At 43.7% G+C, this 43834-nt stretch carries 42 protein-coding genes, 3 tRNA genes and 2 pseudogenes; 23 read left to right on the top strand and 24 right to left on the bottom strand.

Going from position 1 to position 43834, the window contains the following annotated elements:
- Positions 1-280: 280 nt before the first annotated feature.
- The 16 genes from rplI to tsaE form a co-directional block, all read right to left on the bottom strand.
- Entirely contained in the window at positions 281-733 is a 453-nt protein-coding gene (rplI, locus tag LGZ98_RS15355; protein WP_228901236.1) for a 50S ribosomal protein L9, read from the bottom strand.
- A 38-nt stretch (positions 734-771) separates the two neighbouring features.
- A complete protein-coding gene (gene rpsR / locus LGZ98_RS15350; protein ID WP_000135199.1) occupies positions 772-999 on the bottom strand; it encodes a 30S ribosomal protein S18 in 228 nt (75 codons plus the stop codon).
- Between the two features lie 4 nt (positions 1000-1003).
- Positions 1004-1321 carry a primosomal replication protein N gene (gene priB / locus LGZ98_RS15345; RefSeq protein ID WP_011148645.1) on the bottom strand — a complete coding sequence of 106 codons (318 nt, stop codon included), beginning with the start codon at positions 1319-1321 and terminating at the stop codon, positions 1004-1006.
- Positions 1322-1326: 5 nt separating this feature from the next.
- Positions 1327-1722 (bottom strand): 30S ribosomal protein S6, encoded by a 396-nt coding sequence (rpsF, locus tag LGZ98_RS15340; protein WP_011148646.1) that lies wholly within the window; start codon positions 1720-1722, stop codon positions 1327-1329.
- 177 nt (positions 1723-1899) lie between these two features.
- Positions 1900-2637 carry a 23S rRNA (guanosine(2251)-2'-O)-methyltransferase RlmB gene (gene rlmB, locus LGZ98_RS15335; RefSeq protein ID WP_262978248.1) on the bottom strand — a complete coding sequence of 246 codons (738 nt, stop codon included), beginning with the start codon at positions 2635-2637 and terminating at the stop codon, positions 1900-1902.
- Between the two features lie 127 nt (positions 2638-2764).
- Positions 2765-5206 (bottom strand): ribonuclease R, encoded by a 2442-nt coding sequence (gene rnr / locus LGZ98_RS15330; RefSeq protein WP_113041694.1) that lies wholly within the window; start codon positions 5204-5206, stop codon positions 2765-2767.
- A 44-nt stretch (positions 5207-5250) separates the two neighbouring features.
- Positions 5251-5676: a nitric oxide-sensing transcriptional repressor NsrR gene (gene nsrR / locus LGZ98_RS15325; protein WP_113041661.1), complete on the bottom strand. Its 426-nt coding sequence runs from the start codon at positions 5674-5676 to the stop codon at positions 5251-5253.
- Positions 5677-5866: 190 nt separating this feature from the next.
- Positions 5867-7165, bottom strand: a complete 1299-nt coding sequence (locus tag LGZ98_RS15320) for an adenylosuccinate synthase (RefSeq protein ID WP_113041662.1) — start codon at positions 7163-7165, stop codon at positions 5867-5869.
- A gap of 147 nt (positions 7166-7312) precedes the next feature.
- The gene (gene hflC, locus LGZ98_RS15315) at positions 7313-8323 is read right to left on the bottom strand and encodes a protease modulator HflC (RefSeq protein WP_113041663.1); all 1011 of its coding nucleotides are present in this window, start codon (positions 8321-8323) and stop codon (positions 7313-7315) included.
- A gap of 5 nt (positions 8324-8328) precedes the next feature.
- Positions 8329-9549, bottom strand: a complete 1221-nt coding sequence (gene hflK / locus LGZ98_RS15310; RefSeq protein ID WP_113041664.1) for an FtsH protease activity modulator HflK — start codon at positions 9547-9549, stop codon at positions 8329-8331.
- 105 nt (positions 9550-9654) lie between these two features.
- Positions 9655-10935: a ribosome rescue GTPase HflX gene (gene hflX / locus LGZ98_RS15305; protein WP_113041665.1), complete on the bottom strand. Its 1281-nt coding sequence runs from the start codon at positions 10933-10935 to the stop codon at positions 9655-9657.
- Positions 10936-11031: 96 nt separating this feature from the next.
- Positions 11032-11340 carry an RNA chaperone Hfq gene (gene hfq / locus LGZ98_RS15300; RefSeq protein WP_011148654.1) on the bottom strand — a complete coding sequence of 103 codons (309 nt, stop codon included), beginning with the start codon at positions 11338-11340 and terminating at the stop codon, positions 11032-11034.
- A gap of 110 nt (positions 11341-11450) precedes the next feature.
- Positions 11451-12392, bottom strand: a complete 942-nt coding sequence (miaA, locus tag LGZ98_RS15295) for a tRNA (adenosine(37)-N6)-dimethylallyltransferase MiaA (RefSeq protein WP_113041666.1) — start codon at positions 12390-12392, stop codon at positions 11451-11453.
- Entirely contained in the window at positions 12385-14280 is a 1896-nt protein-coding gene (mutL, locus tag LGZ98_RS15290) for a DNA mismatch repair endonuclease MutL (protein ID WP_262978246.1), read from the bottom strand. Before mutL ends, miaA begins: the two co-directional genes overlap by 8 nt.
- 9 nt (positions 14281-14289) lie before the next feature.
- Complete coding sequence (locus LGZ98_RS15285) at positions 14290-15573, bottom strand: N-acetylmuramoyl-L-alanine amidase (protein ID WP_113041668.1); 1284 nt, start codon at positions 15571-15573, stop codon at positions 14290-14292.
- A gap of 14 nt (positions 15574-15587) precedes the next feature.
- A complete protein-coding gene (gene tsaE, locus LGZ98_RS15280) occupies positions 15588-16052 on the bottom strand; it encodes a tRNA (adenosine(37)-N6)-threonylcarbamoyltransferase complex ATPase subunit type 1 TsaE (RefSeq protein ID WP_113041669.1) in 465 nt (154 codons plus the stop codon).
- A 171-nt stretch (positions 16053-16223) separates the two neighbouring features.
- Between tsaE and queG the strand changes: the two genes are divergently transcribed.
- A complete protein-coding gene (gene queG / locus LGZ98_RS15275; RefSeq protein ID WP_262978247.1) occupies positions 16224-17381 on the top strand; it encodes a tRNA epoxyqueuosine(34) reductase QueG in 1158 nt (385 codons plus the stop codon).
- Between the two features lie 907 nt (positions 17382-18288).
- On the opposite strand, the gene LGZ98_RS15270 is transcribed toward queG, so the two are convergent.
- Positions 18289-19212, bottom strand: a complete 924-nt coding sequence (locus tag LGZ98_RS15270) for a LysR family transcriptional regulator (RefSeq protein ID WP_113041670.1) — start codon at positions 19210-19212, stop codon at positions 18289-18291.
- A gap of 147 nt (positions 19213-19359) precedes the next feature.
- On the opposite strand from LGZ98_RS15270, the gene LGZ98_RS15265 reads away from it, so the two are divergent.
- From LGZ98_RS15265 to LGZ98_RS15250, 4 genes are all read left to right on the top strand, one after another.
- Positions 19360-20550, top strand: coding sequence for a tetratricopeptide repeat protein (locus LGZ98_RS15265; RefSeq protein ID WP_113041671.1), 1191 nt, complete (start codon positions 19360-19362; stop codon positions 20548-20550).
- 18 nt (positions 20551-20568) lie between these two features.
- Positions 20569-21558 carry a DMT family transporter gene (locus LGZ98_RS15260; protein WP_113041672.1) on the top strand — a complete coding sequence of 330 codons (990 nt, stop codon included), beginning with the start codon at positions 20569-20571 and terminating at the stop codon, positions 21556-21558.
- A gap of 334 nt (positions 21559-21892) precedes the next feature.
- Entirely contained in the window at positions 21893-22168 is a 276-nt protein-coding gene (locus LGZ98_RS15255) for a type II toxin-antitoxin system Phd/YefM family antitoxin (RefSeq protein ID WP_049585369.1), read from the top strand.
- Positions 22168-22494 carry a type II toxin-antitoxin system RelE/ParE family toxin gene (locus tag LGZ98_RS15250; protein ID WP_113041673.1) on the top strand — a complete coding sequence of 109 codons (327 nt, stop codon included), beginning with the start codon at positions 22168-22170 and terminating at the stop codon, positions 22492-22494. The genes LGZ98_RS15255 and LGZ98_RS15250 overlap by 1 nt, the downstream gene beginning before the upstream one ends.
- Positions 22495-22672: 178 nt before the next feature.
- Here LGZ98_RS15250 and LGZ98_RS15245 read toward each other — a convergent pair.
- From LGZ98_RS15245 to orn, 4 genes are all read right to left on the bottom strand, one after another.
- A tRNA-Gly gene (locus LGZ98_RS15245) sits at positions 22673-22748 on the bottom strand.
- Between the two features lie 65 nt (positions 22749-22813).
- Positions 22814-22889, bottom strand: a tRNA-Gly gene (locus LGZ98_RS15240).
- Positions 22890-22944: 55 nt separating this feature from the next.
- Positions 22945-23020, bottom strand: a tRNA-Gly gene (locus LGZ98_RS15235).
- A gap of 199 nt (positions 23021-23219) precedes the next feature.
- Positions 23220-23765: an oligoribonuclease gene (orn, locus tag LGZ98_RS15230; RefSeq protein WP_113041674.1), complete on the bottom strand. Its 546-nt coding sequence runs from the start codon at positions 23763-23765 to the stop codon at positions 23220-23222.
- Positions 23766-23859: 94 nt separating this feature from the next.
- On the opposite strand from orn, the gene rsgA reads away from it, so the two are divergent.
- The 3 genes from rsgA (at position 23860) to mscM (ending at position 29245) form a co-directional block, all read left to right on the top strand.
- Positions 23860-24915, top strand: coding sequence for a small ribosomal subunit biogenesis GTPase RsgA (gene rsgA / locus LGZ98_RS15225; protein ID WP_113041675.1), 1056 nt, complete (start codon positions 23860-23862; stop codon positions 24913-24915).
- Between the two features lie 74 nt (positions 24916-24989).
- Positions 24990-25883, top strand: a complete 894-nt coding sequence (asd, locus tag LGZ98_RS15220; RefSeq protein WP_113041676.1) for an archaetidylserine decarboxylase — start codon at positions 24990-24992, stop codon at positions 25881-25883.
- 26 nt (positions 25884-25909) lie between these two features.
- Positions 25910-29245: a miniconductance mechanosensitive channel MscM gene (mscM, locus tag LGZ98_RS15215; RefSeq protein WP_113041677.1), complete on the top strand. Its 3336-nt coding sequence runs from the start codon at positions 25910-25912 to the stop codon at positions 29243-29245.
- A gap of 79 nt (positions 29246-29324) precedes the next feature.
- Here mscM and LGZ98_RS15210 read toward each other — a convergent pair whose 3' ends face one another.
- Positions 29325-29588, bottom strand: a complete 264-nt coding sequence (locus tag LGZ98_RS15210) for a PAAR domain-containing protein (RefSeq protein ID WP_113041678.1) — start codon at positions 29586-29588, stop codon at positions 29325-29327.
- 86 nt (positions 29589-29674) lie between these two features.
- A complete protein-coding gene (locus LGZ98_RS15205; protein ID WP_158536514.1) occupies positions 29675-29818 on the bottom strand; it encodes a hypothetical protein in 144 nt (47 codons plus the stop codon).
- A 163-nt stretch (positions 29819-29981) separates the two neighbouring features.
- On the opposite strand from LGZ98_RS15205, the gene LGZ98_RS15200 reads away from it, so the two are divergent.
- The 12 genes from LGZ98_RS15200 to LGZ98_RS15145 all read left to right on the top strand — a co-directional run bounded on the left by LGZ98_RS15200 (position 29982) and on the right by LGZ98_RS15145 (position 39560).
- A complete protein-coding gene (locus tag LGZ98_RS15200; RefSeq protein WP_262978245.1) occupies positions 29982-31715 on the top strand; it encodes a type VI secretion system baseplate subunit TssF in 1734 nt (577 codons plus the stop codon).
- Between the two features lie 14 nt (positions 31716-31729).
- Complete coding sequence (gene tssI, locus LGZ98_RS15195) at positions 31730-33706, top strand: type VI secretion system Vgr family protein (RefSeq protein WP_262978244.1); 1977 nt, start codon at positions 31730-31732, stop codon at positions 33704-33706.
- Complete coding sequence (locus LGZ98_RS15190; RefSeq protein ID WP_011148675.1) at positions 33703-34194, top strand: DUF4123 domain-containing protein; 492 nt, start codon at positions 33703-33705, stop codon at positions 34192-34194. The genes tssI and LGZ98_RS15190 overlap by 4 nt, the downstream gene beginning before the upstream one ends.
- 2 nt (positions 34195-34196) lie before the next feature.
- Positions 34197-34541: a hypothetical protein gene (locus LGZ98_RS15185; RefSeq protein ID WP_011148676.1), complete on the top strand. Its 345-nt coding sequence runs from the start codon at positions 34197-34199 to the stop codon at positions 34539-34541.
- A 1-nt stretch (position 34542) separates the two neighbouring features.
- Positions 34543-35145, top strand: coding sequence for a restriction endonuclease fold toxin 5 domain-containing protein (locus LGZ98_RS15180; RefSeq protein WP_228902999.1), 603 nt, complete (start codon positions 34543-34545; stop codon positions 35143-35145).
- 27 nt (positions 35146-35172) lie between these two features.
- Complete coding sequence (locus LGZ98_RS15175; RefSeq protein WP_162120066.1) at positions 35173-35898, top strand: immunity 52 family protein; 726 nt, start codon at positions 35173-35175, stop codon at positions 35896-35898.
- Between the two features lie 2 nt (positions 35899-35900).
- Positions 35901-36164 (top strand): PAAR domain-containing protein, encoded by a 264-nt coding sequence (locus tag LGZ98_RS15170; RefSeq protein ID WP_113041683.1) that lies wholly within the window; start codon positions 35901-35903, stop codon positions 36162-36164.
- A 163-nt stretch (positions 36165-36327) separates the two neighbouring features.
- Positions 36328-36960, top strand: a complete 633-nt coding sequence (locus LGZ98_RS15165) for a restriction endonuclease fold toxin 5 domain-containing protein (RefSeq protein ID WP_228902998.1) — start codon at positions 36328-36330, stop codon at positions 36958-36960.
- Between the two features lie 48 nt (positions 36961-37008).
- Entirely contained in the window at positions 37009-37743 is a 735-nt protein-coding gene (locus LGZ98_RS15160; protein ID WP_113041685.1) for an immunity 52 family protein, read from the top strand.
- A gap of 2 nt (positions 37744-37745) precedes the next feature.
- A complete protein-coding gene (locus LGZ98_RS15155) occupies positions 37746-38009 on the top strand; it encodes a PAAR domain-containing protein (RefSeq protein WP_228902997.1) in 264 nt (87 codons plus the stop codon).
- Between the two features lie 163 nt (positions 38010-38172).
- Positions 38173-38799, top strand: a complete 627-nt coding sequence (locus tag LGZ98_RS15150; protein ID WP_262978243.1) for a restriction endonuclease fold toxin 5 domain-containing protein — start codon at positions 38173-38175, stop codon at positions 38797-38799.
- Positions 38800-38825: 26 nt separating this feature from the next.
- Complete coding sequence (locus LGZ98_RS15145) at positions 38826-39560, top strand: immunity 52 family protein (RefSeq protein WP_011148684.1); 735 nt, start codon at positions 38826-38828, stop codon at positions 39558-39560.
- 51 nt (positions 39561-39611) lie between these two features.
- Here LGZ98_RS15145 and LGZ98_RS15140 read toward each other — a convergent pair.
- Positions 39612-40879 (bottom strand): annotated as a pseudogene (locus LGZ98_RS15140) (IS4 family transposase).
- Between the two features lie 387 nt (positions 40880-41266).
- Here LGZ98_RS15140 and ati1 point away from each other — a divergent pair.
- From ati1 to LGZ98_RS15125, 3 genes and pseudogenes are all read left to right on the top strand, one after another.
- Entirely contained in the window at positions 41267-41716 is a 450-nt protein-coding gene (ati1, locus tag LGZ98_RS15135) for an Ati1 family type III secretion system chaperone (RefSeq protein WP_011148685.1), read from the top strand.
- A 42-nt stretch (positions 41717-41758) separates the two neighbouring features.
- Positions 41759-43252, top strand: a complete 1494-nt coding sequence (locus LGZ98_RS15130; protein ID WP_228902982.1) for an exonuclease/endonuclease/phosphatase family protein — start codon at positions 41759-41761, stop codon at positions 43250-43252.
- A 180-nt stretch (positions 43253-43432) separates the two neighbouring features.
- Positions 43433-43726, top strand: a pseudogene (locus tag LGZ98_RS15125) (IS1-like element transposase); the annotation flags it as partial.
- Positions 43727-43834: the final 108 nt, after the last annotated feature.

The raw sequence follows: 43834 nt of genomic DNA, 5'->3' as shown, positions 1-43834 counted from the left end.
ATATTAATCTAATAATGAATAATATTTCCAATATAAAAACGAAAAATCAATAATAATAAAACTGGCTAAAAGACAACATTACAAAAAAAATAGACAAGAGAAACCATAATTCTATAAACGACAAATAAGGTAGTAAATGTAAAATAAATCAGATTAATGCTCAGTTACTAGGCATTATCGGCAAAAATCTTATAGACTACCAAGAGAATGGTAAGTTGAGGCAATAAAAAACGCCGGCATTGCCAGCGTTTTTTACTTATTAGCATCAGTTAATCAGCGATTAAGCTTCAGCAACAACGTTAACGTTCAATTTAGCGAATACATCGCTGTGTACTTGGAAGTTAACTTCGTGTTCACCAATAGTACGCAGAACACCATTAGGCAGACGCACTTCGCTCTTAGAGACTTCAACGCCCGCGGCGATAACTGCATCAGCGATATCACGAGTACCGACAGAACCGAACAGTTTACCTTCGTCACCTGCTTTAGAAGCGATAGTAACGGAACCCAATGCATTGATTTTCTCAGCACGAGCTTCTGCTATTGCCAGAACGTTAGCCAGGTTAGCTTCCAGTTCAGCACGGCGAGCTTCGAAGAATTCGATGTTTTTCTTAGTTGCAGGAACAGCTTTGCCCTGCGGTACTAAGTAGTTACGGGCATAACCCGGTTTAACGTTAACTTGATCACCCAAACTACCCAGGTTTGCTACTTTATCAAGCAGAATAATTTGCATTACCTTATCCTCTCAGAGTCGTTAATGGACTGTGCCGATTACTGATGACGATCAGTGTAAGGCAACAAAGACAGGTAGCGCGCGCGCTTGATAGCACGAGCGAGCTGACGCTGGTATTTTGCACGGGTGCCAGTGATACGGCTTGGTACAATTTTACCGCTCTCGGTGATGTAGTTTTTCAGCGTAGCGATGTCTTTATAATCAATCTCTTGAACGCCTTCCGCGGTGAAACGGCAGAACTTGCGACGACGGAAATAACGTGCCATTTGGCTAGTCTCCAGAATCTATCAATTCAATCTGCTCGGCATGAAGAACCAGTTTGTTAAGACCATTGCGACCTTGATGGCAACTAATGAATCCTGAAACGGTTAATCGACTGCCGACCGTTATACTGTGAGTTAAAACTTGTAACAATTGTCCGCTGGCAATAACGGGCATTCTGCACCATGCTTGCCTGCTCAGACCGGCTTCCTGTTGCTGTGAACGGTGCTCAAGCACAAACTGACAATGTGGAATGCCGGCAGGACTGACTTTTCGAATGGGGACCTTGCACACTGTGCCAGAAAGCACCAAACGATTAGTTGTCACAGTTATTACTCTTCAGAATCCCCAGCTTCTTCAGCATCCATATTGGCGTCTTCCAGAGAGTAGTCACGGCTGCGACGTTCATCTTTGGCTTTAACCATTGGAGATGCTTCAGTTACCGCGTGCTTAACGCGCATAATCATGCTGCGGATAACGGCATCGTTGAAGCGGAAGTTAGTTTCCAGCTCATCAATCACTTCCTGCGGTGCTTCAACGTTCATCAGAACATAGTGAGCTTTGTGCAGTTTGTTGATTGGGTAAGCCAGTTGACGGCGGCCCCAGTCTTCCAGACGGTGAATCTGACCTTGCGCGTTAGTGATAGTCGCACTGTAACGCTCAATCATGCCCGGAACCTGTTCGCTTTGGTCAGGATGGACCATAAAAACGATTTCGTAATGACGCATTAGAATTGCTCCTTACGGATTATTCAGCCTCCTGTCAGGGTCAACCGCGGCCCGTGGAGGCAAGGAACTTGTTTAAGTGCGGCTGAAAAATTGACGCGTAACTATACCTACCCTACATGAAAAACTCAAGGAATGAACAATGCAAAAACACTTTTGTTCATATGTGGAATAGATGAGTTATAACGAACCGCGCTGACGCACCGCCTCAAACAGGCAAACTCCCGTGGCAACAGACACATTCAACGACGAGACAGAACCCACCATTGGGATACTAATCAATTCATCACAGTGTTCACGAGTCAGACGACGCATACCTTCCCCTTCCGCTCCCATCACCAGAGCCATAGGACCAGTTAGTTTACTCTGATACAGCGTATGGTCAGCTTCTCCTGCTGTACCCACCACCCAGATATTGTACTCTTGCAATAAACGCAAGGTACGAGCAAGGTTGGTGACACGAATAAGTGGTACGCTTTCCGCAGCACCACATGCCACTTTCTTCGCCGTGGCATTAAGCTGAGCAGAACGATCACGTGGAATAATAACAGCATGTACACCTGCTGCATCAGCACTACGCAAACAAGCTCCCAGATTATGGGGATCTGTCACACCATCAAGCACCAACAAGAAAGGGATTTCTGCTTGTGCCAGTAAATCTGGTAGGTCGTTTTCTTGATACTGACGCCCTGGCTTCACTTTGGCAATAATCCCCTGATGCACCGCACCTTCCGTTTGATTATCCAGCCACTGACGATTTGCCAGTTGGATAGTCATCCCGATACTTTCCAGCGCATGAATCAATGGTGTCAGGCGGCGATCTTCACGCCCTTTCAGGGTATAAACTTCGATAAAACGCTGAGGATCGTGCTCCAATAAAGCTTTAACGGCATGAATACCGTAGATAATTTCACTCATAATCTTCTTATTTTCATTGTCATACATATACAACACTGACGAATACTGTGAGCCTATTCGATAGGCTTCACGTACTCAGGGGGAGATTAAAATATTCAGGCTATCCTGCAACAGGATAGCCCTTTGATTATTTATCTGCGCTTTTCTTAGCCCGTTTGGCTTTGAATTTAGCGACAATTTTCTGAGTTTTGGTAGAAAACGTCTTACCCTTTTTCTTATCCCCTTTAGGCTTATCCGCAGATCGTTCTTTACGAACAGCACCATCAGGCTCAAAATGAGCTTCTTTGCGATGACCACGCCCATTTTTCTTACTGCTTTCGCGGCCAAGTTCTACTTTTCTCTCTCTATCGCGCGCTGTTTTACCTACATTCCGGGCTTTGCGGGTGGTAGAAAGCAGCTTAAAGTCAATTTTACGTTCATCCATATGAACCGCTTCCACACGAATTTCAACTTCATCCCCTAACCGGAAAGTTTTACCCGAGTATTCACCAACTAAACGCTGACCGATATTATCGAAATGATAATAATCATTACTCAATGTGGAAACATGCACCAGGCCGTCAATAAACAGCTCATTCAAACGAACAAAGAAACCAAAACCTGTCACACTCGTGATGATCCCAGTAAAAGTATTGCCCACCTGATCCTGCATAAAATCACACTTAAGCCAATCGGCGACGTCTCTCGTCGCTTCATCTGCGCGGCGCTCTGTCATGGAACAATGTTGGCCCAGTTGCAACATCTGTTCCATATCACTGTGCCATCCCCCACTCGGTGTTCCACATTGCTCAACAATGCTTTCCTGTTTCGCTAGCAGATATTTAATCGCCCGATGCAACACCAGATCCGGGTAACGGCGGATAGGGGAGGTAAAATGCGCATAAGAATTTAATGACAGACCGAAGTGACCCCGGTTTTCTGGATCATAAATTGCCTGTTTCATTGAACGCAGTAATAGGGTTTGCAGTAGCTCATGATCCGGGCGTTCAGCCACTTGATGCATCAGTTGCGCATAATCCTTTGGTGTTGGTTGCATGCCACCGGGCAGCGTCAATCCCAATTCGCCAAAAACCGTGCGCAGGTTAACAATGCTCTCTTCTTTTGGCCGATCATGAATACGGTAAAGCACCGGCTCCCCATTTTTTTCCACGAAGCGCGCCGCAGCAATATTCGCCAGAATCATGCACTCTTCAATCAACTTATGAGCATCATTGCGAACAATCGGTTCAATTCGCTCGATACGACGTTCAGCATTAAAGATAAACTTCGCCTCTTCTGACTCAAACGAGATTGCACCACGTTGCTCACGGGCATTTTCTAATGCCTGGTACAATTCATGTAAATGCTCAATATGCTGAACCAGTGGCTTGTAGTGCTCACGCAGCTCTTCATCACCCTGCAACATACGCCATACTTTGGTATATGTCAGACGGGCGTGAGAATTCATGACGGCTTCGTAAAATTTATAGGATGATAATCGCCCCTGCGCTGAAATCGTCATCTCACACACCATACAAAGGCGATCAACCTGCGGGTTCAGAGAACAGAGTCCATTAGAAAGCACCTCCGGCAACATGGGGACAACCTGAGATGGGAAGTAAACCGAGTTACTCCGGCTACGTGCTTCGGTATCTAACGCCGTTTGTGGGCGCACATAGTAACTGACATCAGCAATGGCAACCCATAAACGCCAACCACCGCTTTGCTTTCTTTCACAATAAACGGCATCATCAAAATCACGGGCATCTTCACCATCGATTGTCACCAACGGCAGAGTACGCAGATCAACACGGCCTTTTTTCGCAGATTCTGGTACCTGCTCATCCAAGGAAGCAACCTGGTTTTCCACCTGTGGCGGCCAACTGTGGGGAATTTCATGAGTACGTAGGGCAATTTCCACTGCCATGTTCGTTCCCATCTTTTCACCCAACACTTCAACAATCTTACCGATAGCTTTTGTGCGGCGCGCCGGGCGGGTAATTAACTCGACTACCACCACATTCCCCATGCGAGCACCACCGCTTTCATCTTTCGGGATCAAGATATCGAAGCTTAAACGGCTATCATCCGGCACAACAAATCCCATACCAGAATCAAGAAAATAGCGGCCAACAATCTGACTGGTCTTAGGCACCAATACACGAACGATACGCGCTTCATTACGCCCTTTGCGATTCAGGGACAATGGTTGTGCCAGCACAACATCGCCATGAATAGCCATTTTTAACTGCTCGGCAGAGAGATAAAAATCGTCTTTGTGACCTTCTACCCGTAGGAAACCATAACCATCTCTATGCCCAATAACAGTACCTTTCAGTAAATCCAATCTTTCCGGCAAGGCATAACATTGGCGACGAGTGAAAACCAATTGACCATCACGTTCCATAGCCCGTAAACGACGACGTAACGCTTCAATATCCTCATCGTTAATCAGATTCAGCTCTTGTGCCAGTTCCTGGCGACTTACCGGTACAGTATGTTTAGCAATAATGTCTAAGATGTACTCACGGCTTGGAATGGGTGATTCGTATTTTTCTGCTTCGCGCCCCAAAAAAGGATCTTGTGACATAGCTGTTCCTCCGCTGTCATCAGCAGGCTGTTTGCGCCATTTCTTCATTCGGTCAGAAGCAGCTTGTAAAGGGGGATATTATCTTCAATCATATCAGCTAAAGTATGCTTATCCAGTTCTTCTAAAAACTTTTCTATTGCCTGATTTAATACGACCTTCAGACGACACGCAGAAGTGATATGGCAAGATTCCTGACTACAGTCAACCAATGATAATGGCTCAAGAGCACGAACGACATCGCCAATTCTGATATCCTTCGCGGGTTTACCTAAACGGATACCGCCGTTTTTACCACGAACAGCATCTACTAATCCTAAATGACTCAATTGGTTAATGATTTTTACCATGTGGTTACGAGAAACGCCATAAATATCAGTAACTTCAGAAATACTGGTCATCCGGCTTTGCGGTAAAGAAGCCATATAAATTAGCGCGCGCAAGCCATAATCTGTAAAACTCGTTAACTGCACATCAACCTCTGGATAATAAGATATAAACTAATATATCCGAGAACAAACTGAAAAAATAAGTATTTGTTCAACTCATATACCATGAATCTACCAAAATCATGTTGATCTCCTCATCGTTAAACAAAAAAGGCCACAATAAATAGCAAAAAACCGGGCTGAAAAGCCCGGCTTCACCTGATTATAGGTACCATCAGACATCAAACGGATCACGCAGAATGATAGTTTCTGAACGATCCGGGCCTGTAGAAATAATATCAACCGGAACACCGGTCAGCTCTTCTACACGTTTGATATAGTTCAGTGCCGCCTGAGGCAATCTTCTATGCTCTTTCACACCGAAAGTGCTTTCATTCCAACCAGGCATGGTCTCATAAATAGGCTCGATACCTTCCCAGTCATCCGCTGCCAGAGGTGTCGTTTCAATTACACTGCCATTAGGCATACGGTAACCAGTGCAGATTTTTACTTCTTTCAAGCCATCCAGCACGTCCAGTTTGGTCATACAGAAACCTGACAGTGAGTTGATCTGTACTGCACGACGGATGGCAATGATATCCAACCAACCAGTACGGCGGCTACGCCCAGTAGTCGCGCCAAACTCTTGGCCTTTTTCGCGCAAGTAACTGCCAGTTTCATCAAACAGCTCAGTTGGGAATGGACCAGCACCGACACGAGTAGAGTATGCTTTGATGATCCCCAAAACATAATCAACATAGCACGGACCTAAACCGGAACCTGTTGCAACGCCACCCGCGGTAGTGTTGGAAGAGGTCACATATGGGTAAGTACCGTGGTCAATATCCAACAATGTGCCCTGCGCACCTTCGAACATAACCAATTCATCTTTCTGAGTTGCTTTATACAACAAATCAGAAACGTCGACGACCATATCCGTCAAAATATCGGCAACAGCCATGATTTCATCTAGGGTTTTCTGGTAATCAACCGCTGGTTCTTTGTAGTAGTTAACCAGTTGGAAATTGTGATATTCGATAATTTCTTTCAGCTTAACTGCGAATGCTTCCTTATCAAACAAATCACCAACACGCAGACCACGACGAGCAACTTTATCTTCATACGCAGGGCCAATACCACGACCGGTTGTACCAATTGCTTTTGCACCACGCGCTTTCTCGCGGGCATTATCTAATGCAACATGGTATGGAAGAATAAGTGGACAGGCTTCTGAAATGAGCAGGCGCTCGCGAACAGGAATACCACGGGACTCTAATGCGTTCATCTCTTTCATCAGCGCATCAGGCGCTAATACGACGCCATTTGCAATAATACTGATAACATTTTCACGCAAGATCCCTGATGGGATTAAGTGGAGAACGGTTTTTTCACCGTTGATAACCAGTGTATGACCAGCATTATGGCCCCCTTGATAACGAACAACATACTTAGCTCGTTCAGTCAGCAAGTCGACGATCTTGCCCTTGCCCTCGTCACCCCATTGGGTGCCCAATACGACAACGTTCTTACCCATTTCAAAATTCACTCGGTTGCTTAAAAATGGATTCTAACATCTCATCCCACACCTTTCAGTAATTTTTATCACATCCGTTATTTTTGTTAGCCACCAGACATAACAAGGCCCGCCTGATGCGGGCCTTACTGAGTGATTCAAAACTCATTAGTGCTGAACTGCACGCTTTTCAGGTGCTTTCATATAGCGGAAGAAATCAGCTTCTGGGCTTAATACCAGAACATCTTTCCCGTCTTCACTAAAGCTTTTCTCGTAAGCACGTAAACTACGGATAAAGGCATAGAAATCTGGCGCTTGACTGAATGCATCCGCAAACAGTTTAGCGGTTTCCGCATCACCAGCACCACGCAATGTAAGCGCTTCACGCTCCGCTTTTGCACGGATTTCAATAACTTGCTTATCTGCTGCTGCACGCAGCTTTTCTGCTTCTTCCAAACCTTGTGAACGATGACGACGAGCTACCGCTTCACGCTCAGCGCGCATACGCTGGTAAATCGCTTCTGAAACTTCCAGTGGTAAATTGATTTGTTTGATACGCACATCAACAACTTCAATACCCAATGCCGCCATACTGTTCGGATTGATAGCAAGCTGTTTATCTGCCGTTTCTCGCTCTACACGAGCCGCCGCCGATGCAATAGCATCATCCGCTTCAGTTATACTCGCTGTTTCTTTATCCGTTGTACCTTTGTTCAGCGCATCACGAACATCGGTGGTCAATTGACCACGGGAATCCGTTACGATACCACGAACATCCTTACGGCCAATCTCAGAACGCAGGCGGTCACTGAATTTACGCTTTAACAATACTTCTGCTTGAGAAATATCACCATTGCCGGTCGCCAGATAATAACGGCTGAAATCGTTAATCCGCCATTTCAGGTAAGAATCAACTATCAGGTCCTTATTTTCACTGGTCAAGAAACGGTCGGCTTGAATATCCATAGTCTGGATACGAGCATCCAGTGTTTTCACCGTTTCAACAAAAGGTATTTTGAAATGTAACCCCGGCTCATAAACAATCGGTTTATTTCCTGCATCGCGCAGAACCTTACCAAAACGCAGTACAATACCACGCTGTCCTTCCTGCACGATAAATAGAGAGGCATAGAGTGCAACTAATACCGCGACAATAACAACGACTAATGATTTACGCATGATTATTATCTCCCTACCCTGATAATGTCATTACGCAGATTATCTGTTCGGTTATAATTCGCTCCCCGGCCTGAATTTGAAGGCACAGTTGGACGGGTACCCCGCAGGTCAGAAGCTACCGTATTATCTGATTGCACTGTTCCCTCTTTTTTAACACCAGAAACATCACCACGTAACATTTGTTCTAATGGCAATACCAGCAAATTGTTATTGTGATCATTAACAATAATTTTGCGAGTACGGCTCAATACTTTCTCCATCGTTTCAATGTACAGACGTTCACGGGTAATCTCAGGTGCCTCTTTATACCTAGGCAACATTTTGGCAAAGCCCGCCACTTCCCCCTGTGCTTCCAATACTACACGAGACTTATAAGCTTTCGCCTCTTCAATGATACGTTGCGCATCACCTTTCGCACGTGGCAAGACTTCGTTCGAATAAGCCTCCGCTTCACGAATAGACTGCTGTTCATTCTCACGTGCAGCAATAACATCGTCAAAAGCAGCCTTGACTTCTTCTGGCGGACGAGCAGCCTGGAAGTTAACATCCAACAAAGTTATTCCCATGCGGTACGGAAGAATCGTCCTTTCCAACTCACGCTGAGTATCATCACGGACAATCATACGGTTTGCCGTCAAGATTTTATCCATCGTATATTTACCAACAACACCACGTACCGCGCTATCTGTCGCCTGACGCAGGCTGTTATCAGGACTTGTCACACTATAGAGATAAGCGGCAGGATCAGTCACACGATACTGCACGTTCATCTCCACGCGAACAACGCTTTCATCTGATGTCAGCATCACGCCAGAGGTTGCCAATTCACGAACAGATTCCACGTTAACTGGAACAACTTCATCAATGAATGTGGGTTTCCAGTTCAGACCTGGCTGCACAATATGGCTAAGTTTACCCAAACGGGTAACAACACCACGTTCTGTCTCCTTAATCGTATAAAAACCGCTAGCGGCCCAGATCACGACGACAACAGCAACGACAAGGCTAACAATACGCCCGCCAAATTTTGCCCCTTGGTCAGAACCATTACCGCCCTTGTTCCCACCAAAACCCCCGAGTTTACTGCTCAGCTTACGGAACAGATCGTCGAGATCAGATGCCCCACGGTTTCGACTACTTTTGTTCCCGCCGGAATTGCCGCTTTTATTGCTGCTTCCCCACGGGTCGCGGTCTTGTCCGTTGTTCCCGGGCTGATTCCACGCCATGTTTTAGCTCCATTCTTTTATGATTGGTTTTTCAGGCCAAGAGCCTCTTATAAACAAGCCGACTCTCAATCACATAAGTTTTCTGATATTCACCTGACAGGCACATCAGACAACATAATCAAACAAATCCTGTTCTTGTTTGCATAGACGGCGCCAGTCAACAATCGGCATTCTCACTTCGATACCAACTTTACCGTCCTCTTCTATCCACTCTTTCTCTATTGCTTGCAGTTGATAGAAGCGGCTGCGTAAACGACCTGCTTCCGGAGGCAAACGCAATTCGTAGTGTGCAATTTCACCCGAAAGACGCTCCGTTAACGCTTGTAACAATAACGGGATACCTTTACCGGTTTGCGCAGACAGCCAAACTCTAACCGGTAAGTTATCTTCGTTGCGATCAATACGCGGCGTGAAGCTGTCCAGCATATCAATCTTATTCATCACCAACAGTACCGGAATTTCATGCGCTTCAATTTCTTCCAGTACGCTGTCGACAGCGGCAATATTTTCGTCGATGCGGCTATCCGCAGCATCAATAATATGCAGCAACAATGTGGCTTGCCGGGTTTCCTGCAATGTTGCTTTAAATGCCGCCACCAGATCATGAGGCAAATGACGGATAAAGCCAACCGTATCAGCCAATACCACCGTACCAACATCATTAACTTCAATCCGTCGCAACGTTGGATCCAGCGTAGCAAACAATTGATCAGCCGCATAAACCTCAGCAGCCGTCATACGGTTAAACAAACTCGATTTACCGGCGTTGGTATATCCCACCAGTGAAACCGTCGGTATATCCGCTTTATTTCGCGCTTGACGCCCCTGTTCACGCTGTTTCTCAACCCGGCTCAGACGACTCAGGATCTGACGGATTTTATCCCGCAATAAACGCCGGTCCGTCTCAAGCTGCGTTTCCCCCGGCCCTCTCAAACCAATCCCACCTTTCTGACGTTCAAGGTGAGTCCATCCCCGGACAAGACGGGTAGAAAGATGACGTAGCTGCGCCAACTCTACCTGTAACTTCCCTTCGTGAGTCCGCGCCCGTTGGGCAAAAATATCCAGAATCACGCCGGTGCGGTCGATAACTCGACACTGACAGAGCCGCTCAAGATTGCGTTCCTGTGCAGGACTGAGTGCATGATTAAACAACACAACATCAGCACCACTAGCCTGTACCGCCTCAGCAATCTCTTCCGCCTTACCTTCTCCAACAAAATATTTCGGATGAGGGGCTTTCCTGCTCCCCGTGACAATTTGCACAGGAACTACACCAGCAGAAGTTACCAGTGATTCAAACTCACTGAGATTATCTGTGTCTTTATCCTGCGAGAAAAAAACATGCACCACAACGGCTTGTTCGCCGCCTTCATAACGTTCAAACAAAGGTGCGACCTCTCAGGCTGAGTAAAAAACTACGGGAAAAAACATAGGTAAAACCCCCTCCCTATGTTTTTCTTCATTCTATTACTGCTCTCAAACTTATTCAGTGCCATCACTTTCCTGTTGTGCTGCCGGAGCAGAAACGCCACCAGAATGATAATTACCTACGCTCGCCCCTACACTCGTATTGCTACTGTGATGAGAAACTGGGCGGGAAGGTACAACAGTAGAGATGGCATGTTTATAAACCATCTGGCTAACCGTATTTTTCAGTAAAATGACAAACTGGTCAAAAGATTCAATCTGACCCTGCAATTTGATGCCGTTGACCAAATAAATAGAAACCGGGACCCTTTCACGCCGCAATGCGTTCAGGAACGGATCTTGCAAAGATTGCCCCTTAGCCATTCTATATTTTCCTTATTTTGTTGTTTTTAACTAAGAACCTAAAGGTTCGAAAAAATGAACTACTCAAAAATTGCGCTTTGGTACTCATCAATTGTACACAATCAATAAACCTATGCACTAACAACCTGCATAACTGTGCTTAAAGCTTGCTCTGGTTGAGAACTATCCAACCAATGAACCGACTTCCAACCTCTGAGCCAAGTTACCTGACGCTTTGCCAACTGGCGCGTCGCACAAATACCGCGATAAATCATTTCATCGTAGTCAATTTCGCCGGAAAGATAAGACCACATCTGACGATAACCGACACAACGAATAGAAGGTAAATCCACATGCAAATCACGACGAGCATAAAGTGCTTTAACTTCCTCTTCAAACCCTGATTCAAGCATTTGATGAAAACGCGCTTCAATGCGTTGATGAAGGAGCTCACGTTTTGCCGGTGCAATAGCAAATTGATGAACACGATAAGGCAGCGATTCTCCTGACAATTTAGTCAGTTCAGTGAGAGTTTTACCTGAAATAAGAAAAACTTCCAGTGCCCGAGAAAGTCTCTGTGGATCATTAGGATGAATTCTTAACGCCGCCACAGGATCAATCTTCTGTAGTTGCTGATGCAATGCATCCCATCCTTGCTCTGCCGCCTGTTGTTCTATTTGTGCCCGAATAACCGGATTAGCCGAAGGTAAAGGCGACAAACCTTCAAGTAACGCCTTGAAATAGAGCATCGTTCCTCCCACCAGCAGAGGAATACGGCCAGAAGCAGTAATTTCTGCCATCTCCTTCAATGCATCGTGACAAAAATCAGCAGCAGAATAAGGTTGAGAAGGGTCCAGAATATTGATTAAACGATGAGGTGCCAACGCTTGCTCTTCGGTTGTTGGTTTGGCGGTACCAATATCCATTCCACGATAAATTAGCGCAGAATCAACGCTGATCAGCTCCACAGGAAGATGCTGGCGTAAAGCAACAGATAAAGCCGTTTTGCCTGAGGCCGTCGGACCCATAACAAAAATTGCCATTGGTAGATGTTGAGTTTTCTGATCACTCATGAGTAAGAGATGCCACCACTGCTTGTAAATCAATTAATTGTAATAACCCATCTGGTGGAGATTTTACCAGTTGTGGGCAAAGACGCTCAACATCAGCTAATAACTGCACCGCCTGAGCAACGCTCCACGTTCCATACTCACTGCCGATATGACGAGCAAGCCAAGTTACAACCTGTTCAGCCGATGCTGATGGCTGTTGTGCCAAATAACCTAGCAACTCAGGAATTAATTTAGGCAGATTTTGTTGCCGTAATGGTAACGATACCGCACATAGTATCGCTTTTCCATGAGATACAGATGCTTCAATACCAAAAGAGCCCAATAAGTCACTATAACGATTTAAAGCATCAGCTTCCTCTTTACTAAGAGATAGTTTCAGCGGTATCAACAATGGCTGTGATTTCAGCCCTTGCTCTGTTGGTGTTAACTGTGCTTGTCTTAACCAGCGTTCAGCTACCGGCAAAGATAACAACCCAATTCCCAATGGAGATTCAATCAGAGCATAACATGGTGAATATATGCTCAACACCTTACCAAAACTATGATTGCTATTTTTAACCTGAACAAGAGCAGAAGTGACCTTTTCTGCCATAACCGGAGCGGTTCTAGCTGGAAACAGCTCTCTTTTTTCTTCAGGTTCAGACTGCATCAGTTTCTGATATACCTCACCCTGACGTTTCTGATAATGATCTCCATGATATTGGCGATTTTCACCACCGCGAGAGCCCCCCATATTCCCTTTACTTGACAAAACCTCTTTTGGTGATGATGTTGCCACAGATGTCGCATTGTTTTGCCGGGAAAAATGATTTCCCCCTGCTGATGGCCGGTTTTCCGGCTCCCAGGCTGGCGCAGGTTCACAGCAAGCCATATTCAGCTCGGCACCGCTTCCGCGCTGTTTCAATACGGCTGTTACACCCTGATAGATAAAATCATGTACCAAACGGGCTTGATGGAAGCGAACTTCATGCTTCGCAGGATGCACATTCACATCCACTTGATGTGGATCAACCTCCAAATATAAAACATAAGCAGGCTGTTGTTCTCCCCGGAGCAAATCTTGATAAGCCTGACGGATAGCATGATTAATTAAGCGATCACGCATCATACGCCCGTTTACATAACAATATTGAATATCACTACTCGCCTCAGTATTCATCGGGTCAACAACCCATCCTTTAATCGATAAATCGTCGTGCTGCCAGGAAAGAGAAAGTGCCCGTTGCATAAAAGCGGTACCACAAATGGAGGCCAACCGCCGCTCATACTGCGATTCATCTTTTGCCGGCCGGTATTGGCGCACCAATTTACCGTTATGATGCAAATTGATTAATACATCCAAACGCGCCAACGCAATGCGTCTAACGACTTCATCAATATGACCAAATTCCGTTTTTTCTGTTCGCAGAAACTTGCGCCGCGCAGGAGTGTTATAAAAGAGATCCAATACTTCAACAGTACTGCCTACTGGATGTGCTGCCGGCTTTACAGTCACTGCCATATCCCGCCCTTCCGCGTAAGCTTGCCAGGCTTCATGCTGTTCTTCAGTACGGGAAGTTAATGTCAGACGCGAAACTGAGCTGATACTAGCCAGCGCCTCTCCACGGAATCCCATACTGATAATGGCTTCCAAATCATCAAGGGTAGCAATCTTACTGGTAGCATGACGAGCCAACGCTAGCGCAAGATCCTGATGGTTGATGCCACAGCCATTATCACGGACACGAATAAGTTTTACTCCACCGCGCTCAATTTCAATATCAATACGGCTAGCGCCAGCATCAAGGCTATTCTCCACCAACTCTTTTACTACTGATGCAGGGCGTTCTACGACTTCGCCAGCCGCAATTTGGTTTGCTAATTGAGGAGGTAAGATCTTGATCGCCATATTTAACCTTTACTTCTTGGCTGTTTCAGGTACAGCCTGTAATGGATTTGCTAGAAAATAGTTGCGCAACCCCCGATGGATAGCACTTGCTAGCTTATCCTGAAAATCATTGGAACCAAGTAATGCTTCTTCAGCCGAGTTACTGATAAATCCTGTTTCCACCAAAATTGAAGGAATATCTGGTGAACGTAACACACCTAAGCTAGCATGTTCTGGCGAACGTTTATGTAATAAACCGACCTTGCGCAATTCACTCAAAACCTGTACTGCAACATTATAGCCCACCCGTTGGGAGTGGCCGAATTGCAAATCCAGCACCGCCTGGCTTAGATAAGGATCAGCACCATTTGCCAAGGCATTACCTGCACCACCCAGTAACTCAGACTGTTTCTCATGCTGTTCAAGCCAATTACCCAATTCACTGTTTGCACGCTTGTTTGACAGCACCCAGACAGAAGCGCCACGTGCACTGCGATTAGGAGCGGCATCCGCATGAATAGAAATCAGCATATTTGCGCTATGTTTACGTGCAACCTCAGAACGACCAGCAACAGAAATAAAATAGTCTCCATTACGGGTCAAAACGGGTTTGAACATAGGATCATTGCGTAACAATGCTTCAAGTTTGCGCGCTACACTGATAGTCACATTTTTCTCTTTCAATCCACGTTGCCCAATCGCACCGGGGTCTTGACCACCATGTCCTGCATCAATAGCGACAACTACCCGCTGACCGCCCTTAGAAGTTGCTTGCAAAGCCGCCTGTTTTGTCGTCTGCAATTTGCTGTTAGTAAGTGATAGCTTACCTGTAGCAGCTTGGGAACTCTCTCTAAAAACAGACTTGCCAGTAGATACCCCGGAGGCCCGAAGGGTAAAAATCACCCGATATTCACTATTCGATTGCTGCATTATAGAGTTGACTTTAACTTTATTATTTAGTTCAAATACAATGCGTTTTTTTTGTCGATCAGGTGCCTGGCTGGAACGGATTTTCCTCACTAAATCCTGCCCCGGTAGATTCATAGGTAAACCAACAATTTTTTCTGTTTGATGGATATCTACCACTAAACGCTCTGGCGAATGCAATGGAAAAAAACTGTAATTGGGGCGACCACCGGAAAAAACCATCGTCACTTTAGATTCATTTATGCTGTTACTGACGTGAATATTGGATAAAGTCGCCGCGGTTGCGGTTGTTACCACTAAACTGCTCATCATAATAAACAACCAGCACATTATCATAAAACTGATCTGCCATTTCTTTATCATTTTTGCGACTAAAGGACACATCATGGTCGGGTGATCCCTTATAAGTATTTCAAATTATCTAACAGGCTCTCACCATATTTAGACAAAGCAATAAAATGTGCCTGTCTCCCTTCGGACTGGTAACTCAAATGTAATTCAATATCTGCATCCGGTAATACGCCTTCTCCTTGCTGAGGCCATTCCACCAGACAAATGGCATCTTGATGGAAATAATCACGTATTCCCATAAATTCCAACTCTTCCGGATCTGCCAATCGGTAAAGATCGAAATGGTAAACCGACCTCGGTGTTAAAGCATAAGGCTCAACCAAAGTATAAGTTGGGCTTTTTACATGCCCTTTATGACCCAGAGACTGCAAAAAACCACGGCTAAACGTAGTTTTACCGGCACCCAAATCACCATATAAATAAATTACACCACCACTATTACAGGCAGCAGCAACTGCGCTTCCAAGAGAAACTGTCGCATCTTCATCTTTAAGTGATAAAATAAGTTCTTTCATCGAATAATATCTGTTGTTTTATTAATTCATCAGCTAAAACGATAACCCTAACACACTTCTATTATCAACATTTAACATCTTCTGCTCAGTTTCATTATCAAACCCACTATTTTTGGGCTGAAACAAATTATGCTACACTGCAACACCTTGCAGTATAAGCCGATTTCCACCATGACAACGCCTCTCGATCTTAACCTTCTGGTCTCCAACATCAAACAATGGGGTCACTCCCTTGGTTTCCAGCAAGTTGGCATTTGCGATACTGATTTATCCGTGGAAGAACCAAAACTTCAGGAATGGCTGGATAAACAGTACCACGGGGAGATGGCATGGATGAAACGCCACGGCATGATGCGTGCTCGCCCGGATGAACTTTTCCCAGGGACATTGAGAGTTATTAGTGTAAGAATGAATTACCTCCCTGCTAAAGCTTCTTTTGCCAGCACGCTAAACGACGCCGAACTCGGTTATATTAGCCGTTATGCCCTGGGAAGAGATTATCACAAACTGCTGCGCCAACGTCTTAAGAAACTCGGGGAGCAAATTCAAAATTATTGCCATGACTTTGAATATCAAGGAGTCCTTAATTTTCGGCCTTTTGTTGATTCAGCACCCATAATGGAACGCCCACTCGCCGCTAAGGCCGGATTAGGCTGGGTCGGTAAACACTCACTTATTCTTAATAGAGAAGCTGGTTCATGGTTTTTCCTCGGTGAGTTGCTGATTAACCTTCCTCTGCCTATAGATCCTCCACAAGAAGAGCAATGTGGACGCTGTGTCGCCTGCATGACAACCTGCCCAACCGGTGCAATTATCGCCCCTTATACTATTGATGCCCGCCGTTGTATTTCCTACCTCACAATTGAATTGGAAGGCATTATTCCTGAAGAATTTCGTCCACTGATGGGAAACCGTATTTACGGTTGTGATGATTGTCAGATTATTTGTCCTTGGAACCGCTTTTCCCAATTGACAGATGAAGATGATTTCAGCCCTCGTGTGACATTACATACACCAAAGTTATTGGATTTATTCAATTGGAGTGAAGAGAAGTTCCTACGGATAACGGAAGGTTCTGCAATTCGTCGCATCGGCTATTTACGCTGGTTACGCAATATTATTGTTGCTTTAGGAAACGCACCCTATCAATACGATATCATTCTGGCTCTGCAACAGAGACTAGGATTAAACACAATGCTAGACGAACATATTCATTGGGCTATTGAACAGCAAATCATTCGCCGCAAAACGAATACTGTTAGTGTACAAACACCACAACAGAAACGACTTATTAGGGCGATAACCAAGGGCTTGCCCAGAGATGCTTAATTATTAGCCATCTTTGTAACGTATAAAAAGATTCAGATAATTTTTCTGTGAATAAAATAAAAACCCCTTGTTGATCAATGCTCAAAAAAAGCGCAAGTGATCAATGTGATATTTCTTAACAAAGGATCATTCCGAAAAATTATCAATAAGTTACAAAATAAATATTCATTTTGTAACATTCAAAGTCAGAAAAATTCAAATGCAACAGCCTGTGGATAAGTCTGTGTGATAATTTTAAAGCATCGAACTTATTTGCCGGGAAACCAACTTCTGGGCTGTGGATAAAAAATAGAAATCTGTACTGCGAGGATATAACCTAAAAACCAAATCAAAGTAAGTGAATACAACCATTGAGGAAGAAACTTAGAGCGGGAAGTAAATCCTTCGAATATCATCTAATTCATTGATTCAAAAGAGATTTTACCCATACCTCATTGACGAAAGGAGTGCATTATGTACTACCTCAAAAAGTTTGGCAAGCAGAAGTTGAAAAAATATTTTGCAATTATAAGGATAATACTTTCTTCACCCCTATATACCCGTCATCTTTCAAGTTGCCTCTTTGTTGGCTGCACTCACCCACCCCGGTCACATAGTTATCTATGCTCCCGGGGATTCGCTCCCTTGCCGTCGCGATCCATCTTGAAATCCATTGGGTATATATAGCAATGGTGCGACAACTCAGACTTTCAGCGTTTGTTATACCCCACGATATTCATCCACCCCATCGCAATGCCTGGATGTCTCCGGTGCCCTAAATAGCACCACAAATGCCTTTAGCGGCCATGATGCCAAAGGTTCCTTTAGAATTAGCGGGATTCTCAACGGAGGTACTTACCCCGTTTACCCGTCCCATTACAATATGATCAAAGTTGATTATCAGTATTAAGCAATCCGACCTGAAGCCTCATGGCCTCAGGTCAACAAGCTCCCTGGAAGCAAGGGAGACAGCCGAATTCACCATGCGAAATTTTTTAGTCGCCAATGCGATAAATGCTTTAGTGGCCGGTGACGATTGACGTTCATCAAACACAGCCAACCCGACATGTCGTTTCACCTTTGGATTCAGCGCCTTCTTGATATAGTGAACATCACGAGCCGGCGGCAGAGATGACTCGGCAACAATCGACACCGCATCCCCACGTTCAACCGTAGCCAAAGTACTTAACAATTGAGACGTCCGATAGCGAATATTAGGTTGCAATCTTGCCGATAAAAAAAGCCTGGAAACCAGTTCAGCCGATCCGGCTTCTGTCAATACGAATGGTCCAACACACAGATCTTTCAACATCACCGTATCCTGCAATACCAAAGGATGATCTACCGGCAACAAAGCCACCATCTGGTCTTCAAGAATCGGATAAGTGTCGAATTGGTCTTCCGGCAGAGTCACAAATCCCACATCCACGCGCCTATCCATAAGCCATTGCACAACCTGCCTGTCTGGTCCCTCATCAATATGGACCTCAATGCCGGGGTAAAGCCTGCGATAATCGGCCAGTACCGTTGGCAACAGCCACAAGGATGAAGTCGGGCCAAACGATCCGATTCGCAGCGTACCTCGTTTCATCCCTCGTGCATCCGCTGCTTCTTGCCGCATAGTTTCAGCCAGACCAAGAATGGCCTGGGCTTTTTGTAGCAAACTTTCTCCTATATCTGTCAGTTCGACAGCGCCTTGATGCCGATGCAGTAGCTCTACGCCAAGCTCCTGTTCAAGGAGTCTGATGGCATGGGAAACCCCAGACTGAGAGATCTTGAGCTGGGCCGCAGCTAAGGTAAAGCCCTTCCGTTCAGCAACAACAGCAAAAATTTCGAGCTGGGTTAAAGTCATTATCTCCCCCTTGAGTAATCACTCATTTCCGCATGATCATACATCTGAATAAGTATATGCAATGCGGATATAAAACAATAGGCGAAGCATGCTCGCCGAGCGCTCAACCGAGTTTCCAAACCATAATTAATTAAAAAAGGGGATTTTATGAGTTACCAATGGCCTTCAGATGGCTCATCTTCCATATGGCCGGAGATAAACAGCATGTTCTTATCCCTCCGTGGATTTTCAGACGAATTTATTCCCATGAATGACACTCAGCGAACCTACAAAAAACTCCTGATGGGATTTGATGCCATCACCTCTTGCGAGATGAAAGAACTTTATAAATTCAAAATCACATTAACTCAAATGAACGAACACGACCTCTCTCTCCCTGAGCTTTGTCTTATCCATAAGGCATTCAGCGCATGGGTAAAATTTGATTACGAAAACGCGAGATCGCTTCTGACCCAACATATTCGAGCATACCCATCGGATATTATCGCGCTCTTCTTCATTCACATGCTTGATTTCTGCACTGGCAAAACAACCAACCTAAGGTCTCTTCTGCTTTATTGTGACGAACACATTCCTGGCACTCACTACCTCTATCCATATTATCTTTCCATAAAATCATTCGTCCTTTGTGAAGCTCAATGTTTTGATGATGCCTTAGCAGTTGGTTTTAAGTCTGTTAAACTAATGCCGGACAATATCTATGGCATTCATGCTGTCGCACATGCCTTGCATGAGCTAGGCCGCTGGAAAGAACTTTGCCACTTCCTGACCAATTGCAAAGAACATTGGATAACCAACGCCGGAATGGGAATGCATGTATACTGGCATCTCGCCATCGCGTATGAACGATCCGATGAGATCACGCTGGCATTGCAAGCTTTTGATGAATTATATGCGCTAAAAGACAATCCATTTGCTAAACAAGATTTGGACGCCGTAGAATTCTTGTGGCAGCTTAGGCTCAAATCTGCCGACGCTAAGTTCCAACCAATATGGGAGCGTCTTGCCGTCCTTTGGACAGGCAGCATCAGCTCATCCACCTCTTACTTCCACAAGATACATGCAGCACTTGCTTTTTCTGCAATAAATCAGTCTTTTCTTATCGAGAAGCTAATCGCGGAAAGCGATGGATTTGGCATCGAACCAGACACACATTCCACAGGGATAGACGTCCTTAAAGCGATCTTACTATTCACATCGAGACACTACGAAGAGTGTTTAAGCAAACTCCGTCTCAGCTATGAGAAATGGCCATTATTGGGAGGTAGCCGTGCTCAACGTGAAATATTAGAACAGACGATGGAATACGCCGCCTTGAAAGCCTCTTCCACCCTATAAATCGCGATATTGACAAACATGAAAAGCAACCACGCATCAACGCAGTCGGTCAACAACTACTCAACCTATATCAAGCTGTCTCTTGTGGCTATCATCTGGGGCGGAACATTTGTTGCAGGTCGATACATTTCTGTCGAGACACCTCCCTTGCTATCAGCAAGCCTCAGATTCATTCTTGCGGGCATGACGTTAATTATCTTCCTCATTTTATCAGGAAAGATGTTCGTCAAGATTAGCCTATCTCAGTTATTGAAAATCATTGGACTTGGCCTCTGCGGAATATACACCTACAACCTGTTCTTCTTTTATGGTCTACATCATACAACCGCATCCAGAGCTTCACTTATCGTGGCGCTGAATCCAGCAGTAATGGCGATTTTTTCATATCTCTTTTATAAAGAAAGGCAATCACCATTGAAAATACTGGGAATTATTCTTTGTCTGCTTGGTGCAATGATCGTGATTTTCAGCAAAACACCACAACTGACGGTGGGAGCAGAGGGTAACTGGTTGGGTGATACGTTGATCTTTGGCTGTGTTTTAAGCTGGGTTGCTTATAGCGTCTTCTGCAAGAATATTGTGAACCAAATCGGCCCGCTACATACCGTTACATACTCCATCCTGGCAGGCGCTATCATGCTGACAGCAACGGCCATTTTCACAGGGCAAATGAGTTTATCTGCAATACATACATTACCTATAACTGATCTCTACAGCTTACTTTATCTCGGTGCAGTAGGCTCAGCGGTAGCCTACATCTGGTATTACGACGGAATCCAAAGAATTGGTTCCACTCGCTCTGGCGTATTTATTGCGCTTAACCCTTTGACTGCGGTATTGCTCGGCGCAGTACTATTAGATGAGAGATTAACATTCCCAATGTTCATCGGCGGTGCTCTCGTCATCGGAGGCATCCTGATTTGCAATAGGAGATCAATCGGTAAAAAACTTATTCCACCGGAACCTAAATCTGGGATCAACCATAAAGCAAAGAATTACAGGAGATAAGCCAGAAATTTCCCCCTATCGACGCTTTGGTACAAACAAAAGCGTCGATCTTACTGAGACCTGATGGCAAACCTGATTTTTGAACTTAAAAACCATGAATGTAAGAAATTTCAATGGATATTTGCATATCAAAAATGGGAGCGGAGAAATGCAACTCACAAACCATCTCTAACAAGCAAAATAATAATAATTTTTCCTACATTACCTCATGCCAATAGACTTGCTTGTTCTACTTTTACAAAATCGGCATTTGCTTAATTTGCTCAGTCATTTTACAATCAATTTATTGACTTTTTATAGTCTATATTTAGTCTTTTTTGATGTGAGGGATTCTATGCGTTATTCAGAACAAATTAAGCCTATCAGCTACCTTAAAGCCAATGCAGCTACGGTGATGACGACACTCTCTGAGTCCCGCTCACCGATGATTATTACACAAAATGGCGAAGCAAAAGCGGTGATCCAGGATATTGCTTCTTATGAACAGATTCAGGAAACTATGGCGTTGTTAAAGATTTTGGCTTTAGGACAACAGCAGGTTAAAGCGGGAGAAATCACTCCGGTAAAGGATGTGGTTCAACGTTTAAAGAATAAAAGAAAGTTTTCCTAATGCCATATCAGGTGGTACTGACTAAAGATGCCGAGGCGGATTTAGAGGATATCTACGATTACATTGTCGAAAATGACAGTTCAGGGAAAGCCGATTATGTATTGGATCAGTTGCTGAAAACAGCAAACAACTTGGCTAACTTTCCTGAAAAAGGCAATTATCCCAAGGAGTTGCAGGAGCTAGGGATCCGCGATTTTCGCCAAACATTTTTTAAATCTTATCGGGTCATTTATCAGCTCATTGGTCAACAGGTGGTGATTTTTGTAATTGCCGATGGTCGGAGGGATATGCAAACCCTGCTTATGCGCCGGTTGCTGAGTGGTTAGATTTTCCCTGTATGTATTACGTTATCAAACAATGGATATGAAACTCACAAGTTAAATACAAAAAATTTACCAATAACCCAGACGATGTTTACAACATCATGCAACATGTTTATCACGTGAAAATAAGACTGGCAAAGGAGAAGGATATTTAGGTTATCGACATGATATAAGGAAGACTTGGAGCGGGAAACGAGACTCGAACTCGCGACCCCGACCTTGGCAAGGTCGTGCTCTACCAACTGAGCTATTCCCGCATTACTGACTGGTGATCACCTGAAATAATATACTAATCCCAGGAAATCAATTGCGAATCTAAACTTGGAGCGGGAAACGAGACTCGAACTCGCGACCCCAACCTTGGCAAGGTTGTGCTCTACCAACTGAGCTATTCCCGCGTCATTGATTGGCTAACGATAGCCAGAAATAACATACTGATTCTAAACCAAAATTTGGAGCGGGAAACGAGACTCGAACTCGCGACCCCGACCTTGGCAAGGTCGTGCTCTACCAACTGAGCTATTCCCGCATATCTTTTAGTACGCTATCTATACCTTATGAAATTCTTCATCGGTATGGGGAGCGCATTATACGAAAAATCATTGCGCCCGCAAGCCCTTCAACGCAAAAAAACAAACTTTTCGGCAAAATGACGATTTAAACATCAACATAGATTAATTAATCGTCATACTGAGCTTGCGTTATCAAGCCAGTTAAAACTTTCTGGCTTACAGTTGAATAAAATGTTCCCGATAATAGGCTAATTCAGCAACTGATTCACGGATATCATCCAGCGCCTGATGAGTATTCTGTTTCTTAAGCCCAGCAAGGATTTCCGGCTTCCAGCGACGAGCTAATTCTTTAAGTGTACTGACATCCAGATAGCGGTAATGAAAGTAAGCTTCCAATTCTGGCATATAGCGGAACAAGAAACGCCGATCCTGACTCACACTGTTACCACAAATGGGAGAAGCACCTGCCGGAACCCATTTTTCCAAAAATTCAATCGTCGCCTTCTCTGCCTCACGATCATCAATTTTACTGGCTTTAACACGTTCAACCAACCCACTGCCCGTATGGGTGCGCACATTCCATTCATCCATCAGAGCAAGTTGTTCATCAGACTGATGAACCGCAATGACCGGCCCTTCAGCCAAGATATTCAAATTTGCATCGGTGACAATTGTCGCAATTTCAATAATGCGATCCCGCTCTGGATCTAAACCCGTCATTTCTAAATCTATCCAGATAAGATTGTGCTCACTTTTTGACATGTTATATCCTAGATTGGAGAGAGAGTTATTATTAATGGTGTATCATAGCGCTTTTAAGCAATAACAGCGATAAATGTGGAACAAGTGAGGTTCGGTGGCTAAGCATAAACTATCCAAAGGCCAGCAACGGCGGGTACAGGAAAATCATCAGCGCAGGCTGAAAAAACAGGACAATAAACCTGAAATGGATGATAGTCAGTTAGGTGAACCTCAGGAAGGGCTAGTTATCAGCCGTTTCGGCCAACATGCTGATGTCGAGGCAGAAGACGGTTCTATACAACGTTGTAATATTCGCAGAACTATCCGTTCATTGGTAACGGGTGATCGGGTGGTATGGCGTCCTTCGCTGCAAACCCAAGTAGATGTTAAAGTGAATGGTATTGTTGAAGCCGTTCACGAACGGACTTCCGTACTTACGCGGCCTGACTATTATGATGGTATTAAACCTATCGCCGCCAATATTGATCAAATAGTGATTGTGTCAGCCATTCTTCCTGAACTGTCACTCAATATTATCGATCGCTACCTTGTTGCCTGTGAAACATTGGGCATTGAACCGTTGATTGTATTGAATAAAATTGATCTTTTGGACGAAGAAAGCCGTGCATGGGTCAGCGAAATCATGTCCACATACCACAACATTGGTTACAGAGTATTGAAACTATCAAGCCATACTGGCGAAGGTATGGAAGAATTAACGAAGATGCTCGCAGGTCGAATCACTATTTTTGCCGGTCAATCTGGTGTGGGTAAATCAAGTTTACTCAATACACTCTTGCCGGAAAGTGAAGCAGAAATCTTGGTCAATCAGGTTTCAGATGTTTCCGGTTTAGGTCAACACACCACAACGGCATCCCGTCTTTATCATTTTCCTCATGGCGGTGATGTCATTGATTCTCCTGGTGTTCGAGAGTTTGGCCTGTGGCATTTAACACCGGAGCAGATAACTCAGGGTTTTATTGAGTTCCGTGATTATCTGGGCAGTTGTAAATTCCGTGATTGTAAACATCGGGACGATCCAGCATGTGCGTTACGCAAGGCAGTGGAAGACAATGAAATAACTCAAGAACGTTTTGAGAATTATCACCGTATTCTCGATAGCATGGATCAAATTAAGCCACGCAAGACTTTTACAGATAACGATAGCTAACTGACATCAAATGAAAGGACGGGTACAATAACCCCCTTTTATCTAATTTTGCCAATAGAATCCAAGAGGTTGACGTGCTGGATAACATTAAAATCAGGTTGCACTATTTACTGCCTAAACAGGGAATAACTCATCTAGCAGGTTGGTTTGCCAACAAAAAAGCTGGCTGGTTAACTCAACTGGCAATCAAGGCGTTTGCCCGTGTTTATAAAGTGGATATGAATGAAGCGAAAGCGCCTGAGTTTTCAGCATACACCACATTCAATGAGTTTTTTATCCGCCCATTAAAAGATGATATTCGCCCAGTTGTCAGCAATGAACACCAATTAGCGCTACCTGCTGATGGTACTATCAGTCAGTTAGGCAATATCCGAACATACCAGCTCCTTCAAGCCAAAGGACATCACTACACACTTGAAGCTCTACTCGCCGGCAATCACCAATTGGCAGAGATATTCCGTGATGGGCAGTTTGTAACGACTTACTTATCACCTAAAGATTATCACCGTGTACATATGCCTTGCGATGGATTACTGAAAGAGATGATCTATGTCCCAGGAGATTTATTCTCTGTCAATCCATTGACTGCTGCCAACGTGCCAAATCTGTTCGCTCGTAATGAAAGAGTCATCTGTCTGTTTGAGACTCAATTTGGGCCCATGATACAGATTCTAGTTGGTGCAACTATCGTCGGCAGTATTGAAATGACTTGGTGTGGTACGGTTACACCACCACGGGAAGGTATTATCAAACGCTGGACTTACCCCGAAGCTGGTGCAACTGACGCAATTTCTTTAAAGAAAGGTGAAGAAATGGGGCGTTTCAAATTGGGTTCTACCGTCATTAACCTGTTTGCACAAAATCAGATACAGTTAGCCGGGCATTTAAGCAGTGGCTCAACAACCCGCATGGGTGAACTGTTAGCCCAAGCTATCATGCCTGACGAACCTACTGACAACATAAGCTAATCCCTTGCCAAGGAGAGCCCTTTATCGTGCGCCTGATTATCAGCTTACTGCTTAGCCTGATCATTATTAATCCGGTTCTTGCTGCGATTCCACTTGATGAGAACCAGCTCAAACAAGAACTGAAACAAATCGAATCCAGCAAAAACCCGCAGGATGCAGAAGTTACTCAGGCGTTGCAAGGCGCTCTCAATTGGATTGCCGATACTAAATCAGCTAACGACAGAACACAAAAGTATCAGACCGCCATTGATGATTTTCCTAAAATAACGAAAGAACTTCGTCAAAAATTACTTACTGAAAGTGATACTCCCCGCCCAATTCCTGCTAACCAACCCATAGCAAGCATTGAGCAACAGATCATTCAGGTCAGCAGTCGGTTACTAGAACAAGGGGGGCAATTACAGCAAGAACAGGACAAAGGACGGGAAATCAGTGACTCTCTAATACTATTACCGCAACAACAATCAGAAGCACGAAGCTTGCTAACTGAAGCATCTTCTCGCCTACAATCATTAGGAACACCCTCCACCCCATTAGGAGAGGCTCAATTTGCCTTAGCTCAAGCCGAAGTCAATGCCCACAAAGCGACAGTCAATGAACTCGAAATAGCTCAACTTTCTGCAAATAATCGACAGGAAATTTCCCGTATGCGGGTTGAACTGTTCAAAAAGCGATATCATCGACTTGATCTTGAACTGCAACAACTCCGTAGCCAACTTAATGCACAACGCCAGCAAAAAGCAGAATTAGCCCTAGAACATACCGAGATGCTGGCGGAACAAAGTGATCAGCTACCAAAATTTCTGCTTGATGAATTACAACTGAACCGGAATTTATCTCAGGAATTAAATCAACAAGCACAACGAATGAATGTCATCGGCTCAAAGCAACGCCAAGCCGCCAGTGATATTATTCAGGTCCGGCAAGCATTGAATACTATTCGTGAACAGGCACAATGGCTCGGTGGCTCTACAACACTCGGAGAAGCGCTCCAAACTCAGCTTGCCCGTTTGCCTGACATGTCTAAACCACAGCAACTTGATCGGAATATTGTCAAATTCAGGGTCGATAGGCTGAAATACGAAGACATGCTGGAGCAGCTACAAAAAGACACAAAACCCGTACAGAAAAGCAACGTTGCGTTAACTGCTGAACAAGAGAGGATTTATGATTCTCTTACCCGCACCCGCAAAGAATTACTTAATTCATTATTATCTGGTTACGACAGTGAAATCCTTGAATTGACCAAACTGAAAGTCGCTACCAGTCAGCTAAATGATGCGCTAACCGAAGTTAAAGAGGCCACACACCGTTATCTATTCTGGGTCGCGGATGTTAACCCCATTTCGCTCAATTACCCAATCAGTGTCGTGCAGGATCTGACCCGTCTATTATCGCTGGATACCTTCTCTCAGTTAAGCGGCGCTCTAATAGTCATGCTGACCACTCAGGATACGCTGCTGTATCTGCTTGGCACCCTCTTCCTGGTTATATTCAGCGTCGGTTCTCTCCGCCATTATCATGCATTCCTTGAACGCGCGAGTAACCGTATCGGCAAAGTCACCTATGATCACTTCTCCCTCACTTTACGTACCGTATTCTGGTCGGTTGTGGTCGCGTTACCTTTGCCCATGCTCTGGTCCGCCATTGGCTATGGCCTGCAAAGCGCTTGGCAGTATCCTATGGCGACAGCTATTGGTTATGGTGTCAGTGCTACGACGCCCGTATTATGGATCTTCATACTAAGTGCCACTTTCGCCCATCCCAATGGGTTATTCATTGCCCATTTTCGTTGGCCGGAAGAACGTGTTAAACGGGCCTTACGATTCTACCAACTATCTATCTTTGCCATTGTACCGTTGGTCATGGCATTGATAACGTTTGAACATTACAGTGATCGAGAATTTTCTTCCACACTCGGTAGGCTCTGCTTCCTCGTCCTATGCGTCTCCTTAAGCCTGATCACTAACAGCTTGAAACGGGCAAAAGTCCCGCTCTATCTGGATAAAAATGGCTACGGCGAAAATGTTATCAATATTGCTCTCTGGTGGATTTTACTCTCTGCGCCGATAGTCGCAGCACTAGCTTCCATACTCGGGTATTTCAGCACATCACAAGCATTGCTAGGGCGTTTAGAAACTTCCGTTGCTATCTGGTTCTTCCTACTGGTTATTTACCATATTATCCGTCGTTGGATGCTGATTCAGCGACGCCGGATCGCCTTTGACCGGGCAAAACAGCGACGGGCAGAAATTCTGGCCCAACGCGCCAAAGGAGAAGACGACTCAACAGGTTCAAGCAGTATCGAAGGCGCCATTGAAGTTGAGGAACCCATTATTGATCTGGATGCAATCAGCGCTCAGTCACTGGGATTAATCCGTTCAATTCTGACTCTGCTTGCCTTGGTTTCACTCATTTGGCTCTGGTCTGAACTGCATTCCGCTTTCTCATTTCTAGAAAATATCCGACTGTGGGATGTCACCACCACCATAAACAATGTAGAAACTGTTCAACCCATCACCGTAGGTTCTGTCTTGATTGCTATCTTGGTGATTATTATCACCACTCAACTGGTGCGTAACCTGCCCGCGCTGCTTGAGTTGGCCTTACTACAGCATTTGGAACTCACGCCAGGTACCGGCTTCGCCATCACCACACTCACCAAATACACCATTACTTTGATTGGGGGTTTAGTGGGTTTCTCCCTGATTGGTATTGAATGGTCAAAATTGCAATGGCTTGTCGCGGCGTTAGGGGTTGGATTAGGTTTTGGCTTACAGGAAATCTTCGCCAACATCGTTTCCGGCCTGATGATATTGTTTGAAAAACCCATTCGTATCGGAGATACCGTGACTATCCGCAACCTGACCGGGAGCATCACCAAGATCAATACACGCGCGACAACCCTGTCAGACTGGGACAGAAAAGAGATCATTGTTCCTAACAAAGCCTTTATTACCGAGCAGTTTATTAACTGGTCATTATCTGACACCATCACTCGTGTTGTACTGACAATCCCTGCGCCGGCAGAAGCTAGCTGTGAAGAGGTCACCCAAATCCTGTTAACTGCGGCTAAACGCTGCACGCTTATCCTTGATAACCCGGCACCTGAAGCCTATCTGGTTGATCTTCAACATGGTATTCAGATATTTGAATTACGTATTTATGCCGCTGAAATGGGGCACCGCATGCCGGTTCGTCACGAAGTCCATCAGCTTATTTTGCAAGGATTCCGCGAACACGGCATTACTCTGCCATTCCCGCCATTTCAAGCGAGTATTGATGTGATTGGTCGGGATATTCGCAGTGCGACAACAACTAGATCAGGCCGTAATCCACCACGTCAACCGGGTAGTTTGTAAAAAGATAATGAAGCACTGAACATCCGTACTTGAATCAACTCACCCTATTTCAGGCAAAATATGGCCTTTTACCGCCATTCTATGCTTGAAATAGGCTTTGCGAAGCAATTAATGTCGCGCCACAAGAGGTTTTCATTCCCTCCAGCGCATACATTTGCCCATGAGAGCTGACTATTTTAGGCGTCCCTTCCACAATGGTTTGATTGCCACCACATTTTGGACAGGATACAGCATCCCCAACCCGAGCCGCTTTCTTCCCTAACACATCAACGCCTTCATCACCTGCTAACACCTTGCCACCATGCGAAGTCGAATCACCGACCAAAATAATAGAACGTGACATCTTTCCCTCCATTAACTAATGATTAAATATTAATTTCAGCTGCTAACCTCTGGCTATCATGGCGCCACAACTTGATTAAAGAAAATTTATCTATACCCGTTATCTTTCAAGTTGCCTCTTTGTTGGCTGCACTCACTCACCCCGGTCACATAGTTATCTATGCTCCCGGGGATTCGCTCCCTTGCCGTCGCGATCCATCTTGAAATCCATTGGGTATAAATAAAACTCATTGAAATAAATTACATAATTATGTTAATCGAACACCTAAAAAATTTACATCATTAACTGTTTGAAACAAAAAATTGCACCTATTTAAATTATCAACCTTGATATCCATCAGCTCAAAATATAAATTTACATTAATATTTGATCGGAAAAAAGACAAAGGTAGATATGAAAAATTTTGAAGACTTCTATCGGGAAGCACTTTCACAAATAAAGCATGATCTGAGTAACGCAGCGCAAGAGCATCCACACCTTGCTCCATTTACCTCCGAATCTGGCGACCCGGATGTTCTCCGATTATTGGAAGGTTTTGCGCTTACAACTGCCGGTATTAAGCAGAAAATTGATGATGGTTTCCCGGAAATCATTAACCCTCTTCTACGAAAAGTATGGCCGATACCTTTACATCCGATCCCTTCAACCAGCATTGTCCAGCTAGATATTCAACCGGGCAGCATGACTGAAACCACAAGCATTGCCAAAGGCAGTGAAATTTCCGCCATACAGCAGAATCAATCCATTACATTCAGAACCACTCAAGATATCAATATTGAGCCCATCACTTTGGTCCATAAAACGCTGACACACAGCGGAGACAAGAGCCTGATATCACTGACCTTTCAATATCATGGGCAAACTACCCATTGGAAGACAGGGCAAGTCACGCTTTTTCTCGGAGAAGATCAAAAACTGGCGTCTTTACTGACCAAATACGTGGATCAATCGCTGAACAACACTTATCTGAAAACATCCCTAAAAGAGACGGAGATGTGGCTGGCTATTGAGATCACACCACGCCTGAAAGAAAATTTGGTCCTGCCGAGACCCCATGACTATTTCTGGCCGTTGCAGGTGTTATACGAATACCTCTATCTGCCACATGTTAATGACTTTATGTCATTTGATTTATCGGAAGAAATCGCTGAGCTCCCTTTGGGAGAAGATAAGCAATTTACCATTATTCTAGAATTTGACCGTAACATTCCCATCGAGGACATTACACCCGCATTTATTCCCCATTGCGTACCCGTTATTAACCTGGCTCCGGCAAGAACAAAACCGATAACATTTGAAAAGGGCAAATCGCGTTATGTATTAGCAGCGAATGAAATCTTTAGTATTGATAACATTAAACTCCAATCCGATCCTGATGGAACATCTGAAGGATCTGCTCACAGCGTTCCTCTTATCAATAGCGAGCAACTGGCCGCCTGCCATTTTGCCGAACCCGGTGACAACATATTACTTTTTAACCATATACGGGAAGAATCGCCATTTGGTGGCAATCAAATTAATCTCACGTTTTATGATCATCAGGCAAAACCCGTAACAGAACACTACTATCGCGAATTTTACTGCCAATATCACAGATATCATACGCAAGCACGGACATTGGGCATCGGGCAAATCTGTATACCCAGCGAGCAGATACCCAGCCATATTCAGGCCAGGAATATCGTGGCGGCGTCAAAAGATCTTCCTGCCGTCGTAAACAGTCATCAGCACTGGCCGATACTCTCTTTGTTGTCGATTGGGCCATTTTTTCTCAGTCATATTGAATCAGTCAGATCTCTGGTCAAACAACTTGATACCTTCGCGCATCTGGACGCCCCGCGTAGCCGGCATATTCAGCGCATGGCCGATGGTCTCAGCGCTATCTACCTTGAGCCATACTACCATTTTGACAAGGGCATTCCTGTGAGAGGCCAAGCCATCACACTGCGCATGACACCAGAAAATTATGAACATGAAGGAGAAATGTACGTTTTTGCCAAAACACTACACACCGCTTTCTCCCTCTGTTTTGTTGAAACCAGCTTTCACAGATTAACCGTTATCAATAACGATACCAATGAATACTGGGAATTTTACAATATGCCTGGGCATCAGAAGATCATGTAATTGAAGGAAACATTATGAAAACCGGACTCCGCTTTTCCTGCACCATCGGCAATCTGCCGCCCATGACTTTTGCGGTAGTGAATTTTACATTAGATGAAGCGCTTTCAGCGTTATTTACCCTGTCTCTCACATTAGCGGCAAACCGTTCAGATATAGACACGGACACCCTCCTGCTCCAAACCGGGCTGTTCACCGTTACCCGTGACGATATTCTGCAACGTGAAGTGAAAGGATTGGTTGCAAGTGCGGTTGTTGGCGCCACAAACCGACATCAAACTCAGTATCACCTGACAGTCAGACCAGAAATGTGGCTGCTGACCCTCGATCAGGACAGCCGTATTTATCACCAGCTTAGTGTCCCCGATATTTTACAACGCATACTGAAACAGAAGAAACTCCGGGCCAATATGCATTTGAATAACCCACACTCAACGCGGGAATACGTCACCATGAAAAGGGAATCATCCTATGATTTCTTTACCCGCCTGGCGGCTGAGGAGGGGATTTTCTTCTGGTTCGCCGATGACGGGCTCTATCTCAGTGATAGCTACCTGAACATGAGAGCGCCGGATACGTTGATTTATAACCCGGACGTCACCAGCGCAGTAGAAGAAAATGTTATCTACAAATGGTCTCTTGGCTCCTACATGCGCCCGGAATCTACCGACCAAAAAGACAGAAATTATCACAACCCCAATTACGCTTTACAGCATAACGCCACGGATTTTGAAGCGGAGAACGGCACGCCATTTCATATTTTTGAAAGTTACGGCCGTTTTCAGAAAGACAAAGAGGGCATTCCGTTTACCCAGTACCGGCTGGAAGCTTTGCGTGCTGACAGCAAATCAGGGCAAGCGGACAGCAATTGTATTCGACTAATGCCCGGCAGAATCTTCACATTAACCAATCACCCGATTGACACCATGAATGATCGCTGGCAAGTCATCTCTTCCCAACACATGGGGCATGTCCCCGCCGTTCTAGGCGATGGTGGAACCGGCACTACCCTGAATTCACAAACCCAGTTCATTCCTGGTCGCAACGATTGGCGTCCCCCATACCGCTATAAACCATTGGCCGATGGCGATGAAATTGCAACCGTTGTCGGACCCGGGACTGAAGAAATTTACGTCAATAAAGATGGCGCGGTTCGCGTTCACTTCCACTGGAACCGTTATGACGCGCCTGACGACCAGGCTTCTTGCTGGGTGCGGGTTGCACAAGGGTGGAATGGCAACGGATTTGGTTTTCTGGCAACACCGCGAGTCGGTCAGGAAGTGATTATCTCCTATCTCAACGGCGATATTGACCGGCCTATTATTACCGGATGTACTTACAATGGCCTTAACCGCCCACCGCTGAATCTACCTGCGGAAAAGACGCGCACCACGTTCAGAACCAAAACGCATAAAGGTAACGGCTTTAACGAATTACGTTTTGAGGACGCAAACGGCAGTGAAGAAGTGTTTATTCATGCTCAACGGGATATGAATACGCAGGTTCTGAATGATGAAACCCATAATATTGGGCATAACCGGACAGATCATATTAAACATGATGCCCATTTACGCATTGATAATGAGTACCGCGTACAGACGGGAAATGACATTTCCCTATCTACGGGGCAAAAACTCCATATCAAAGCAGATGACGCCCTGTTAACTCAAAGTGGCAATGAAATTCACCTAAGTTCCGGTGCTAAAGTCGTGATTGATGCCGGCAGTGAACTGACCCTACAGGCCGCCGGGCACTTCCTTAAAATCGATGCTGGCGGTATTACCAGCAGTGCGAGTATTAACTTTGGCAGTGGAGCACCCGGCAGCGGCTCAGGTTGGGGTGGCAAGCTACCGGATAGGCTGGATAAACTGAAACAGACAAGTGTCATACAGGCAGAAAAAGCCCTGACGGTGCCGTTGAAAGAAATCTGTCTGACCTGTCTGCTGAAAGCAGAACAGGATGGTACGGCAATGGTTATCAGGGGGCAGTCATGACACCGGAATTACAGAAAAAATGGAGTGAATACAGAGAAATGCATCCCGAAATGAAATGGTATGCCTTAGTCAGCGGCCTACAGTATGAACGTCATTTTGCTGAGGAGATTAAGTATATCGTCGGCACGAATAATCCTCTGTTCCGGCAATACCCGGATGCCAAAATTGCGTTCGCGGGGCCGTGGTTGTTTGATATGGCTTATGCGAAATCATGGGAAGAAAAGTTATCTGCGCTGGAAAAGGTTGCACCTTCGGTGTCCTGGCTACACACCACACTGTCTTTGGACAAACTAACCCGCCACCTTGAAAACTACCTGAATGTTGAGCTGGAAACGGGGGAAACGGCATTGCTGCGTTTTTACGATCCCCGTATCTTGCATCAAATCCGGGATATTTTCAGCCCAGAGCAATTGTCAGCATTCACTGACGGTATTCATGAGTGGGTGTATTCTTTTGATAATAATGATCATTTCGTAAAAGGGGCCTAACGATGATAAAACTCAGCAAGGAGCAGGTCGCTAAATTTATTGATGCGGAAGATGAGGCTTATGTGACCCAGATCCGACAACGTATTCTGGCTGAGCACAGTGGATTAGTCGAAAATGAAAGCGAACACAGCCTGCACGAACGATTAAAGAAGGCTTATCTGGACTTGGTTGAGATGGGGTTCAAGGATGAAGCATTGATCCGCTCTTATTTATATTTCGTTGCATTTAACCGTGATTTTCACGGCTCGCCAGCAATCCAGAATATGTTGAACGCCGGGGATAACCCGGAACAACAATACCGTGATTATTTGCGGGTTATGGATAATTTATTGAAAAGGAGAAATTGATATGCCATTACCACTTCTTGCGCCAGCGGCTCCCGCTCTTTTAGCTGCTGCTGAATGGACACTGGCTGCTTGTGCAGCAGGATTAGCCGCCGTTGGTGTGATAGAAAGCACCAAAGATAGAGAAGGTGAACAAGACAAAGCAAAAGCGGATACACAAACAATTGCTTCGTCCCGTACCGAATGTGAGAAATGTCCGGCTATTGGGAAAGTAATGATGGTTTGGGAAAAGACCACATCGTATTCAGAAATAACCATTGCCTACCAAACAAAAATTGCCGGAACGATATACAATCCTGAATTAAATATAATTGAAACTTGGTTATGCATGGATACAAATTTCGATGGTTGGAAACCTGCACAATGCTTATTTCTTGAAGCTAAGGCTAAGTATGATCAGTTCTTTGAAAATGGTAAACCCAAACCTTGGTGGAAATCGTCAGACTACTCAATGCAAAAACAAGGAAAAAGACAACAATGGGTGTGTACTTCATTAAACAGTACACCAAATTCTCATTGGCATTTTATGCAACATATAAGCTACGCCTATTATTTAGAGAAATTATCTATTTATTCCAATATTAAAGTATTTCATACTCCTTGTTAACCGAATAATTTCTAATAGGAAAAATTAATGACTATTTTATCTTTAGACATAGAAATATATACAGATTGGAAAAAGCCATTAACGCCAGACATTGCAGTTAATGATACCTATAAAATCGTAAAACAATTGGAAGATATCTTCTTTGGATACACTAAAATATGGTACTTAGGAGGAAATAGCCGCGAAGAAGCATTAACTCGGGTAGCTTTTGATGAGAGAGGAATAACAGACGAATGTATAAGCGACTTTAAAGAAAATTATACGGAAGAAGATCCTACGGTTATATCAGGCGTCTGGGATGGAGGCGAGGATGGGCAAGCATGTTCAGTTAGTTACTTTAATTATCATGTTGAAAGACAAGGCCAAACAAAAATAGAGATTAATATATCCATTAAAGAAAAAGAGTTTCACTTTATTAAGTTGATTGATTTTATCAAGTTTCTGGTTTATAGCCATAATTCACCTTATATTATGGTAGAAACTGATAATTATAGAATAAAAAGAAAACAGGTCTTCCCAGATCGTTTAAGTGCCGGCTGGATGCTCTATTTACCAATAGAAATAGATCTGACTTTAGTTCCAATGGCAGAAGAGATAACACCTGTTTCTGATAAAAATGACAAAAAAGGCTCATTGATTATCACTACAAAAGATATCTTTGATATTGAAAACAAGAAACATATCAATAAAGCCAATGATATTGAAATCTGCTTGCGGGATCTACAAATACTACCATTGATGACAGAGTTATAAATATGACAAACAAAGCCGTAATACGATTAAACGATCTAACCGATCATGGTGGTAAAGTCATTACCGCCATTGATAATTACATGTATCAAGGCGTGCCTGTTGCCGCTAAAGGTGATTTAGTCAACTGCCCTAAGTGCAAAGGGGTTTTCCCTATTGTAGAAGGTAGCAATGACTTAAAGCATCAGGGAAAACCTATTGCATTGGAAGGTATGCAAACAGCCTGTGGCGCAAAACTGATTGCCAGTCAGAAAGATTTTCTCGCTTAATGAGACGACAATCATTTTGGCCTATTTAAGGCAACACTGACGCGCTGCGCTTGTCTTCTCCGTTTTACCGGGCTAATACATTAATCCGGTAAAATAGAGAGCCGAGAAAAATACCGTGATTATTTGCGAGTCATGGATCATTTATTGAAAAGGAGAAATTAACATGCCATTACCACTTCTTGCGCCAGCGGCCCCCGCTCTTTTAGCTGCGGCTGCATGGACACTGGCTGCTTGTGCAACAGGATTAGCCGCCGTTGGTGTGATGGAAAGCACCAAAGATAAAGAAGGTGAACAAGACAAGGCAAAAGCGGATACACAAACAATTGCTTCGTCCCGTACCGAATGTGAGAAATGTCCGGCTATTGGGAAAGTAATGATGGTTTGGGAAAAGACCACATCGTATTCAGAAATAACCATTGCCTACCAAACAAAAATTGCCGGGACGATATACAACCCTGAATTAAACCTAATTGAAACCTGGTTATGCATGGATACAAATTTCGATGGTTGGAAACCTGCACAATGCTTATTTCTTGAGGCCAAAGCTAAATATGATCAGTTTTTTAAGAATGGTGAACCAGATTGGATTTTTGGTGAGTTTAGAAAAACACCTACCAGCAAAACAGGGGCAGAAAGTACAATTTGGCAAGCAGAAAGACAAAATAGGGTATGCATAGGATTGAATAATATTCCAAAGTCTCATTGGCATTTTTTGCAGCCTATATCTTATGAATATTTTTCTGAAATGTTTGTTCCTTTTACTAACATTAAAACATTTCATACGCCAATGAGTTGATCAAAAGCCTATAACTATTGCTGAAAATTTCAAACAGGATTAATGATTATGAGTTTAATACATCCAAGAATAAAATTGTTTCACGACCTTAATGAGCCAATAACACCTGAATTGGCGTTAAGGGATGCATATCAGATAATGCAGAAAATAAATAATATTAGTAGTAACCCAAGTTATTGGCATTTACCAGGATATAGTTTAGAGGAAATAGAGGAAAATAATGTATTTACTGATACTGGTTTTACTGAATATGCTATAAGCCAGCTTACAGAAAATTATGATAAAGATGCAAAATATCTTATAGCTACTTTATTTGATATCCCAGGTGATATTGAACTTAAAAATAGAATTTTTTATCAAAGCAGTGATGTAATTTACAATAATAGACTAGGGAAAACAAATATATCTATTGATCTTAACTTAGTGAAAGAAAAATTTAAGATTCAAACTATTATAGAGTTTGTTAAAGCTTTAGCATCTACTCGTAATTCTCCAATCGTTATGACTGAAACACGAGGATATAGATTGAAAAAAAAGCAAGTATTTCCAGACCGAATAAGTGCAGGTTGGATGCTCTATTTACCAATAGAAATAGATCCGACTTTAGTTCCAATGGCAGAAGAAATAATATCTATTTCTGATAAAAATAACAAAAAAGGCTCATTGATTATTACGACAAAAGATATTTTTGATATTGAAAATCAAGATCATATCAATAAAGCCAATGATATTGAAATATGTTTACGGGATTTACAAATACTACCATTGATGACAGAGTTATAAATATGACAAACAGAGCCGTAATCCGATTAAACGACCTAACCGATCATGGTGGTCAAGTCATTACCGCCATTGATAATTACGTGTATCAAGGCGTACCTGTTGCCACTAAAGGTGATTTAGTAAACTGCCCTAAGTGCAAAGGGGTTTTCCCTATTGTGGAAGGTAGTAATGACTTAAAGCATCAGGGAAAACCTGTCGCATTAGAAGGTATGCATACAGCATGTGGTGCAAAACTGATTGCCAGCCAGAAAGATTTTCTCGCTTAATGAGACAACAATCACTTTGGCCTATTTAAGACAACACTGACGCGCTGCGCTTGTCTTCTCCATTGTACCGGGCTAATACATTAATCCGGTACAATGGAGAGCCGAGAAAAATACCGTGATTATTTGCGAGTCATGGATCATTTATTGAAAAGGAGAAATGGACATGCCATTACTACTTCTTGCGCCAGCGGCTCCCGCTCTTTTAGCGGCGGCTGAATGGACACTGGCTGCTTGTGCAACAGGATTAGCCGCCGTTGGTGTGATGGAAAGCACCAAAGATAAAGAAGGTGAACAAGACAAGGCAAAAGCGGATACACAAACAATTGCTTCGTCCCGCACCGAATGTGAGAAATGTCCGGCAATTGGCAACGTTACAATGGTTTGGGAAAAGACCACATCGTATTCAGAAATAACCATTGCCTACCAAACAAAAATTGCCGGGACGATATACAACCCTGAATTAAACCTAATTGAAACCTGGTTATGCATGGATACAAATTTCGATGGTTGGAAACCTGCACAATGCTTATTTCTTGAGGCCAAAGCTAAATATGATCAATTTTTCAAAGATGGAGAACCTAATGACTTTTATAAAAATATAAAGTTAAAGGGAAAAATGTCTGGATATGACAGTATGATTAATCAGGCTAGGAGGCAGAACTTAGTGTGCGAGACATTAGATAATATTCCAAAATCCCATTGGCACTTTCTAGAACCAATATCTTATGAATACTTTCTTACGGCATTTTCTATGTTTCCTAACATTACGGTATTTAACACTAAACTTTAATCATTCTCACAAAAGGAGAATTAAAAATGTCAATGATCTTTTCAAGAATAAAATTATTCCATGACTTAAATGAGGCTTTAACTCCTGAAAATGCATTACTTGATTTATATCAAATTACATGCAAGATAAATAAGTTAACAACTAGAAAAAGTGGTTGGTATTTACCTGGTTATACTCAAGAAGAGAGATTAAAAAATAATGCATTTGATGAAAATGGACCTACTAAATATGCTATAGAAGATTTTAAAGAAACTTATGATGAAAACTCTGGATTTATTGTGAAATCATTATCTGATGGAGTAGATGAGAACAACAACAGTATTCTATATATGGGTGAAGATAAAATCCATGTTAATCCTGTTAGATTAGGTAAAACTAATATATCTATAAGCATCAATTTAGATAAAGATAAATTTAATTTTCAAGATATTATTGAGCTTTTAAAAAATTCAATATCGATTCGAAACTCTCCATTTATGTTAGTAGATACAAGAGGTTACTCGTTAAAACAAAAACAAGTTTTTCCAGATAGGGTTTACGCCGGTTGGATGCTCTACTTACCAATTGAAATAGATCCGACTTTAGTTCCAATGGCGGAAGAAATAATATCTATTTCTGATAAAAATAACAAAAAAGGCTCATTGATTATTACGACAAAAGATATTTTTGATATTGAAAATCAAGAACATATCAATAAAGCCAATGATATTGAAATCTGCTTGCGGGATCTACAAATATTACCTCTGATAACAGAGATATAAATATAACAAGCAAAGCAGCTATCCGATTAAAACGACCTCATACACTGAACCTTAAGCATTAAGCCTCTCGACAATACCCTCCAACGTATTGTCTTTATTGGATTTTCTTTGAGGCAACTTCAACGCGTTTTTGGAGAGATATTTCAGGGCCCAATCCAGATGGTGTTCTATTTCCGACCCGGCATGATGAATAATCGCGCCCAATATCGGCAACAACCAGACATCAACATTTTTGGCTGCCTTGAGAAAGGAGACTGAAGGCAAAAACCGTCTCGCCAGACTGCGCCGGACTATCAACGCCAGCAGACTTGCCCAGATGAGTCCTTCCGCTATCGCTTTCTGACCGGTCGCAAAGCCTGTCCGGTTGGTGTGGGATTTTAATTCCTTGAACAGCAGTTCGACCTGCCAGCGACAGCGATAGAGCGCCATGATGTCATCTGCGGTAAAGTCGGATGGCGGCAGGTTGGTGAGCCCAAAACAGAAGCGCTTTTCCTGCGCGAACCAACGCCGGATGATCCGAAATTCGAATCGGCCACGCCGACAGGTGAAATCCAGTACCTCATCGCGGTTATTTTTGCGGCTGATGTCCCTGAGTTTTTTGCCGCCAGTGTCGGTAATTGTCGCCCCTGTCCATTGCGGGCACTGACAATCAGGGGATTAAGCGATTGGCTTCCCCGCACGATAAATGAACCACTGGACAAGGAAAGTTGTTCAAAGTACCCGAAATCCACATAACCGGCATCCGCCAGCAGCAATTTATTGCGTAAGGTATGGGGAGCTGGTAGATAAGCCCGCTCAGATGCCGTGTCTGCGGTCACCGTCATGGCGATGGGTGATTGGCTGAACAAAGACAGGGTCATATGGCACTCAACCGCTGCCTTCAATGGGCTGAAGCGGCAGGGAAAAACCCCCGCTAAATCGGGATGAACGTTGAATGAGCCGCCATCCTGCAAGAGGATATCGTCAAACTGCTCAAATTTTTTGGGTAAGGGCGGCAGAACGTTTTCAATCAATTGAACCATGGCGAATGTCACCAGTGTCTTCATAAAATCGGCGAAGGTGCTTTTACGCAACTGATTATGGAAGGGTTTATAGGCGACAGTGTGTTTTTCACTCAGGCACATGCCGTTAAACTGCCGGTGCAAGTCAGCGATGGAAGTGCAGTTTCCTTTGCTCAACGCGGCTATCAAACTGAGAACCAGAGACTGTGGCCCAATATTTCTGAACCGCTCCATAAAGCCACATCTGCGGGCCGTTTTTTCAAGAAAAGTGTCACTGAAGAATTGCATTAACTGAGGTTTTGTGGAGATAATTGTCATCGGCTTTATTCTCTGATCTCGGTATTTTGTTTGGCGACAATTATCAGATCATAAATAAAGCCTTTTTTCTATCTAAAATAACAGGTTGCCGCTAAAGATCCTGTTTATGAAGATGGCTTATTAAAGCCGAGTGGTTTTTTAGGAACATCAGGCGCGGAACTCATCGAGGCGCGGGCATCCTTGCCTATAGTGACGCCGGATAGATTTAAGCAAGCTCAAAATTCATCAAAATTAGTGTTGCAAAAACGAGGGTGACCATAGATTTAACCTTTCATATGGAAGAATAAAAAAATCCGCCTGTACTTAATATCATACAATTCCCTCGTCTTTATAATCCTTCTTACTAAGAAGAATAACCATCAAAAAATAATATATAGAAGGAACACAATGGATATCTATCAGGAAAGTATCAGATTTTTAGGTAACGGTGCCGATTTCGATGAAAATGGATTATTTCAATGTGAGTTATCATTCGATACTAATGACCATGGTGAGGCGCTTTTCTTAACCATATTTAAGAATGAAACAACCATTAATTTACACATATCTCTGACCAGTCCAGTTGAATTACCAACGCCTCTTCCAGAAGCGATTGCAGTCGCGATCGGTGAACACGCGCTAGAACCTTTTAGAGGTGGCTTTGGTATTGGCTTAATGCCTGATAGCCGTAGATTAACGATTTATAAGATTATTTCTCTATCAAATAAGCCTCAAAATTATGTGCAAAACATCTTTCAGCAACTGTTAGAAAAAATGGAGCAATGGCACCATTTTATTGAACAAACGAATAACGCAGAAACGATCCCAGAAAAACTACCTGTCGGGATTTTTATTTAATCCCTGCAGCGAACACCCCTATTTATAATATGAGGTTAATTTATGTCAACAATTCAAATTAATAGTCAGCACAGAGGTAGTTTAGACTTCGCGGATATTCAAAATATCAAAACCAATGCGAAAGAAGGTGATACGGTTAAGTTTGGCTCTGTATTTGGTAAAGAATACCGCGTTACTAAAAACAGTGATGGTGAAGTTAGCCTAAAACAAAAAGAGAATCGCAGCTTTTTTAACCGCTTCTTTAGCAATACAGATTCATCGAAAAACAGTGATTTAAAACTGAATCTGATGAACCAACAGCTGCACAAAAAAGAGAACAGCGGCAACGTTAAGGTCTTAACATTAACCTACAACCAGGCTAACCAAAAGATGCCGGAAGAGACTAAGAACTACTTCCAGAATCTGATCCAAAAAGGTGATTATGATGTGGTCTTGTTTGCTGAACAAGAGTCTAAATTGCTTGCCAACGACCTAGAACTCGATGGCATGAACCTCCTTAGCCAAAACAAAATGAAAGTAATGACCAAAGGTCTTGGTGAAGGTGTTAGTTATACTTCTATGTCTGTTTTTGCTAAAGATGGCGTCGATATTAACGTGAAAAAAGAGTCTGAGTATCGTCACGGTATCGGTGGACGATCCATGGCATTCTTCATGGGTATCACTGGTAACAAAGGGGGGGTGAAAACCGCTTTAGAGATCAATGGCCAAGCTTTAAACGTGATTTCCGCGCACTTGGATTCTAACAAAGAAGTAAAGCGTGAATTCGAAGGAAACAAGTTGATGGAGGGGATCAAACCGAATGAAGAGGTTCTGATCACCGGCGATCTCAATGAACGTGAGAAGCGTGTTGCTGAAGGCTCTGATGTGCTGTACGACCCAATTGCACACGATGATACGCATTTAGCAAAACATGGCTTTAAGTTCAAACCACTCGATAGCCATACTTACATGCAGCTTGATAAGCACACTGGCAATATTAAACAGAAAGAAGGTCGAGATCGCCCTGATTTCGGTGAGCTCGATAATACTGGTTTAACCAACAAAACGGGTAACTTACAGAACCATGAAACCAGTGTGATCACTGATGGATTTGTGAATGTCAGTGACCACAAACCAGTGCAGTCTACGTTTGAGGTAAGAAGTTTCTCTCAAAAACTCATAGAAAACGCGATGACTCAAAATGCTGGTGACTTCAAAAATGACGCGGCGTACCTAAAGCCTGGTACTGATCCAGCTAACGCGACGTTTGACGATGTCACTTCCGCTAACCAGGCACGTCTGGGTTTAGAAAGCTTAAGTCCCAATGAACAAGAGTTCGTAAAAGAGAACTTTTCGAGTTTTATTATCGGTAAAGATGCACTCTTCAGTCAGTTAACTAGCGGCTTTATGGAAGAGATGGGTCAACTTCACGCATCTGATCTTGTTAAAAACCCAGCTCAACTACAAACGCAGCAAATTGCATTGAGTGAAAAGTACGAACTTCTCAGTGATAAAGTGAATGCTGAATTTAATAAACAATTCGTTGCCAACCTCTAATAGCAATCTAACAATTGCTCTCTGTTAGATATTAAAAGCAAAGAGTGGTCAGTTTTTGAAAGGGCGTTTATCCCGAAAAAAGTATGCTAAATTGAAAAATTGGCATACTAATCAGCTCGAACATAACGAAGGCGATTCTACCTTAATCGGGTGATGCCTCCGATCGGTTGAAGCGGTATGATGGGTGCTTTTGAGACTCAGCACTTCATAGCATCCATCACCGTTCACTGTCCTCGTTGCCACTCCGACCGCGCATATCGCCACGGTAAGACCCCTGCCGGTCACGTTCGCTATCGTTGCCCAGCCTGTCCCCATGTTTTTCAGCTCACCTACACCTATGAAGCTCGCAAACCTGGCGTCAAAGAGAAGATTGTCGATATAGCGTTCAACGGCTCGGGTGTCCGTGACACCGCTCGTGTCCTCAAGATTGGCATTAACACCGTCCTGCACGCCTTAAAAAAATCGCACCAAGGCAAGTAACTACCGATTGGAATGAAGATTTTACGAGCAGCTTTGAGCGATAAAATTTCTATGAATAACATACATCAAACAGCAAATCATAACCACCCGCATAGCGGGTGG

Source organism: Photorhabdus kayaii (assembly GCF_025384895.1).
In the GTDB taxonomy this organism is placed as follows: Bacteria; Pseudomonadota; Gammaproteobacteria; order Enterobacterales; family Enterobacteriaceae; genus Photorhabdus; species Photorhabdus kayaii.
Note: the sequence above shows the minus strand (reverse complement) of the source record. Positions and strands in the feature narration are given on the sequence as shown.

What these genes read in the sequence shown, in the direction of transcription:
- rplI (WP_228901236.1), bottom strand. Translation starts at nt 733, where the DNA reads ATGCAAATTATTCTGCTTGATAAAGTAGCAAACCTGGGTAGTTTGGGT.
- rpsR (WP_000135199.1), bottom strand. Translation starts at nt 999, where the DNA reads ATGGCACGTTATTTCCGTCGTCGCAAGTTCTGCCGTTTCACCGCGGAA.
- rpsF (WP_011148646.1), bottom strand. Translation starts at nt 1,722, where the DNA reads ATGCGTCATTACGAAATCGTTTTTATGGTCCATCCTGACCAAAGCGAA.
- rlmB (WP_262978248.1), bottom strand. Translation starts at nt 2,637, where the DNA reads ATGAGTGAAATTATCTACGGTATTCATGCCGTTAAAGCTTTATTGGAG.
- rnr (WP_113041694.1), bottom strand. Translation starts at nt 5,206, where the DNA reads ATGTCACAAGATCCTTTTTTGGGGCGCGAAGCAGAAAAATACGAATCA.
- LGZ98_RS15320 (WP_113041662.1), bottom strand. Translation starts at nt 7,165, where the DNA reads ATGGGTAAGAACGTTGTCGTATTGGGCACCCAATGGGGTGACGAGGGC.
- hflC (WP_113041663.1), bottom strand. Translation starts at nt 8,323, where the DNA reads ATGCGTAAATCATTAGTCGTTGTTATTGTCGCGGTATTAGTTGCACTC.
- hflK (WP_113041664.1), bottom strand. Translation starts at nt 9,549, where the DNA reads ATGGCGTGGAATCAGCCCGGGAACAACGGACAAGACCGCGACCCGTGG.
- hfq (WP_011148654.1), bottom strand. Translation starts at nt 11,340, where the DNA reads ATGGCTAAGGGGCAATCTTTGCAAGATCCGTTCCTGAACGCATTGCGG.
- miaA (WP_113041666.1), bottom strand. Translation starts at nt 12,392, where the DNA reads ATGAGTGATCAGAAAACTCAACATCTACCAATGGCAATTTTTGTTATG.
- mutL (WP_262978246.1), bottom strand. Translation starts at nt 14,280, where the DNA reads ATGGCGATCAAGATCTTACCTCCTCAATTAGCAAACCAAATTGCGGCT.
- LGZ98_RS15285 (WP_113041668.1), bottom strand. Translation starts at nt 15,573, where the DNA reads ATGATGTGTCCTTTAGTCGCAAAAATGATAAAGAAATGGCAGATCAGT.
- tsaE (WP_113041669.1), bottom strand. Translation starts at nt 16,052, where the DNA reads ATGAAAGAACTTATTTTATCACTTAAAGATGAAGATGCGACAGTTTCT.
- queG (WP_262978247.1), top strand. Translation starts at nt 16,224, where the DNA reads ATGACAACGCCTCTCGATCTTAACCTTCTGGTCTCCAACATCAAACAA.
- LGZ98_RS15270 (WP_113041670.1), bottom strand. Translation starts at nt 19,212, where the DNA reads ATGACTTTAACCCAGCTCGAAATTTTTGCTGTTGTTGCTGAACGGAAG.
- LGZ98_RS15265 (WP_113041671.1), top strand. Translation starts at nt 19,360, where the DNA reads ATGAGTTACCAATGGCCTTCAGATGGCTCATCTTCCATATGGCCGGAG.
- LGZ98_RS15260 (WP_113041672.1), top strand. Translation starts at nt 20,569, where the DNA reads ATGAAAAGCAACCACGCATCAACGCAGTCGGTCAACAACTACTCAACC.
- LGZ98_RS15255 (WP_049585369.1), top strand. Translation starts at nt 21,893, where the DNA reads ATGCGTTATTCAGAACAAATTAAGCCTATCAGCTACCTTAAAGCCAAT.
- LGZ98_RS15250 (WP_113041673.1), top strand. Translation starts at nt 22,168, where the DNA reads ATGCCATATCAGGTGGTACTGACTAAAGATGCCGAGGCGGATTTAGAG.
- orn (WP_113041674.1), bottom strand. Translation starts at nt 23,765, where the DNA reads ATGTCAAAAAGTGAGCACAATCTTATCTGGATAGATTTAGAAATGACG.
- LGZ98_RS15210 (WP_113041678.1), bottom strand. Translation starts at nt 29,588, where the DNA reads ATGTCACGTTCTATTATTTTGGTCGGTGATTCGACTTCGCATGGTGGC.
- LGZ98_RS15205 (WP_158536514.1), bottom strand. Translation starts at nt 29,818, where the DNA reads ATGAGTTTTATTTATACCCAATGGATTTCAAGATGGATCGCGACGGCA.
- LGZ98_RS15200 (WP_262978245.1), top strand. Translation starts at nt 29,982, where the DNA reads ATGAAAAATTTTGAAGACTTCTATCGGGAAGCACTTTCACAAATAAAG.
- tssI (WP_262978244.1), top strand. Translation starts at nt 31,730, where the DNA reads ATGAAAACCGGACTCCGCTTTTCCTGCACCATCGGCAATCTGCCGCCC.
- LGZ98_RS15190 (WP_011148675.1), top strand. Translation starts at nt 33,703, where the DNA reads ATGACACCGGAATTACAGAAAAAATGGAGTGAATACAGAGAAATGCAT.
- LGZ98_RS15185 (WP_011148676.1), top strand. Translation starts at nt 34,197, where the DNA reads ATGATAAAACTCAGCAAGGAGCAGGTCGCTAAATTTATTGATGCGGAA.
- LGZ98_RS15180 (WP_228902999.1), top strand. Translation starts at nt 34,543, where the DNA reads ATGCCATTACCACTTCTTGCGCCAGCGGCTCCCGCTCTTTTAGCTGCT.
- LGZ98_RS15175 (WP_162120066.1), top strand. Translation starts at nt 35,173, where the DNA reads ATGACTATTTTATCTTTAGACATAGAAATATATACAGATTGGAAAAAG.
- LGZ98_RS15170 (WP_113041683.1), top strand. Translation starts at nt 35,901, where the DNA reads ATGACAAACAAAGCCGTAATACGATTAAACGATCTAACCGATCATGGT.
- LGZ98_RS15165 (WP_228902998.1), top strand. Translation starts at nt 36,328, where the DNA reads ATGCCATTACCACTTCTTGCGCCAGCGGCCCCCGCTCTTTTAGCTGCG.
- LGZ98_RS15160 (WP_113041685.1), top strand. Translation starts at nt 37,009, where the DNA reads ATGAGTTTAATACATCCAAGAATAAAATTGTTTCACGACCTTAATGAG.
- LGZ98_RS15155 (WP_228902997.1), top strand. Translation starts at nt 37,746, where the DNA reads ATGACAAACAGAGCCGTAATCCGATTAAACGACCTAACCGATCATGGT.
- LGZ98_RS15150 (WP_262978243.1), top strand. Translation starts at nt 38,173, where the DNA reads ATGCCATTACTACTTCTTGCGCCAGCGGCTCCCGCTCTTTTAGCGGCG.
- LGZ98_RS15145 (WP_011148684.1), top strand. Translation starts at nt 38,826, where the DNA reads ATGTCAATGATCTTTTCAAGAATAAAATTATTCCATGACTTAAATGAG.
- ati1 (WP_011148685.1), top strand. Translation starts at nt 41,267, where the DNA reads ATGGATATCTATCAGGAAAGTATCAGATTTTTAGGTAACGGTGCCGAT.
- LGZ98_RS15130 (WP_228902982.1), top strand. Translation starts at nt 41,759, where the DNA reads ATGTCAACAATTCAAATTAATAGTCAGCACAGAGGTAGTTTAGACTTC.